The sequence below is a fragment of the Prochlorococcus marinus str. MIT 1214 genome (assembly GCF_027359355.1).
In the GTDB taxonomy this organism is placed as follows: Bacteria; Cyanobacteriota; Cyanobacteriia; order PCC-6307; family Cyanobiaceae; genus Prochlorococcus_B; species Prochlorococcus_B marinus_F.
Window position 1 is genome coordinate 959,161 of sequence record NZ_CP114777.1, and the last position, 57,671, is coordinate 1,016,831.

The window sequence follows — 57,671 nt, forward strand, 5'->3', positions numbered from 1 at the left end:
ATACCCTTTATCAAAGCGCATTCCTTCAGTGACCTCTAATTCAGTGGTCATTGATTTACCTTCTTCTAAAGAAATAACACCTTCTTTGCCAACTTTATCCATTGCGTCAGCGATCATTTTACCAACTTCTTCATCATTACCAGCTGCAATAGTCCCACATTGGGCAATTGCATTACTGTCACTAATGGGCTTTGAATGATCTTTTATTTTTTCAACCAAAAATTCAGTTGCCTTATCAATTCCTTTTTTCAAAGTGATTGCATTTGCTCCTGCTGCGACATTTTTCAAGCCAGCTTTGACCATTGCATGAGCAAGAACAGTTGCAGTGGTTGTCCCATCTCCTGCCGCATCATTAGTTTTTGAAGCAGCCTGACGAATCAGAGCAACTCCAGTATTTTCAATGTGATCTTCGAGTTCTATTTCTTTAGCGATTGTTACACCATCATTAATTATTTGAGGTGCACCAAACTTTTTCTCGAGAACAACATTACGACCTTTAGGTCCTAAAGTGACTGCGACTGATTCAGCCAAAATGTCAATACCTCGCTCGAGTGCACGGCGGGCTTGCTCGTTGTAAATGATGCGCTTAGCCATAAGAGGCGATTTCCTTTGATTTCTAAAAGTTGTTTGGTTTGGAATTCAGCTTAAAAGCTGAGAATTAATTGACGACAGCCAGAATGTCTTTCTCAGAGAGAAGTACGTACTCATCGCTGCCCAGTTTGATATCAGTACCTGCGTACTTACTGTAGAGAACCTTGTCTCCAACACTTACTTCAGGAGATTGACGGGAACCATCTTCGTTACGTTTTCCAGGACCAACCTGAGCAACTTCACCGACTTGAGGTTTCTCTTTAGCAGTGTCGGGAAGCAATATGCCACCCGCCGTCTTCTCTTCTGATTCAGAAACTTTTACAAAAACACGATCTCCAAGTGGCTTGACAGTGGAGACGCTGAGAGATACAGCTGCCATAAATTAGTGCAGTAGCAAAAAAAACAAAAAGCGCTTAGCGCTGACTCGATAAAGAGTATTACTCATTACCAACGACATTAATTTATGCATCTAAGCACTCTCAAGACCACATATATTCTGTGCGGTTGACCGAACACTGAAAAAAAATGCCTGTGAAGTGGTAGTCTAAGCCGCTGATAAGAGTATGCAAATCAGAGCATGCTCACAAAGTTTCTAGTTATCTTATGGCCGCTTCTGCTACCTCTACTGTTGGAACTAAAGGTATTGTTCGCCAAGTAATTGGTCCTGTTTTAGATGTTGAATTCCCAGCTGGCAAACTCCCTTCAATCCTTAATGCATTAAGAATTGAAGGCAAGAATCCTGCCGGGCAAGATGTTGCGTTGACAGCAGAAGTTCAACAATTACTAGGTGATCATCGGGTTAGAGCCGTTGCTATGAGCGGAACTGATGGATTAGTTAGAGGTATGGAGGCTGTTGACACTGGAGCTCCAATTTCTGTACCTGTTGGCGAAGCCACCCTTGGAAGAATATTCAACGTCCTTGGAGAGCCTGTTGATGAGCAGGGCGACCTTCAAAACGTAACAACTTCACCAATTCACCGTTCAGCTCCAAGCCTTACAGACCTAGAAACTAAACCAAAAGTATTTGAGACTGGTATTAAAGTTATTGATTTACTTGCTCCATATCGTCAAGGTGGAAAAGTTGGATTGTTTGGAGGTGCAGGTGTAGGAAAAACAGTTCTTATCCAAGAGCTCATTAATAATATTGCGAAAGAACACGGGGGCGTATCAGTTTTTGGTGGAGTTGGAGAAAGAACAAGAGAAGGTAATGATCTATATGAAGAATTTAAAGAATCTGGGGTTATCAATTCAGATGATCTGACCAAGTCAAAAGTAGCCTTGTGCTTTGGTCAAATGAATGAGCCACCAGGCGCAAGGATGAGAGTTGGCTTATCTGCATTGACGATGGCTGAGCATTTTCGTGATGTAAACAAACAAGATGTTCTTTTATTTATTGATAATATTTTCAGATTTGTTCAAGCTGGTTCAGAAGTATCTGCATTGCTAGGCCGTATGCCTTCAGCCGTTGGATATCAACCGACATTAGGAACAGATGTAGGTGAGCTTCAGGAGAGGATTACTTCAACTCTTGAGGGATCCATCACCTCAATTCAAGCTGTTTATGTACCTGCTGACGATTTAACAGATCCTGCACCTGCTACTACTTTTGCTCATTTAGATGCAACTACTGTTCTAGCAAGAGCTCTTGCAGCAAAAGGTATATATCCTGCTGTTGACCCACTTGACTCAACTAGCACCATGTTGCAACCATCTGTTGTGGGTGATGAGCATTACCGCACTGCCAGAGCAGTTCAATCAACACTTCAAAGATACAAAGAATTGCAGGATATCATTGCTATTTTGGGATTAGACGAACTATCAGAAGAAGATAGAAAAACCGTTGACCGTGCTCGCAAAATAGAGAAATTCCTATCTCAACCTTTTTTTGTTGCGGAAATATTCACAGGTATGTCTGGTAAATATGTGAAATTAGAGGACACAATCAAAGGCTTCAACATGATTCTTGCAGGAGAACTAGACCATCTACCTGAGCAAGCTTTTTATCTTGTTGGAAGCATTGAGGAAGTAAAAGCTAAAGCAGAAAAAATAGAATCTGAAGCAAAAGATTAAAATCTTTTTTCCTACTCAATAACCTTCAGTCAACGTTTTTCTAAAATCCCGAAGAAATGTCTTTAACTCTACGAGTTCTTGCTCCTGATCAGAGCGTATTTGACGATACTGCTGATGAAATAATACTTCCAAGCACTACTGGGCTATTGGGAGTATTACCTGGTCACATCTCAATGGTTACTGCTATTGATTTTGGTGTGTTGAGGGTTTTAAAAAACGGTAATTGGGATTCAATCGCACTAAGTGGGGGGTTCGCAGAAGTGGAATCCAATGAAGTTACAGTTTTAGTAAATAAAGCTGAAATGGGAAAAAACATTGACTCTGCTAAAGCTGAAGCCGAATTAGAGCAAGCTAAAAATCTATTAAGTCAAAGTCAGGATAAAGAGACTTCCCCTGAAAAAATCAAAGCTCAAGAAGCATTAAACAAAGCTAAAGCTTGGTTTAATGCTTCAAAATCTGACTAAAAGTCTAAAAAACAGTTTTAATCCTTGAACAAAAATTTTGTTCAAGGATTTTTTATGCCGTACCGCAAAAAGTTACATCAGGGAATTTAACTTTGGCTTGCTCTAAGGTCTTTCCTTTGCCTTCCTCTTGCCAATAATTAATTACCTCTGTCGCTTTGTTTAATACTTCCACTCTTTCATTATCAGTTATCCAACTTTTTTCTTCTAATTGAGACTTTAATGTTTCCCATGCATCTTCTCTTGGCCAAAAGAAATAGGCTGTAAGTGGACTAGGGCCTCCTCCAACAATTTGATCAACGGCCAAAGCTACGTTGTCTGGCAACCAAAGAATTTTCAGTAAAAATCTCCCCTCATCTGCCTTTGGTGTATGTCCAGAAGGTACTCCATCTGCATCTATCGTTGCAGTTGCTAATGCTGCAGCACCTCCAAGGGCACTTGGTCGACCTGATTTTGTCTCTTCAGAACTAACTTTTCCTTGATTTTCAGATTGTGTGCTTGCCTCAGTACTTGTTACATCTTCTTGAACAGTACCAGCCTCTTCAGAAACCATCATTTCTAAGTTTTCAACTAGCTAACAAATTACTAACTTAACAGGAACTAGGACCTATTTGAATTAGTAGAGTAGGAATTCAAAAGGTTTTCAACTATTCGATAATGATGGGATTATAAATTAGAAAAATATTTGGGAGATTCAATGAATCATGGACAATGTAATTAAACAGATTTTCTTAGAAATTTTCTAAATAAATTCAATCAATTTTCCAAATCAATCAAATTCTTGGTCGCACTTCGACTCAATACTTCTACAGAATCTTTTGTTACTAAAACATCATCTTCAATGCGAATCCCAATACCCTTCCACCTTTCATCTATCTCAGGCTGACCCTCTGGTACTGATAAACGGTCACTGATGTAGATACCAGGTTCCACTGTTAAAACCATCCCAGGTTCAAGCTTCAGATGATAATCACCAAGTCGATATGCCCCTACATCATGAACATCTAGACCTAACCAATGCCCGGTTCGATGCATATATAAATGAGAGTAAGCTTCTTGTTCAATTATCGAATCAACTTCACCAACTAGCAGGCCAATATCAACTAAGCCCTCAACAAGATGCTTCAAGGCAGTCATATGAACATTCTCCGCGTTATCACCTGGGCGAACACATCGAATTGCAGCTTCTTGAGCTGTGAGAGTAATTTCATATAAAGCTTTTTGTTCTCCAGAAAATTTTCCATTAGCAGGAAAGGTTCTTGTAATATCACCATTGTAATAGTCATCCAAAGAACAACCTGCATCTATCAAAACAAGATCTCCATCTCTTATTAGTGAATTATTTGCCGTGTAATGAAGTACACATGCATTGTCTCCAGAAGCAATTATTGAACCGTAAGCAGGACCTCTTGTCCCTTGTTCAAGAAAGTATTTTTCTATTTGAGCTTGTAAATCTCTCTCATTCATCCCTGGGCGAGCAAATTCTCTAACTATTTCATGGCCCTCTGCAGAAATTTGTGATGCAATACGCATCCGTTCAATCTCAAAATCATCCTTACGAAGTCTTAGATCATGCAGTATTGGGCAAGGCGCAATCATAGACAATGGAGCAGAGCCACTTCTAGGAAGTTTTTGTAAATGCTCAGACCAAGTTTTCAAAACCAAAGGCTCCAAATGTGGATGTTTTCCTACTCGAAAAGCAATCCCTTCGGCTCCTTTCAAATAATGAGGCAAAAGGTTTGGCAATTCATTCAAAGGATGAGACATATCAACATCAAAATTATCTAAAACTCCTTTTGTTCCCCACCTAAAGCCTGTCCAAACTTCTGCACCAGACTCTTTGGGTAAGACGAATAGAACATATTGTTCTCCCTTAGGTTTATGAGGTAAAAACAAAGCGACTGCATTTGGCTCATCAAAACCAGTTAAGTACCAAAAATCACTATTTTGACGGAATGGGTACTCACAATCTGCATGATGAGTGACTAGTTCTGCCGCTGGGATGACAGCCGCATGAGAACCTAAATGTGACAAAAACATGTCTCTACGGCGACGAAAAATACTTGAATCAGCCACAAAAATGCTCCTATTTACTCTTAAGGATGGCAAGAGAACTAACTTAGTGGAAAAATAAAAGCAAAAGATCCTTACTCTTTAAAAAATCTCTAGGGGATGACCCAAGACATTCTGCTCTTAACTGCTCTTGTTGCGGTTGTTTTAATTGGTTCCGCAATGTGCTCAGGAATAGAGGCAGCGCTATTGGCTGTTAATCCATTACACGTCCATGAACTTGCAAGAAGAAGTCCAAAAGTATTGGGCGCAAAGAGATTAGAAAAATTACGTCACAGGCTTGGAAGAACTTTAACTGTCGTAACAATTGCTAATAACAGTTTCAATATATTTGGAAGTCTGATGGTAGGTAGTTACGCAAGTTTCATATTCCAAAATCGAATCGGATATCTAATGCCAATATTTTCTATTGGCCTGACCGTTCTTGTTTTACTTCTTGGAGAAATTGTACCCAAAGCTCTTGGGACAAGACTTGCATTGCAAATCAGTTTAACCAGTGCTCCTATTCTTGATTTCTTAAGTATAATAATGAGACCATTGCTAATATTTTTAGAACGTCTATTGCCAATTATCACTGCCAAGAGTGAGCTAACAACAGACGAAGAAGAAATCAGACAGATGGCTAAACTTGGCTCTCAAATTGGTCAAATTGAAGCAGATGAAGCTGCAATGATATCAAAGGTTTTTCAGCTAAATGATCTTACGGCTAAAGATCTTATGACTCCCAGAGTTGCTGCCCCTACACTCCCAGGAAGAGTTTCTCTTCAATCTGTTAAATCAAGCTTATTAGAAAATAATTCAACATGGTGGGTAGTATTAGGTGAAGAAGTTGACAAGGTCGTTGGTGTTGCCAACCGTGAAAAGCTATTAACCTCTTTACTTCGAGGAGACTCCCATCTCACTCCGTACGATTTAAGCGAAAATGTAGAGTTTGTACCCGAAATGATTCGAGCAGACAGATTACTTCTTGGATTTAATGACGACAAGAAAGGTGTCAGAGTCGTAGTGGATGAATTTGGAGGATTTGTTGGATTAGTTGGAGCGGAAGCGGTCTTAGCAGTATTGGCTGGTTGGTGGGGGAAATCAAAAAATGATTAATAAAAAAGAGATGCCGACAAAATGCACCTTTTTGCTTAGTCAATGGAAGAAAAATTTAAATCTTACTAATTATGAGAGAACTAAATTTGAAACTATTTTAAATCAATTAGATTTTCAAATAAAAAAATTAGAGAAGAAAGAACTACACATATCTGTATATGGCCGTGTTGGAGTTGGCAAATCAAGCTTGTTAAATGCATTAATTGAAAAGCAAGTATTCCCAACGGATATACTAAATGGGAATACAAAGGAAACTAAATCTTATACATGGGACAAAAAATTTAAAACCTTAAGCAAGGTTAAGCTAATTGACTCTCCAGGTATAGACGAAATAAATTCTACTAATAAAGAAGAAATAAATTTTAATTATGTATTAGATACAGACCTAATTCTCTTTGTAATTGATAGTGACATAACTCGTATCGACTTGAATTGCATTAAAGAGCTATTAACGAATAACAAACCTATTCTACTAGTCTTAAATCGTTGTGATCAATGGAGTACACAAGAAACAAAACTAATGCTCTCAAGTATTCACAGGAAATTATCATTTTGCAAACAAAAAATTAAAATTGCTCTAGTATCATCATCTCCAAGGGAAGCAAAAATAAAACCAAACGGAACTGTTAGAAGTGAACAAAAAACACCTGCGGTTGATATTCTCAAGAACGAACTTAAAGATATTATTGATCAAAGTGGTGAGTTGATTCTTTGTATAAATAGTCTAAGAATTGCAGACCAATTCTATAAATTACTTAAGGAGAATAGACTGCTGAGAAAGAAAGAAGAAGCACAAAGTTTAATTGGTAAATATGCAACTTTAAAAGCCTCAGGAGTAGCAATTAATCCCTTTTTAATGATTGATCTATTTACTGGTCTTGCTTTTGATAGTGCCCTTGTTATCCAATTAAGTAAATTATATGGATTAAAAGTAGGTGGTCCCTCGTCCAGACAATTAGTTAAAAAGCTTAGTTTTCAAAATGCATTTCTAGGGGGTGCACAAATAGGAATACAAATTACTTTAAATATTTTCAAGCAAATACTTATTCTTGCTGCACCTATTACTGGAGGATTAAGCCTTGCGCCTACTGCTCCAATAGCTATTGCACAAGTAGCTCTTGCGATTCATTCGACAAAGCTCATAGGTCGTCTAGCAGCTTATAAATTTCTTAATGGTACCAATAAAAAAGATGGGCGACCTCGATTAATGTTGAACTATCTTCTCAAAAAAAATTCAGACTTAAGAATAATGCTTGGTAACTTTAAATTTCTCACATCAAGTACGGCAAAAAATAAAAATTATTTGTTACCATGATAATCAAAATGGATTCAGTAGCCTTATTTGGTACCAGCGCTGACCCTCCCACTTTGGGGCACGAGGCCTTGTTGAGTGAATTAACTAAGATCTTCCCAAAAGTTATAACGTGGGCAAGTGATAACCCTGAAAAAAAGCATCAAATTCCACTTCTAAAAAGAAGTCAGCTTTTAAGAATTCTGGTAAAAAAAATCTCACATCCTAAATTAGAACTAGTTCAAGAATTGAGTAGTCCTAGAACAATTCATACTCTAAAAAAAGCTTCCCAACTATGGCCTGAAGCAAATTTTAGTTTTGTAATTGGTAGTGATTTAATTATTCAAGTTCCAAAGTGGCTTAATGCTAAGTCTATTCTCAATAAAGCAACAATTGCTATCGCAATGAGAAACGGATGGCCAATTATTGATCAAGAATTAGAGGAGATTAAAAACCTTGGCGGTAAAATTGTTCTATTGCCTTGTCATATTCCTGAATCATCAAGTTCAAAATTCAGAGAGAGGCCTCAAGAAGGACTTGTTCCTCAAGAGCTTGTCCCATTTCTACTTGAAGAGAACCTATACGGTCTATCAGATAACAGATAATGAAATTAGCATTAGCTCAACTTAATCCAGTTATTGGAGATCTCGACGGTAATGCCGAGAAAATATTTGAAGTGTGTAAAGAGATCAAAAACAAAAATATAGATCTAGTCATAACACCAGAGCTTTCTTTGATCGGCTACCCTCCAAAAGACTTATTATTTAATCCAAGACTTTTTGAAGAGCAAAAAGATGTCCTAAATAAATTAAGCAAAAGATTAAGTAATCTTAGTCAAGACTTATCTGTATTAATTGGTATCGCAGAACCAACTCCAGACATAGACATTCCTAAACTATATAATTCAGTTGTTATTTTAAAAAAAGGTAGTTGGAGAATCGTAGCGAGGAAGCAACTCCTACCCACTTATGATGTTTTTGATGAAAAACGTTATTTTCGTTCTGCAGAGAAAAGTAGTATTTTAAATTTGAATTACCAAGAAAAACTTTGGAAGATCGGAATAACTATTTGTGAAGATATATGGGTTGAGAAAAACCTACAAAATGAAAAGATCCTAGGGAAAGATCCTATAAGATCCCTAGAAAAAGAAAAATTAGACTTGCTTATCAATCTTTCAGCTTCTCCATTTATTGAATCAAAAAGTTTATTACGCCAACGAATAGCAGCCAAAGCAGCTATTCGTCTTTCATGCCCGGTGATCTATGTCAATCAAGTAGGAGGTAATGATGAATTAATCTTTGACGGTTCTAGTTTTGCTCTAAATAAAAAAGGCAATTTACAACAAGAACTTCCTGCATTTAAAGAGTCAGTAGGTCTTTGTGATATATCTTCCTTAAAACAAAAACTTTCGATATCAAGTAAATATCAAACATCACAAGAAGTCCTTTTCAGAGCTTTAGTTCTTGGAGTTAAAGATTATGCAAGAAAATGTGGTTTCAACAGTGCAATTATTGGATTAAGTGGGGGTATCGACTCAGCTCTAGTAGCAACTATTGCAGTAGCAGCTTTAGGCATCTCTAAAGTTCATGCGATTTTAATGCCATCTCCATGGAGTTCAGCAGGGTCTGTAAAAGATGCAACGACCCTAGCTACTCGACTTGGAATACATCATCAGAAGATTCCGATCTCAGATGTAATGAATAGTTTTAACGATGTTTTATCAAATTCAACATGGGGTATACCAACAGGCATCACAGCTGAAAATCTACAATCTCGTATTAGAGGAACAATATTGATGGCTCTAGCAAATCAAAAAAAACATTTACTTCTATCTACAGGGAACAAATCAGAACTGGCCGTAGGATATTGCACGCTTTACGGAGACATGAACGGAGGATTGTCTGTAATTGGAGATCTTTTTAAGACAAGTGTATTTGATCTATGTAATTGGATAGATAGTGAGTCGTCATCCAGTTGTAGAAATGATTTCTTTCTCCCTCAAACAGGAGAAATCATAGGCTCTGAAATAAGGAACAAGCCTCCCAGTGCTGAATTACGACCTGAACAATTAGATAGCGACTCTTTGCCGGATTATTTTACTCTTGATCCAATACTAAAAGGATTAATTGAAGAACACTTGCCAACGGAAGTTCTAATAGCAAAAGGATTTGATAAAGAAATTGTTTTTAAAGTAGCCAACTTATTAAAGAACGCCGAATTCAAACGTTATCAAGCGCCTCCTTTATTAAAAATTAGTAATCAAGCTTTTGGAAGTGGGTGGAAAAAGCCAATAGCCTCAAAATAAATCCTTAAATTCACTTCTATTCATCATTCAATTCCTTTAAGCAATCAATTGGTCTTCGCAGAGACTTAATATTAATCCCGTAACGTAAAGCTGTTATGAGCCCTGCAGCCTCTAAATAATTTTCAGCATACATAATATTTTTATTTTTTTCACCACCCAAGTAATCTAGTCTCATCTTTGTAGAGCTAACATTTAATAATCCTTTATTAGAAACTACTATCAAAGGGATAAATCTTTCGATACAAGATAAAACTGCTTCGCCACCTAATGCGCCCTGCGGAACAACAACGGCTCCTAAATCCCTATTACTTAATAAAGTTTTTACCTGTAAAAACGCATTTTCTTTGGTTTTTATAGATGACTTACAGATCAGATCAGGTGCACGACTAAGACCAACTAAAACACTTTGCAAAAATGTATATCCTATTTCCTCTCCCGAAGTTCGAGGGTCTAGATCATAATCAATTGGCAAAGGGGCTAACCCCGGTGCATGTGCACATGGAATCAATAAATGTTTTACAAGAAAATGACTTATTACAGCTTCGACCCCCGCAATAACATCTACACCATGACCTTGTCGATAAAGTTTAGTCTCTAATCCATTACTATCATCAGGGAAGCGAGTTACTACAGCAATTGCGGTTGCGCCAGCTTTCTTAAGTTTTTCAGCAGCTCTTAAAAGAACATCTGGTTCTTCGATATTCCCCCAACTCGATCCACTTAAACCTTTTTTTAGATTAATTTGTATGGCTCTTTCAGTGGTAATTACAGGACCAATATTCAAACCTAAACTTGCTACACAACCATCAGCAACTTGTAAATGTCTTTTCTTTAAATCTGACTCTAAGCCAGCATCTAAGAGCAAACCTACTTTTTGTTGGCTTACTGGTTTAAGAAACACTTCGCCAGCCGCAAAAAGATTTAAGCTATACCCTTCTACATATTGGATACAAGTATCTGGCCAATATAAAGATCCACCATTCATAACATTGGGATGAGTTATTAAACATTCACTGGCAGAAGCCAGTAATCTTGCAGAAGGGATTGCATCCCCTGCATATCCACCGACACTGCACCCTATACCAGTAGGAATAATCAATAATGTTGGAAAAGGATCAGTAATCGTCATAAAGAATTCAATTCAGAATTTATATATGTCTCCTTATTTTGATTAATAATCAAAATAACTTCGACCGATATTATCTGGATTTTTTTTTCAGGATGATTACTCACTGAAGTAATAGCCCACCTAAGTGGTTCACCATATTCCATTAGCTTAGATAAAATATAATTTCTCAAGTCAAATACGCTTAATTCAAAAGGCCAATCAAGGTCTAATTCTATAAATTCAAGATTCACTTTATTAATTACTTATACTTTAAGAATTCGCAAAATTAAATACAAACAAGAATCTACGCAGCAGCACCACCCACAACTTCTAAAATTTCTTGAGTAATTGCTGCTTGTCTTGCCTTATTATAATCAATAGTAAGATTTTTAGCCAATTCCTTCGCATTATCACTAGCGTTATTCATTGCAGTCATTCTACTCGCTAACTCTGAAGCAGCAGACTCCTGTAATGCACGTAGTAATTGATTCTGTAAATAAAGAGGTAAAAGAGCATTCAAAAGCTGATCAGGACTTTGTTCAAAAACAATGTCCGATGGTAATTTCGGCTCTTCATTCGAAGGCGCAGCATCTTTCTCAATAATTAATTGGCTATCTTTTGTAGTCAATCTAAAAATTTCATCTTCTGAATCTGCTATCCCTTGAGGATCTAAAGGTAAAAGAGTTTGTATCGTTGGATTACAACTAACCAAGCTTACAAACTTAGTAAAAATGACCTCTACTCGATCAGTACTTTCAGAAAGAAATTCTGCTAATACTTCACTAGTAATAGAGCTAGCATCTTCAGAAGTCGGAACTTGTTCTAATTCTTTAAAAGTAGCTCTTATCTTATAAAGGCTAGATCTATTTTCGAAATATCCTATTGCTTTCTTACCGATTAACACTAGATCAGGACTATATCCTTGACCTTTTAATTCGGCATAGCGTTTCTCTGTTCGTTTAATAATATTTGCATTGTAGCCCCCACATAATCCTCTATCCCCAGTAACAGCTAAGAGAGTGATTTTCTTAACTTCACGCCTATTGAGTAGAGGAGAGTCAGCAGCTTCAAACTGCATTCTGGATTGTATATTTTCCAAAACCCTTGCCAATCGATCAGCGAAAGGTCTACTCCGTAGAACCTGATCCTGTGCTCTCCGAACTTTCGCAGCAGCAACGAGTCTCATCGCTTCTGTGATTTTCCTGGTGTTTTTGACAGATACAATTCTGTCTCGTATGTCCTTGAGGTTAGCCATAGGTGATTTCTCTATTAGATAGCCTTTTTATTTATGCCGCAAGCATTGAGGATTTAACCTCGTTAATAGCATCTTTAAGCATTGATTCAGATGCTTCACTTAGAACTTTTTCAGAGAGAACGTTCTTAATAAAATCAGCCTTATTTGTTTTTAGATAATCACGTAATTCACGAGCAAACTTTGTCACTTCCTCCTCAGGCACCTCATCAATCATGCCTTTAACACCTGCATAAACAATAGCCACTTGTTCAGCTAAATTCAGAGGGTCAAATTGAGGTTGCTTTAGAAGTTCTCTTAACCTTTTTCCTCTACCTAACTGCTTTTGAGTAGCTTCATCAAGATCTGAAGCAAATTGAGAGAATGCGGCAAGTTCATCAAACTGAGCTAGTTCAAGTTTTAACGTACCTGCAATTTTCTTAATAGCTTTCGTTTGCGCAGCTCCTCCTACTCGGCTAACTGATATACCAACGTTAATTGCAGGTCTTAATCCAGAATTGAATAAATCTGAGCTCAAGAAAATCTGGCCATCAGTAATTGAGATAACGTTTGTTGGTATATAAGCAGAAACGTCACCAGCTTGCGTTTCAATAATAGGCAAGGAGGTCATTGATCCCGCACCCATCGCATCGGAAAGTTTTGCAGCCCTCTCAAGTAAACGACTATGGCAATAAAAAACATCTCCTGGATATGCTTCACGCCCGGGTGGACGACGTAAAAGTAATGACATTTGCCTGTAAGCCTGAGCTTGCTTGGTTAAGTCGTCATAGATAACTAGAGTAGCTTTGCCTTGATACATAAAGTGCTCAGCAATTGCTGCACCTGTATAAGGCGCTAAATATTGCAAAGCTGCAGCCTCAGATGCTCCTGCATTAACAATAATCGTATAATCCAACGCTCCTTTTTCTTTAAGAACTTCAACTACATTTGCCACTGATGCTTGTTTTTGACCAACGGCTACATAGACACAAACAACATCTTGACCTTTTTGATTGATGATTGTATCGATTGCTATTGCCGTTTTCCCTGTTTGACGATCTCCAATAATCAACTCTCTCTGGCCTCTTCCAATAGGAATCATGGCATCAATAGATGTGATACCCGTTTGCATAGGCTCATGTACTGACTTCCTCTTAATAATTCCAGGAGCTATTGACTCAATTAATCTTGAGTCAGTTGTAGCCATCTCTCCTTTTCCATCAATTTGCTGTCCAAGAGGATTAACCACTCTTCCTAGCATTTCCTCTCCAACTGGGACTGAAGCAATCTTTCCAGTTGCTTTAACTGTGCTTCCCTCTTGCACTCCTAAAGCTTCACCCATCAACACGACACCAACATTGTCATCCTCAAGGTTTAAAGCAATTCCTTCTGTTCCATCTTCGAATTCAACTAGTTCACCAGCCATAACCTTTTCAAGGCCATAAACTCTTGCGATACCGTCACCAATCTGTAAAACAGTACCTACATTGCTAACAGATACTGATTTATCGTAATCAGCAATCTGCTGTTTAAGGATTGAACTGATCTCGTCGGGGCGTATAGAAACCATGGGATTAACTTAAGTTAGGGAAGATGAAGGGGAGAAAGTCAGGAGAGAATTAGCTGACCTTGGCCAAAGCAAGACCAAGTCGCCTGACTTGGCCTGCAATGCTGGCATCAATGACCTTTGATCCAACATTGACCACAAAGCCACCTAGCAATTCAGAGTCGACTTTGAGATCGATTTCCAAATTATCTGTACCAGCTATAGATTGTACTTTCTTGAGTAGCTCAGATTGTTGATCTTCACTTAAAGCTGAAGCTGAAGTGATTGTTGCTAAAGCAATATTTCTTTGTTCTCTATAAATTTCCAATAATCTTTCAAGAACAGAATTCAACAATCCAATTCTCTGTCGATCTGCCAAAAGTTTTAAAAGGTTTAAGAAAGAGGGCGTAACCTGACTAGAGAAAAGCTTTTCTAAAGCGGCTTTCTTCTGATTTACCTCTAAAACTGGCGATGACATCGCATCACTAAACTCAGGGCAAGAGTTCCAAAGTTCTAAAATTGATTTGGCTTGAGTTACTACTTCATCAACTTCGTTTCGGCTGTCAGCTACTTGAAGGAAGGCTTCAGCATAAGGAGTAGTAATAGTATTAAGTAATGGCATTAGTTGTCTCCAATATTTTTAATTGACTGTTTAAGAAAATTATCTTGAGTATTTGAATCTAACTTTTTAGGAAGCATTGCTAATGCTTTTTTAATAGCAAGTTCTGCAGCTTCTTTTCTCAATTGAGAAGTCACTCTTGCAGCTTCAGCATTTAAGTCAGAAGCAGCACCTTGTTTAATTCTTGCCATTTCCTCAACAGTTCTTTTTTCACTCTCTAAACGAATTGCTTCTGCTCTCACTTTGCAATCATTTCTAATTTTGTCTGCTTTTTGCTTCGCTGAGGCAAGTTCGTCTTTTGCTTGCGAAAGAGAACCTTGTGCTTGAGTTAAACGCTCTTCTGCTTCTTTCAAATCAGAAAGGATTGTAGTTCTTCGTCTTTCAAGGATTTTTCCTAAAAAGCCTGGCAAGAACTTATAGAGGCCAAAAACAACAACAGCTAAGTTGATAATATTGGTCTCAAAAATATTTAAATTTAGGCCAAAGCCTTCGGAAGCGAAAATTAAAGAAGTCATTTTTTTGCCAAGAGTCGTTCAATAATCAAATCACCAAGATTGTCAGCCTCGCTTTTAAGTTGATTAAGAGCTTCATCTCTTTGTAAATCAATCTCACGCCTTGCTTTTTCTCTCGATGCATTTGCCTCTGAAGTAGCAAGAGCAAGAGCTTCTTTATAAAGATTCTCAGAATCCTGCTCTGCCTCAAGAATAACCTTCTGAGCTTCAAGACGAGCTTCTTTGAGCTGATCTTTGAGTTCAGTCTCTAGTCTTTCAACCTCAGCAATTTTTTTCTTTGCTTCTGCCCGACTTGTATTTACATAATCCTCTCTTTCTTCAACTACCCGTCCAACAGGCTTGAAGAAAAGAGCATTAAGTATGAAAGTAAGTAATACAACTTGAACGGCCATAAGCGGAAGAGTTGCATCGAAATCAAACAGACCTCCCTCAGAGGCACCAAACAAAAACAAAGTTGGCATTAGCTAGGGGTGCAAGAATTTAAACGAGCCGGAGAACGGCAATTGAAATTTGCTAAAGAATTTTCAAATTTTGGGACTGAAAAGTTAATCAAATTGATTGATTTACTCAATCAGCCCCTTTTTGAAATATTCAACCAGCAAAAGGGTTAGCAAAGAGAAGCACCAATGCAACCACAAGGCCATAAATGGTAAGTGATTCCATGAAAGCGAAAGAAAGAAGCAAAGTACCTCTGATTTTGCCCTCAGCTTCTGGTTGACGGGCTATACCCTCTACTGCTCCTTGTGCAGCACTACCCTGACCGATACCAGGGCCTATTGCGCCAAGGCCTACAGCTAAACCAGCTGCAACAACTGATGCGGCGGTGGTAATGGAATCCATAATTCTGCTAAAGATGTGTAGCGCTTGAAACGCTTATAGAGTTGTGACCGGGAGTTTATACCTGCGAGGGGTGCATCTCATAGTTCTTGAGATGATTCTGAAAGAATTTCAGGCCTCAAAGCAGGAAATTTGCCATTGAAAAGTTAATTCAGTAGCAAAAAATCATGATTAATGATGCTCTTCAACTGCTTCCCCGATGTAATAGGCAGCAAGAGTTGCAAAAATCAGAGCCTGAATAGCACTAGTAAACAAGCCTAGAAACATAACAGGAACTGGAAGAACAAGAGGTACAAGAAAAACAAGTACAGCTACAACAAGTTCATCCGCCAGAATGTTTCCAAATAAACGGAATGAGAGAGAGAGAGGCTTTGTAAAATCTTCAACAATTTTAAATGGGAGCATTATTGGCGTTGGGTGAACGTAATACTCGAAGTAACGCAAACCTTTATTGCTCAACCCCGCATAGAAATATGAGAGAGATACCAGTAGTGCTAAAGCAACAGTTGTATTTATGTCAGCTGTAGGTGCCCCAAGTTCGCCACTTGGTAGTTCAATCAGCTTCCATGGAACTAATGCACCGCCCCAGTTGCTCACGAATATGAACAGAAAGAGGGTTCCGATGAAAGGCATCCAATCTCTATAAACCTTTTCACCAATTTGTGTTCTTGCGAGATCACGTATGTAATCCCATAGGAATTCCAAAAGATTTTGCACACCTTTCGGATCACGTTCCATTTTTTTTGTTCCAATGACCACTAAGGCAAGCAAAGCGCCTATTAGCAGCCATGAAGTCATAAAAACTTGGCCGTGAATTCTAAAATTTCCAATCTGCCAATAGAGATGTTGACCAACCTCTAATTCAGCTAAAGGAAAAACAAATGGTAAAAAACCCATTTATCTGGAAGTTAGGTTGCGTAGAAAATAAACGCCAAACAAACAAAACTTAAAAATTTAATTTCTAAAAAGCACCTATGGCATTGATAGAAACTGAATAATTAACGCTGGTTTATAAAGCAAAAATCCTAATAAAGCCGGAATTAAATCAAGTTGAGGAAATCTAGAAGATACCAAAACCAAAAGGACCGGAACTAACAACTGGACTTTACCGACGATTTTTGATGAAGTACCTAGTCTTCCAACTCCGCGAGCAAGCAAGCGAAAATAAAAAATTCCTGATAAAGCACCTACAAGAAGGCTTGCACCGGCTTGGATTCCCCAAAAGAAACCTGCTATGCCAACAGAAAAAATAGTCAATAAAAAAGCAAGACGGAATACTCGAAATTGAAGTTCAAGATATTCGTCTGATTTGACTCCGGACGATGAGTCCGATGAATCAAAATCCAGAAGAGGATCATGACTTGAGCAATTTTCAACAGTCTCAGATGCCACAAAAATCCCTCCTTTTGGAGTTCCTTAGTGATAGTGAGAAGTTGTTTTGCAAACAAGACACCTAAGCTCTCTGCAAAGGCCCGGGGAATCTATCACGAGACTTGCATCAAAACAAAAAAAATTTTTATTGCTAAATTGAAAAGTTTTTAATTTAGCAACTTGATCAAAAATTTTAAACACAGTTTTAGTTATTCAATCTAAATCAGATAGATAATCTCTTTATATAATTAATCCTGGTGATATAAAATTAAATAATCAAGTTATTGATCAATTTTTTTATTGCATCACTAAAAACTAACAATTAAATTTTAACTCATAAAAATCTTCTTGATTTTTATGAGATTCCTTAAAAAAGTAAATTAATTACATTTAAAGACTTGGCAAAATGCGAATCAGGCGGCTCAATGGTGTATGAGCAAAAGATCCTTTGAGTAATATTTCTAACAAAAAAATTCTATCTAAACCCAAAGGGAAAAATCCTACCCAATCAAAAACTCATTTCGGTAATTTAATAAACGACACCATACTTCCATTACCTTGGCCTTTTTGGCCAAAAGAGGGGCGTTTAATAATGGGATTGATTGCCTTTTGGAGCATATCTGGAATTTTTATACTTGGATCAGCTAGTTGGTGGGTAGCCATTAGAGAGATGGGTGAAGGTGCTTACTATATAAAAAGACAACTAATTTGGCTGATCGCTAGTTGGAGCATTTTCTACCTAGCCATCAATATCAATCTAAAAAGTTGGCTAAGGCTATCAGGGCCTTGCCTTTTCATTGGTATGGTTCTAATTGCATCAACAAGTTTTTTCGGTAGCACAGTTAACGGGTCTACTCGATGGTTGATTATCGGTCCAATCCAAATTCAACCATCGGAGTTAATTAAACCTTTTATCATTCTCCAAAGTGCCAAACTTTTTGGTCAATGGGAAAGAATAAATTCAGAAAAGAAACTTTTTTGGTTAACTATTTTTGCATCTATTATTGTATTAATTATAAAGCAGCCAAATTTAAGTACTGCCGCATTAATAGGGATATTACTTTGGATGATTGCCTTAGCTTCCGGTATTGATTTCCGCTACCTTTTTAAAACGGCGATATCAGGATTTTTAGTTGGTTCAATAAGCATTTTTTTTAATGCCTATCAACAAAGTCGCGTCATGTCATTTATTAACCCGTGGAAAGATCCAGAAGGTAGTGGATATCAATTAATTCAGAGTCTTTATGCTATTGGTTCTGGTGGCCTCTTCGGAGAAGGTTATGGTCTTTCAATGCAAAAATTACAATATTTGCCCTACAGAAGTACTGATTTTATATTTGCTGTTTTTGCGGAAGAGTTTGGATTCTTTGGATCTATTTTACTTTTATCATTCCTGCTTGTAGTTGCATATTTAACTCTTAAAATATCTCTTAATTGTAGAAATAATTATTCTAAACTAATCTCTATTGGATCAGGTACTATTCTTGTTGGCCAATCAATTATGCACATAGCAGTTTCATCAGGAGCAATGCCTACAACTGGCCTACCCTTCCCTTTGATTAGTTATGGGGGCAACTCATTGATTTCAAGCTTACTAATAGCTGCTCTATTGATCAGATCCTCTATTGAATCATCAGATTTATTAATTAAAAATCCCTCAAATAGACTGTTAACTAGATAATCTTGTGTAATAACTTAAGGTGACAAATCTCTTTTTGAACATTTCTTCTATAAATTTACTTTTCTCTGATTTGACTCGTCATGGCGAGCAGTTAATTAATAATGGGCTCAATAATCCAAGCCCACTAACAATTCTAATAGTTTTTACGGGAGGACTTCTTACTAGTTTTGGGCCGTGTTCATTATCACTTTTACCAATAACAGTTGCATATTTAGCTGGATTTAAAAATAACCAAAACCCTTTACAAAAAACGATTAGTTTCTGCAGCGGTATAGTGATATCACTAATTATATTAGGAAGTCTAAGCGGGTTTTTAGGGAAAATTTATGGTCAATTACCAGGTTTCTTTTCAATTTTCATAAGCTTTCTAGCAATAATTATGGGTCTTAATCTGCTTGGGATTTTTAAATTCTCACTTCCATCTGGCCCTGACCCTGAAATTTGGATAAATCAAGTTCCTTCTGCATTCGCTCCAGTTTCAGCCGGTTTTGCTTTTGGATTAGCCTCCTCTCCTTGTACTACGCCTGTTCTTGCAGTTCTTCTCGCCTGGGTTGCTAAACAAGGAAATCCTCTTAATGGCACAATTTTACTTGGCAGTTTTGCGATTGGACAAATTGTTCCTTTATTTATAGCAGGTACTTTTGCCGCAAGTATTCCAAAATTATTATCATTACGACCTATTGGGAAATGGGTTCCACCAATTAGCGGAGTGATTTTATTAACCATAGGTCTTATGAGCCTTCTCAGTATTTGGATATAAAATACATGAAAAAAATTAGCCAAGTTTTAAACTGGCTTTCTAGCTTGAAGATTGCGATATTATTATTATTATTAATAGCTATTTCATGTGCAGCTGGTACTTTAATACCACAACAAGAATCAGATCAATTCTATTATGATAATTTTAATAAATATCCTTTTCTTGGAATAATTAATGGAAATATAGTACTACTTTTTGAATTAGATCATGTCTATACAAGTTTTTGGTTTTTATTCTTACTCATTTGGCTTGGTTTAGCTCTTGCAGTTTGTAGTTTTAGAAGACAATTACCTATACTTAAATCAGCATGGAAATGGATAGATTACAAATCGCCTCGTCAAATAGCAAAACTTTCTATTGCGCAATCAATAGAAACTAATAATTACTCGGAAAGCTTAGAGAAAATTAAAATTAATTTAAAAAAGCAAGGTTGGAATATAAAAGAAACAGATGGAAGGATAGCTGCTCGCCAAGGAGTAGCAGGTAGATTAGGACCTATATTAATTCATCTAGGAATGATATTATTAATGATAGGAGCAACATATGGATCATTAAATGGGAAAACCATAGAAAAATTTTTAGCCCCTGGCAGATCAATAGACTTATTAAACAATAATGAAGAGAAAGGGTTAACTATTGAATTACAAAAGTTTCAAATCGAAAGAGACCCTCAAGGAAGGGCTGAGCAATATAGGTCTATAGTAAATGTTATTGAGCCAAATGGAGATAATCAATTCAAAGAAATTAGTGTTAATTATCCATTAAGATACAAAGGATTAACATTATATCAAGCTGACTGGTCTTTAGCAGCAATAACTATTCAAATTGAAAAAAGTCCGAAATTACAAATTCCAATAGAACCTATACCTGAGCTAGGTGAACAAGTTTGGGGAACAATTATACCTACAAAAAAAGATGGTAAAGACCCAATTCTCGTAACCGTAGATAGTGAGATAGGTCCAGTAAGCATTTACAATAGTGATGGTACATTAATTACAAAATTAAGTACAAATAAGGAAGCAAAAGTCAAAGATACTTTAATAAAGATAATAAATATCGTCCCAAGTAGTGGGTTATTGTTAAAGCATGACCCTGGAGTACCTTTTGTATATACCAGTTTTGCGATAATACTTATTGGAGGTTCACTTAGTATTATTTCCACTAAGAAAATCTGGGTCTTACATGAAAAGGAAAAGTCTATGATTTATATAGGTGGATTAAGCAACAGAAATCTCTCTGGTCTTTCAAAAGAATTGCCAAAATTTATTCGTTTCTTAGAGAATTAGCTCTAAATTACTTCTTTTCCCATGACAGACTCTAATGATTGTATGAACATTACCCCTAGGATTAAAATCAGCTTCTAATTGCATCCACTTAGGATCAGAAACTTCAACAAAGTCATCGACTATTTTATTAGTGACTTCTTCATGCGATATTTTCTTCTCTCTATAGCTATTTAAGTAAAGTTTAATTGCTTTTAATTCTATAACCTTCATATTTGGTTGATATTTAATTCTCAAAGTTGCGAAATCGGGATATCCCGAGAAAGGACACTTACACGTGAATTCAGGGAAATCTATTGAAATTTCATAATCTCTATTACTATTTGGATTTGGGAAACAAATTAAGCTCCCAGCCTCTATTTCCCTCTCGCCATACATAATTTCTTCTTTAATGTCTTTTTCTTGTCTAATCACTTTTTAGTGGCATTTAAAACTCACAGTACATAAAAGCTTGATTAAAAATTCAAACTTTAACTAAATTCTTTTAATCAAAAAGTAGGAAAATGATGCCAAAAGGCTGATTTGTATCATCGAGTACAAAACTAATCCCCGCTATCCCCCTTAATGGATACAAATAAAGGTTTTACATGGACATAAGTCTTGCTGATACTCAAAATGGAACTCTAATAGAACCTAAAAGTGTTCATGGTATCCTTTGGCTACAAACTCATTTTGAATCCGACAATTGGGAATCCATTAGCAACGGGCTAGTAATAATTCCTGCCAGGGATGCAGAAATGCTTGCTGAAGATGCACAAAACGCTGGTATAAATGTAAATTTCATCAATTCTCTAAGTCAAATAGACAAAATTTGATAAAAATATCTAAAATTCTTGGAGTTACCTAAAGCGATATGAAAAAGATAGAGGCAATAGTCCGTCCTTTTAAGTTGGAGGATGTAAAAATTGCATTAGTAAATGCAGGTATAGTTGGTATGACAGTTAGCGAGGTAAGAGGATTTGGGAGACAAAAAGGACAAGTTGAGAGATACAGAGGTTCAGAATTCACCGTTGAGTTTCTTCAAAAACTCAAAATTGAAGTAGTAGTTCCTGATGAAAAGGCTGAAATTGTTTTAAAAGCTATCGCTGATGCAGCCAAGACAGGAGAGATAGGAGATGGAAAAATTTTCGTTAGCCCAATTGATTCCGTTGTCCGAATCAGAACTGGCGATAGAAACGAAACAGCTCTTTAAATCAAAATTTTACTCACATAAAATATTCAACAATTTTTCTGATTCAATATTTCCTTCAACTTCATCCCCCATCCAAAGAAGATATTCTTGATTACCGGCAGGGCCTTTTAAGGGTGATGCAATTAATCCTTTTGGGTACCATCCATATTTTTTAGATTCGTTTACCACACCTTCAATAGCCTCAGCGTGTAGTGAATGATCACGAACAACTCCTCCTTTACCCACTTTATCTTTGCCAACTTCAAATTGAGGCTTTACTAATACAAGTAACTCAGATCGTTTAGCATCAAGAAGAGATTTAATACTAGGCAAAACAATTTTAAGAGAGATAAAAGATAAGTCTGCGACTGCGAAGTCTGGTATTGGGTCTCCATCATTAAATAATTCTTCAGGAGTTAAATGCCTAATATTTGTACGTTCCAATAGGACCACTCTCGGATCATTTCTAATACTCCATGCAGTCTGGCCATAACCAACGTCAATGCCATAAACCCTTGCTGCCCCTAACTGCAAAAGACAATCCGTAAACCCACCAGTTGATATACCAGCATCTAAACAAATCCTTTTTTTTATATCAATTGGAAATTGATTAAACGCTTCAGCCAATTTCTCCCCTCCCCTAGACACATATCGCAAGGGCTGAGTAACTTCGATCTCAAGATCTTTTAAAATTTCTTGGCCTGGCTTATCTAAAATTTGACCATTGATCGTTTTAACTTTTCCAGCTCTAATAAGCTTCTGCGCCTCTTGACGAGATTTCACGAACCCTTTAGTCAGCAAGTGAAGATCTAATCGCGATTTTTTAGTCATTTGTTTACAAAAACAAACAGGAAACGGAACAAAAACCGCAGAACTCGTGCTTATTCTCTTTTTCAATAGAGAATCTAATCAACTGATCAAAGGTTTTGTCTAAAAAGCTCATACATCCCAGCAATGAGAATGAGCTATCTAGGCATGCTCATTTTCATCTAACCTCAAAAAAACAAGCTGGAGAAGTGCTTGAACTTCTGCCTCCAGGTAGTTTTGCAATATTTGCAAATCAACCAAATGATTTGCCTCCCTTTCAAGTCATTGATTGCAAAGGAGGAAGATGCAGAGTCAGGCAGCAGGCTTGGGGAAGATATGTCCATTGGGAAGTTGAACACAATAGACTCAAGTCAGCTTGACCTTGACGAACTAAATTAAACTAACCTTTAACTATGTAGCACTTTGATTGAGCGTTACACAAACCCAGAGATGGGAAATATTTGGTCTGAGCAAGCCAAATACCAAACATGGCTTGATGTTGAAATTGCCGCATGTGAAGCTAATTGCAAATTGGGAAAGATTCCCAATAGTGCAATGGAAACCATTCGATCACAAGCAAGTTTTACGCCAGAACGCATTCTCGAAATAGAAGCGGAAGTTCGCCATGATGTAATTGCTTTTCTAACGAATTTAAACGAATATGTTGGGGATGCTGGCCGTTATATCCACGTGGGAATGACCAGTAGCGATGTCCTTGATACTGGGCTTGCACTTCAGTTAAAGTCATCTGTCAAGCTTTTAAGAAAAGAGCTTTTATTACTGGAAGAAGCTATTAGAGATTTAGCAAGTCAGCATAAAAAAACCGTAATGATTGGACGTTCTCATGCCATTCATGGGGAACCTATAACCTTTGGATTCAAGTTGGCGGGATGGCTAGCTGAAACACTAAGAAACAAAGATAGGCTAAACAGTCTTGAGAAAGACATCTCGGTTGGACAAATTAGTGGAGCTATGGGTACCTATGCCAATACTAATCCAGAAATAGAAAGAATAACTTGCGAACTTTTGGGGCTTGAATGTGATACGGCTAGCACTCAAGTTATCTCAAGAGATAGGCATGCTAATTATGTACAGATTCTTGCTTTGATTGGATCTTCACTAGATCGTTTTTCTACAGAAATTAGAAACCTACAAAGAACGGATGTTCTTGAAGTAGAGGAAAACTTTGCTAAGGGCCAAAAAGGAAGCTCTGCAATGCCTCATAAAAGAAATCCAATACGCAGTGAAAGAGTAAGTGGTCTTTCCAGAGTTTTAAGAAGTTATGTAGTTGCAGCGCTTGAGAATGTAGCTCTATGGCATGAAAGAGATATAAGCCACAGCTCCAATGAAAGATTAATGCTGCCAGACACATCTATTACTCTTCATTTTATGATCACAGAAATGACCGCAATAATTAAAGGTCTTGGGGTTTATCCAAATAATATGCTGAGAAATTTGAACATTTATGGAGGAGTGGTTTTTAGTCAAAGAGTTCTTTTAGCTTTAGTTGAAAATGGAATGAGTCGAGAAGATTCTTATCGACTAGTACAAAAGAATGCTCATTCAGCCTGGAATCAAAACGAAGGAAATTTCAAAGCAAACCTTGAGAATGACCCAGAAGTAATGAATAGTCTCTCAAAAGAAAAACTTGCTGACTGTTTTTCAACCGAATTACATCAGTCCAATTTGAGAGTGATTTGGGAAAGACTTGGTATTTAACTTTCAAAGCTGAATCAATTAATATCAGTGAATACACTCTAAAAATGGAATAGAACTAGATTCAACTAAAATCCATAGTTATAAGTTTCTATTCCCTAGGAATTTAACAATTCTCAACCCAAGATAAATCTCCAACATGAAACGACTTGAGAAAGATAGCCTAGGTTCGATTGATGTTCCAAAAGATGTGCTATGGGGAGCTCAAACTCAACGATCAATATTAAATTTCGCTATTGGGGATGAGTTGGTACCACTCGAGATTATTCATGCAATTGCCCAAATCAAAGCCTCTGCTGCTCAAGTAAACAATCATCTAGGTCTAATAAATACAGAAACCACTAAATTCATTATCGAAGCCAGTTTAGAAATTATTGAAGGTAAACATAATGATCAATTTCCTGTGAAAGTTTGGCAAACAGGTAGTGGTACCCAAACCAATATGAACGTCAATGAGGTGATTTGTAATATAGCTTCAAAACGTTTAAATAATCCTTTGGGTAGTCATGATCCAATACATCCTAATGATCATGTCAATTGTTCTCAGTCAACAAACGACGTTTTTCCAGCTGCAATTCAAATAGCCACAATTGTTACTATAAAAGATACCTTAATACCTGAATTAACAAAGCTCATTGATTTATTCTATCAAAAAAGTAAAGAATGGAAGGATATTATAAAAATAGGACGTACTCATCTTCAAGATGCAGTACCTCTCACTCTTGGACAAGAAGTCTCTGCTTGGGCTGCTCAATTAGAAACTGCATTAGGACGTATTGAAATCAACCTCGAGGAACTTTACCCACTTCCGCTTGGAGGAACTGCTATTGGGACTGGCCTTAATGCTCCGAAAAATTTCGATAATTTAATTGCTCTTGATATTGCTACCAAAACAAATTTACCTTTTGAGACTGCCGCTAATAAATTTGCCATCATGGCTAGTCATGATGGTCTTGTCAATATTATGTCTCAACTAAAATTATTAGCCGTAACTTTTCTCAAAATTGTTAATGATCTTCGACTTTTATCTTGCGGACCAAGAGCTGGATTATCAGAACTACAGCTTCCAGCCAATGAGCCTGGTAGCTCAATAATGCCAGGGAAGGTTAATCCAACTCAATGCGAAGCAATGGCAATGGTATGTACACAAATAATTGGTATGGACACCTCGGTCTCAATTGCAGGAAGTGGAGGACATCTACAAATGAATGTTTATAAACCACTGATTGGCTACAATATTTTAAAAAGTATCAACCTTATTCAAAAGGCATGTAAGAGTTGCAGAGAGCATATGATTGAGGGTATTCAACCCAATAAAGAAAACATCAAAGAATATCTAGACAATTCTCTGATGTTAGTAACTGCATTAACACCATCAATCGGCTACGAAAAAGCAAGTAAAATAGCTCAATTAGCCCATGAAAAGAATTTAAGTCTAAAGCAAGCATCTACTCAATTAAATTATATTGATCAAGAAGAATTTGATTATCTCATCAATCCAAAAACCATGATTGGGAACGAATGAAAACAAGGTTTTTCAATCTGATTGGTTTCTTTCAGTTGCTGGATTAATAATTTCATGATTTTTATCTTTTGCTTGGGTAATATCTTCAGCTTCACAAACTGGAAATCTATCCATTAGTTTCATTGCTGCCTTGGCATTATTTCTAAGTTGCCTACTCAACGCCAAACAATAGGGAATTTGTGAAAGTAAATCATTTGTTCTTCTTAAAATTCTTACCACATCTCCCTCATCTAAAGAAGTATTTGAGATCAACTCCGTCCAAGTAATTCCTTTTGCCCAGGCTTCTACTAAACCCATTAATTCAGAACTCCATAAGATTGGAACTTCTATACCTAATCGTTCTTGAACTCTAAATAATTCTCTTCGTATGTTTGACAAATCATTAAATGCTTCATCTGCAACTGCACTTGGGATAAATCCAGACCATAAATCAGGACGACTGACTTCCGTCACAATTGACTGAATCACACCAGCTAATTCTACCGGTGTTAGTTCATCAAGATGTCCACTCATTAAAGCCAATCCTAACCATAGCTCATTTTCACCTCTTAAAGATCCAATACCTTTACCGATATCAGTAGGATTTAGATCATCCAAGCATCCAAAGTAGTTTAATACTTTAATTAGTGATAAGAAAGTTTCCCAGTGACGATTAGACCTGTCGTAGAGCATCTCCTCACGTTCATGAATTTCAACACCAAGTTCATCCATTCGTCGTCTATACTTCTTTAATTTTTTCTTATCCCCCCAGCGATGAGCTGGCTGAATCAATAATTCATCATCCAGAGATTTAACTAAATTAGCTTGAGATAAAACTTCACTAGCAAGATCATATTGAGCGGTTCGCATATCATTTTTCTGAGCCAAATTTGAAATTATTGAGGCTGTTTTATTACTTAGTAAATCGCCATGATGTATTTCACCTAATCTACTAATTTCAGGAGTTGTAAGATGTGATACGTCTAAGCAAGTCAATTCAGCATAAAGACTTACGACTTCCTTACACGCAATAAGTATCCAAATATTTTCATCTGTTAAGCATAACAATTGAGATTGTCTATCTCCTTTTTGTATTTTTTCAACAATGACTGCAGGTGTAACTTTTCCTCGCAACTGTGATGTCTTCAGACTTATGAGGGTTCCATTATTTGCAAATTCCAAGGCTAAGATCAATTCATTAGATAAGGTTTCTGCTGATTGTTTTTGGAGAATTTTTAATAGTCTTCTTTCTTCCTTTAGATGACTTTTTATTTTCTCATATCTTTCAAAATCTGACCATGGTATATCTTCTGAAAAAGTTTTATACTTTTTAAACTCCTCTTTTAATCTGGATAACTCTTCTTCTTCTTCAACCAAATCCAAGCTCGCCAAGTATCGACTAAAGCTTCTCTCTATCAATTCTTTTGATTTGTCTAAGTCATAACGCTGTAATAGATTCAGTACCATGCCATAGCTGGGTGTGAATTGACTAATCAGTGGATCGGCTGGGCTGGTAGCTAATTGACCAGCTTCTCGAACTCCTTCGAATCGAGTTTGTACAGTGACCACATAACCTCTAGAGTCAAGACCTCTTCTTCCAGCTCTACCAGCCATTTGCAAAAATTCACTCCCCATTAATTGACGATGACCATTGTCTGATCTCTTCGACAAAGTAGATATAATTGTGCTTCTCGCCGGCATATTAATTCCTGCAGCTAAGGTTTCAGTTGCAAAAACAACCTTTATCAATCCTTCTTGAAATAATTCCTCAATTAACTCCTTCCATGCAGGAAGAACTCCGGCATGATGAGATGCGATTCCATTAAATAAAGCTTTTACATGTAAATCATCTCTCAAACCTTCTGAATTTAAAATTGTATATTTTTCAAATCGATCTTGAATTGATTTTCTTTCTTCTTGGTTCACTAAACAAGTGCTAGCTATTGTTTGTACAGCCTTGTCACAACCACGACGACTAAATATGAAATAAATAGCGGGTAACATATTTCTTTCTGCTAACTTCGATATCACAAAGCCCAAGGAAGGAGAATCAGGTTGAGTAGGCTTGGATAAGCGTCCTCTCTTCTTATGTGATTTTGTTGGGCGCCAAACCTTACAGTTTGGATGTAATCCAGTTCCTTTTTCATTGAGTAATGGATGAAGTCCTTTAGCACTACAAAAATTGAATTCCAGAGGAACTGGTCTTAAATCACTAGATATTAGATCTGTGGGTCCATGAACTTGCTCAATCCAATCAGTTAATTGACCTGCATTGGCAACGGTTGCTGATAGAGCAACGAACTGAACGGATTTAGGACAATGAATAATTGATTCTTCCCAAACTGTCCCTCTATGCGCATCATTCATATAATGACATTCGTCAAGGACAACAGTTTCTATATCAAGTAGAGGGTCATCATTTCTATCTGCTGCTGCATAAAGCATATTTCTAAAAATTTCAGTAGTCATAACAAGAATCGAAGCCTCTCTATTCAGACTTAAATCACCTGTTAAAAGACCCACATTTCTTGAACCAAATTGATTCCTAAAGTCTCTTAGCTTTTGGTTAGATAAAGCTTTTAAGGGGGTTGTATAAAACACCTTATTCCCATGAGAAATCGCTCTATAAATTGCATACTCTCCTATTAAGGTTTTTCCTGATCCTGTAGGAGCACTAACAACTACCGAATGCCCTTGATTGAGTGAGTCAATTGCTTTAAGTTGAAACTCATCCAATGCAAAAGGAAAGATTTCCTTTGGATTTAAATTGTTTTGGAGGATTTCGTTCTCAAACGTATCTCTTTCTGATGAAGTCATTGCTAAATCCTAGGGGAATATTTTATGACCACATGATTTTTGATGTGGATACATAATAAAATCAAGCAACCAAAATCACAATATGCCTGCAATCCCTAACTCTAGAATTCGTAAGCTAAGGACTTGGATCCCAGGGCAAAGCTCATCAGAATTGATTGGTATAGATGAAAATCAAAATCAAATCACTTTAATTGACCTAGCAAGTAATGACTATCTAGACCTAGCAAGACATCCATTATTAATTGAGGCAGCTAGAGAAACCTTAGAAACTGATGGAGTTGGTTCTGGAGGATCAAGATTTATTACTGGTAGTAGAAATATTCATCAAAAACTTGAATTGAGGCTTTCCCAATGGCTTGATCGTGAGATTGTCCTAATTTATCCCAGTGGTTTCCAGGCCAATCTGGCTGCAGTTTTAGCACTTACTGATCGTCATACTCCTGTTATTTGTGATCGTCTAATACATCATTCTCTGCTCGTTGGAGTCAAAGCGAGTGGAGCAAAGCTCATTAGATTCAAGCACAACAATTTATCTGAACTAGAAAGACTTTTAAGAAAATCCAGGCAAAGCACTCCTCAAAAACAACCTTTAGTAATTACTGAAAGCCTTTTTAGTATGGAGGGTACAACAGCACCCATAAAAGAAATTTCAAAGCTATGTATTAAGTATGATTCAAAATTATTGATAGACGAAGCTCATGCTTTTGGCGTTATGGGTCCAGAAGGAAAAGGAGAATCTTTTGGACTCAAAGAACCAATATCAATTATCAGTGGGACCTTCGGTAAAGCATTTGGAAGTGGGGGCGCATTTCTAGCAACAGACAAGACAACAGGAGAAAATTTGATACAAAACTGTGGGGCATTTCGCTATACAACTGCTTTAGCTCCTCCACTTTGTGCAAGTGCTTTAGCTGCGTTAAATCTAATTGAAAGCAACCCTAGCTGGGGTAGCGAACTTAAAGAGAAATCAATAGCTTTAAGAGACAGGTTGTCTCAAATTGGGTGGCAACGGCCTGGTGGGGACGGTCCAATAATCTCCATCATTCTAGGTTCAGACGAATTAGCCCTGGATTATCAGAAGAGACTTGAGGCACAAGGCCTTCTAACTGTTGCGATCCGCCCACCAACTGTCCCGGAAGGTAAATCAAGACTCAGATTAGTGATCAGGAGAAATACTCCCGTTAAGGCTTTCGAAAGTCTTATCAAAGTTCTTAAAAACAAATGAAAGAAATAATTGCAATGCATGGCTGGGCTGGTGATAGTCATCAATGGTCAAATTGGGAAAAGATATTTAAAAGTTGTGATTGGGAATGGCAAACTTCTGAACGAGGCTATAAAGATATAAGTCCTAATACACCCAAATGGAATCACAACTCAAATCAAGTCGAGCTTAAAAGAGTTGCTATATGTCAATCTCTTGGTTCACATTTAATAGATAAAGAAATTTTACATTCAGCTACTCATGTTGTATTAATCAATAGTTTTAGTCGTTTTATTCCAAGTGGCAAAGAAAATCGCCCTATAAAATTGGCCCTCAATAGGATGATGAATGCAATCAATACGCCTAATGAAGCAGCTATGTTAAGAAAATTTCATATAAAAGCTTATAAACCGAATTATTTAGATGTTAAGTCATTCGAATCAAACCTCCTTCACATATCAGATGCAGGAAGATTGAAACTAAAAAATGATTTAAAACTTCTTATGAATTCTGATTCCCTACCAATTGGCTTAAACAATTCTGCCAAAGTACTTATTGTTAACAGTAAACAAGACTATATTTTGGCTAATCAAACGAAAGAAAAGCTAGCTGAAGATTTAATACATCACTTAGAGACCGTACCCCAAATAATCAACCTTCAAGACGAGGGGCATTCAATGACAAAAATTAAAAATATCAAAAAAGTCAAACACTGGCTAGAATTTGATCATGCAAAAAACATGGTCAAGCAAAGTTAAGAAAAACTTTAACGAAGCTGCATTAAGTTATAACGAATCAGCCTCAATTCAAAAAAGTACTGCTTTAAAACTTGCAAAAATATGTTCTCATCATTCAATTAAACATGGATTATGGGTTGACCTTGGTTCTGGCACTGGACTACTAGCTAAATCATTAGAAGATCTACATCCAAACCAATATGTAGTGAGATTGGATAACTCTAAAAAGATGATTGATCAACATTCAGAAAAGAGTATTAAACAACTTTGGGATTTAAATAATGGGTTACCTAAGTGGTCTGAAAAACCAAATTTATTAGCTTCAAGTTTTGTTTTACATTGGCTTGATAATCCAGAAAAGAGACTTGAGGAATGGTTGAATTCTCTAAGCTTGGATGGATGGATTGCGTTAGCAATCCCAGTAAAGGGAAGTTTTCCAGAATGGTATGAAGCTGCAGAAAAAGCAAATTTAACATGTACAGCTCTTGATTTACCATCATACGACTCACTAATTAGAGTCGTCCCGAAACAAAGTATTTTTTATAATAAAATTGAAGTTATTAAACAAACAGCGAAGAAGGCGACTTCTTTATTGAAACCGATGATCAAGGTCGGAGCACAAAGTAGTCAGAAGGAACAATTAAGTGTTTCAAATTGGCGACATCTATTGTCTTTTTGGCCAAGTTCCAACAAGGATAAACAAGTAAGTCTTAGTTGGTCAATTCAGTTTTTATTAATAAAGCGATGAGTACTTTCTCAAAAAAAATTATTATTTGTGGTACAGATACAGATGTAGGTAAAACGATAGTTAGTAGTTTTTTCGTCCAAGGTCTTAAAGGTATCTACTGGAAGCCCATTCAAAGCGGAACAGCGGAAGGTACAGATACCAAAACTGTTTGCAATCTCTTAAATCTTGAACCTAAGCGCTATCTTTCTGAAAGATATAAATTCAAGGCTCCTGTCTCTCCACATTGGGCTGCCGAACAAGAGGCTGTTGTTATTGAACCAATCAATTTAAAATTGCCTGACTTAGATGAATTAATAATCATCGAGACTGCAGGTGGTTTAATGGTTCCTTTAAATCGGAATTGGCTACAAATAGACCAATTAAAGGTTTGGGGAGCTCCAATAATCCTTGTAGCCAGGACCGGTCTTGGCACTCTCAACCACACCTTATTAAGTCTAGAAGCCTTGAAACATAGAAATTTAGATGTATTAGGAATAGTATTAAACGGCCCTCCACACAAAGACAATCCGAAGACTCTAGAGCAATTTGGAGATACTAAAATCCTTGCAAGTCTTCCTATCTTTGACAAAGTCAACGCAAAAGTACTTTCACAAGAATGGAATAAACAACAATTAGATCAAAAGCTTAAAAAATACATTCGAAATTAAGATTTTATGTTTTTCTTAATCAAAAGATTATTTTGACTTCAATCAAGTTAAATGAAAGAAGAGGGAAAACTAAATTTGATGAAAGAAGAGGGAAAACTAAATTTGATGAATGAAAAAGAAAATTCAAATCAAACTATTCAGAATCCTCATATATGGCCACCATTCACACAACTTACCTCCTCTAAGCCCCAATTATTGGTTGAAAAGGCCAAAGGTGCCCTTCTACTTCCTAAAGACAGACCTCCAATAATCGATGGCATAAGTAGCTGGTGGGTTACTCTTCATGGTCATGCAAATGAATATATTGCTAAGGCTATCGCAACTCAAGCAGAGCAATTAGAACAAATTATCTTTGCAGATTTCACTCATCCTCAAGCTGAGCAATTAGCTAATCGACTAAGTAAATTAACAGGTCTAGAAAAGTTATTTTTTTCAGATAATGGCTCTACAGCTGTAGAAGTAGCTTTAAAAATGGCTCGTCAATGGTGGAAAAATAAAGGTGATAATAGATCTCAAATTATTGCATTCGAAGGTGCTTACCATGGAGATACATTTGGAGCAATGGCAGTAGGCGAACGAAATATATTTAGCGAGCCGTTCGATCAAATGCTATTTCCTGTTAGCAGAGTCCCTTGGCCTGAGACATGGTGGGGCGATGAAGAATTTGAAAGACGAGAAAAGGAGGTTTTAGAAACTCTTGATCAGCTCCTAAAGAAGCCAACTATTGCGGTAATTCTTGAGCCATTAGTGCAAGGGGCTGGAGGGATGCGAATGGTTCGTTCAGAATTTTTAGTAGAAGTCGAAAAAAGAATTCGCCAGGCTAATTCTTTACTGATCACAGATGAAGTCTTAACTGGATTTGGAAGGTGTGGAGAACTATTCGCTTTTCAAAGAGCAGGATTAAAGCCAGACCTTATATCACTCTCAAAAGGTTTAACCGGTGGATTCCTTCCAATGGGAGTTACTATGTCCAGCAAAAGGATTTCTGAAGGTTTCCTTGGAGAAGATCCAAAGCAAACTTTTTGGCACGGTCATAGTTTCACAGCTAACCCCTTAGGCTGCGCAGCTGCCAATGCCAGCTTAGACCTTTTAGAAAACTCCCCTCAAAAATATTTGAATTTTGAATCACGTCATCTACCTCATCTACAAAAAATAGTTCAAGATTCAAGAATTGAATATCCAAGAATTACAGGAACTATTGCTGCTTTTAATATTAAAGTAAAAGGTAAAAAGGGGTATTTAAATACCGTTGGGAAAATCATGAAAGCAAGTGCATTGAGGGTTGGTGTTTTCATTAGACCATTAGGAGATGTAGTTTATCTAATGCCACCTTTGTGTATCACAGATGAAGAATTAGAAAAATGCTATTTTGGAATCCAAGAGGGCTTAAATTCTCTATCCTAGAATTTTTTCTTGCCAAGGTTCTAAGCACGTAGCTATGTAATCATTTCTTGAATTAAACTTACATCAACCAACTTGGAGTAAAATTCAAGTTTCCGCCTCTTAAAAAAGCAATAAACACTCCTAAAGCCAGGCTCAAGAAAATCGAGATACTTAAAAGAAGAAGTGAAAACAGTTCTCCTCCTGATAATGGTCGCCTTACTCCTATAGATTTAGAAAATTGTACAGGTTGTATATCCTTTAAATAAGGTTCTTTTTTCTGAGTTATAAGATTATTCTCTTTTTCTATAAATAAGTCATAATTCGCCCTTAGGACAGGATCACTTAATAAATCATAAGCCTCACAAACATTTTGGAATTTCCTTGTTGCTTCATCACTTGGCATAGATGTCGTGTCCGGATGAAGTTGCTTACTTAATTTACGGAAAGCTTTTCTAAGCTCTGCGTTGTTGGCAGAGGTAGAGACACCAAGCAGTTCGTAACAATTAGAGGAAGGAACCAAGTAAAGAAAATATGATTTAATAATGTATAGATTTTATCTAAATATGTCAGGATTGACTATTTAAAAAAAAACAATTCAAAATGTCTCCTGATAAAAGTAAGAAACAAGCAAATCATCTCATGATATGGAAGGAACTAAAATGGGTGCCAAGTAAAAAACAATTAGCTCAATTTATCCATTTGCAAGAATTACTTAAAGAATGGAATCAGAAGACCAACCTTACTCGTTTAGTTGATGGAGATGATTTCTGGACTGCACAAGTATGTGACAGCTTGTTGCCACTGCATGAAGAACTTCAAGAGCCTGAACTTTCTCATAAATATATAGATATTGGTTCTGGCTGTGGATTTCCTGGTATAGCCATAGCTATAGCAATGCCAAATTCAAATATTACTCTTTTAGATTCTTCAAGTAAAAAAACGACTTTTTTGAAAGAAGTTTCTAAAGAAATTGGATTAAATTCTCGTATAACAGTCGTAACTGAACGAGCTGAGACAGCAGGAAGGGATCCAATCCTTCGAAGTAATTTTGACTATGCCATTGCGAGAGCAGTCGCTTCTGCAAATGTAGTAGCAGAATATCTCGTACCTTTTTTAAATTCGACAGGTCAAGCTCTCATATTTAAAGGAGGCTGGAGTATCACAGAGCAACAAATACTAAAAAAGGCTTTAACTGAACTAAATGCAGAGATCCAACAAACACATAAATTCGTACTCCCTAATAATCGCGGTGTTAGAAATATTATTAGGATTAGTGCTATTAATAAATGTCCGAATCAATATCCAAGATCAATTGGTAAACCAAAAAAACAGCCTTTAGGTTACTAAATTCCCCATAATCTATCTCTTCTTTCTCCCCCCAACCTATCTTTCAATTTTCTAAGAATAAAGGGTATTTCAGAGCTCCACGGGCTATAAATCAAAACTTTTTTCAAGTCATCCTCACTCACTTCACAATCCAAACAATCTGCGTTTGAGCCTGGGAACCAATGTCCTCCTCTGCCTAACAAACCATAACGATCTTTAGCAAAGCTTTCCATATCCCAAGCCTCTAATAAATTATTTAGCCATAGCAAAATAGGTATATTAATCTCTCCTGGAGTTTGGTCCCAACTAGGTAAACCTATCTTCCAAGTAGTCAACCATGACTCTCCAAGCGACTTGCATGAGGCATTAACTAATCTTTTATCAATAGTGTTAATTAAACCATGCATTCTATCCATTTTCGAGATTGCTCCTAAATGAATATCTAGATCTTCAGGCTTTGAAGCACCAACACTTAATGTATGAATTCTTTTATCCCTCAAACAAAATAGATCATTAAATTCTATTGGATGCAAAGGATTACATAACTCTAAAAGTTTTAATGACGGTGTATGTAAATGACCTCCCTTATCAGTAGGGCTTATAATGAAAACCCCCATATCATTAGCATTCGCTGCTTGTAAAGCTCTTTCGTTCTCCTGACGTATAAAATACCAATGCAAATTAACATAATCAAAAAGTCCTGTTTCAATTGTTTTAATGATCAGGTCAACATTTGCATGAGTTGAGAAGCCTACATGACCAACAAGACCATCTTTTTGCCATTGACGAACAATCTGTAGACATCCATTAGGACGAATAGTCATGTCTAAGTGCTCAGGAATATTGATACCATGGATAGCTAATAAATCAATTTTTTTGGAACCTAATCTACTTATACTTAACTCAAGTTCCTGTTGAAATATCGAAGGGTCATTATTTGGTGGGATTTTTGTTTGCAATATTCTTTTTGGGTCATCGATTTGATCAAAGGCCCAGCCTATCTGACGCTCTGATGTTCCATAATGACGGGCAGTTTCTATATGATGCATACCTTTTTGAGACGCATGCTTAATAGTGTTTCGCAAGATGTCTTGTTGTTGATTATCAATCTCTTTAGGATCTAAATCCTTCCAGCTTTGTTGAAAGCGCATCCCGCCAAGAGATAAGACTGGCATCTGAATCTCTGTTCGGCCAAATCTTCTTCTAGGTATTGGATTATTTTTACCATCTTTAATGCTTGACACTTCTATTTTTAAAAATCAAGTAACGGGTGGTAAACCTAAATTCCTAAAATGATGATTTTTTAAAACTTCTTCCAATTTAATTAAGTCTTCAAAAGAAACCCAATCAATGCAATCAACAGGGCAGGTATCTATGGCTTCTTGTATTAATTCATCACTATCTCCATCTTGTCGAAACGCTCTTGCTCTGCCTTGTTCAGGCTCCATTGCAAAAGTGTTAGTAGCAACTGAACTGCAGTATGTACAGCCAATGCATTTTCTCTCATCAACCCAAACGGCTTTTTCCCTTAATTTCCCTCCAAGCACTGGATCTCTACCACTAAGCTCAAAATCTTCATTATTAGCTGCTTCGTATGCAACATTTGGATCATAAATATCATTTAAGGGCTGATATTCAATAGACCTAGTTTCAAAAGCAGCTCTAGGATCAAAAGTCAATTTTCAAAAGCAGTATTAGGTATCCCAACGTGTAACTACTAGTTCTATTGATCCATCTAAATTTTGCTTTTGCTCAGACACTTGGAATCCTTCTTGCGCAGTTGAATCAAGAACAGTGTTTAAAGCATACCGTTGAGTAACCTGAGCTAAAAATCTCTCAATTGGTATTGATTGTTTCCAAAGATCAAGGTCGGTTACAAGTTCGTATGATTTTGAGCTTTCATTCCAACGAAATCCAATGTCTCCTCCCTTATTCATCTCAACAGTCATTTGAGCTTTGACAGTTTGACCTCTATAACCTCTGACTAGATTTTCACCTTCGTTAGGGATATACCCTAAATCTATGAGGGCCTGTTTAAGGAACTCTCTCTTGCGAAGTTGAGTTTTAACTGTGCTGAAATGTGACATCAGTGGATTTCTGCAGGAATAGTCTGTTTTTGAACGTTTTCGCGAAGAAAGGTATCAGAGGTTTGTTCTCTCCTTTCAACAGTGCCTAGGGCATCCTCAAGCTTCTCAGTCAAATCAATACATGCCTCACCAACAATACCTTCAACGGTTTCTTCAACCCTTCCATCTTGTCGGATTTTAAAGCGCAATGTGCGTTGTGGCATAAAATTGAAGCCCTAAGTTTCGCATGATATAGAAAAAAACTCTAGAAACGCGAATTATTAATTACAACGAATTGTTTTTGTACCAAAAATTAAACTAATTGACCATCATCAATTAATGATTTTAATTGTTTTTGTACCTCTGGATCATCCAATTGCTCTAATGCTGTCCTTGCTTCATACCTTACAGAGGGCTCTCTATCGTTTAATAAAACAGAAATAAAGGTCTCAACTATTTGGATCTGGATTTCCGCACTCAAAAGATCATAAAGGCGGTCTAGGGACCAAATACAGTTACTACGAACTATTGGTTCACCATCTACTTGCAAACTTTCAAGTAATTGATTCGCGGCTGGGGGAGAGCTTTCTGCTGAATTTAGTCCAACTTCTGCTAGAGAACTGGATGCCCACAATCTCACGGCAGCGACATCTTGTTTTAATGCATTAATCAGAGGTTCTAGCACTGGGGCGTCAGGGTAATTTCCGAGACTCCATGCAGTAGCTTTTCGCACATAAGCGTTACTATCAAACCTCAATAAATGCAATAGAAGATCTATAGCTTTTGGACAAGGATTTCTACCCAAAGCATAAACAGCACTCATCCTGATAACAGGAGAAGGCTCCTCAAGTAAAGGCAATAAGAATGGAAGAGCTCTAGAGTCTCTATGTTCACAAAAGACTCTTAAGCCCTGAAGTCTCTCATTATTTCCAGACTGAAGCCATTTCAACGCAAGATCACATTCTTTTGATGAATTTCCTTGATCTCCATCAATTTTATCTAATTCAATTTCATCTAAAGGATCTCCTGCCAATTGAGCAGCTAATTCTCTAGCTAAAAGATCAGGGTCTATGGCTAAATTAGCCAACCCTTTTTCACTTAATTTTTGATTTTCATCATTCATAGCTCTGACAGAAGAAGAGCAAACTAATTAATTGGTGCTGGTGCAAGCATATCCCCGGGAAGCCATATTCGAGCACTGACAGCGAACAAAGCAACAGCAAAAAGAGCAACAATTAAAATAGGAAAAAGAGTTGTTCGTAAAAAACCCAAAGTTACAAACTAATTAGAATTATATTCTGCTCTAAATTTTGACCATTTGGCTATCGCGGGTCAACTTTTGGAGTTATTAGTTTTGTTTTCTTCATTAAAAAAACACAACTTACAGCAATGGAAAGCGAAATCCAAGCACTCCTTTCTTGATGTAATAAGAAAGCCCCGATACTAACTAATCCACTATAAAGAATGCCTGAGCCTAAAACGAAGCGAGATCCAAGCACTGAAAAATTATCAACTGGATTAATATTCAGACTTTTCCTTATTTTTTGCCAACCAGGTCCAGGTGGGTTGACCTGCATCACAAATTTATTGAGTGTCTCCTCAGACTCTGGCTCAGTGAAGAATAAAGTAAGCAACCAAATCACAGCTGTAAATGAAGTAGTAAATAAAAGTCTTTTTCCAAAATCTTCAATTATAAAATAGGGAGAAACTGAGGTGATTAAGCCTAGAAAAAAACCACTCAGCATTGCGGAAAGTTCCGCTAGAGCATTAACTCTCCACCAAAACCACCTAAGCACAAGAACAGCGCCTGGACCTGTACCTATTGCAATCACAAGTCTAAACATTGAGCCAATACTGTTACTAAATAAAGCAGTGATTACTCCAATTAGAAGCAACAAAATGCTCGCGACCTGACCAATAAAAATCATTTCTCTAGGTCCAGCCGATGGTCTAACAAATCTTTTATACAGATCATGAGCAAGATAACTTGCCCCCCAATTAATCGAAGTACTTACAGTACTCATAAATGCAGCAACCAATGAAACCACGACCAAGCCAAGTCCAACAGGTGGCAAATATGTAACAGCGAGGTTTGGATAACTTAATTCCCAGTCAGTTTGTTGAGGCAAGAGGACTAAACCAGCCAAACCAACTAAAACCCAAAGCCAACTACGAATAAGATAATTAACAATTAAAAAAACTATTCCTGCCAAAGTTGCTTGTTTTTCATCCTTAGTAGCCAACAAACGTTGGATAAATTCTCCACCACCATCACTACGTCTAAAACTCCACCACTGTAAAGAAATAAAAGCGAAAAAAGTAGTAATCGTTATTCCTGAACTATCCAACCAACTCAAACCATCATTAGTTAACGTCCATGGAAATATAGAAAGGAGCTCAGGTCGATCTAATTCCTCTAACTTTGTTAATAAATCCGTCATACCACCTGAAGCATCAAGTGCTACAAAGCAAACAGCAAACGCGCCTATAAGAGCTAATATAAGTTGTACAAAATCATTAACCACTACTGCCCAAAGCCCACCTAGTACTGTGTAAATAAGCAAAAACAAAGCAACTAAAATCATTAAAAGTATCGTGTCAGTAATGATCCCAAATACACTATGTCCATCTACCACGCCGAATGATTCAGCCACTTTCCGCATTGCTAAGAAAGCATAACCAATTCCTATGCAATTGATTGGAACAGAAAGTAAAAAAGCTTTTATGCCTCTTAGATAGGCTGCAGCTCGCCCCCCATAACGTAGTTCAGTAAAGGCTGCGTCAGTCAATACTCCACTACGCCTCCAGAGTGGAGCGAATATAACTGTCATAGCGACATGTGCAAGTCCAAAACTCCACCATTCCCAATTCCCAGCTAAGCCTCTAGTCCCAATAATACCCGCCACATAAAGAGGTGTATCAATTGAGAAAGTTGTCGCAGCCATAGACATCCCTGCAAGCAAACCATTCAGACGACGACCAGCAACAAAATAGTCTGCTTCATTTTGATTTTTTAGAGATATATACATTCCTAATACCAAGGAAAAGATCAGATAAACAAATAAAATAACCCAATCAATAAATGTCATAACAGCGCATAAGTTATATATATTTCATGCCTAGTTAATGTTTATTTTATCCATTGCTCGCCTTCTTAATTGTCCACATGCCGCATCTTTATCTCTACCTCTACTTGCACGAACACTGACAGCAACTCCTTTATTTTCTAAAAGTTCCCTAAAGCCATTAACTCTGGATTGACTTGGTCGTTTAAAGTTCTCTTCAGCAATTGGGTTATAGGCTATCAAATTAACATGGCTCTGAAAACCTCTCATCAGATCAGCCAACTGCTCTGCATGAATATCTTTATCATTCACCCCTCCAAGAAGGACATACTCAAAACTTACTCGTCGGCCAGTCAATTCTATATATTTTTTACAGTCTTTGAGTAATGAATTAATTGGATAAGAACTCGCCGAGGGAATTATTAATTCACGCAACTTCTGATTAGGTGCATGAAGACTTACTGCAAGAGTGAATTTAGCTCTTCCTAAACGAGCTTGAGCTAATTTCGCCAAATCTGGGAGAGTATTGGGTATTCCAACAGTGCTAACAGTTATCTTCCTTTGACCAATACCAATATCATTCGTGAGACACTCAATCGAGTCCAAAACATTGCGAATATTTAGAAGTGGCTCGCCCATACCCATAAATACGACATGAGTGGGACTCCTATTCATTGTCTCTCCAACACTAATAACTTGATCAACTATCTCATTAACATTTAAAGATCTATTGAGTCCCCCCTTCCCAGTTGCACAAAATTTGCAACCCATAGGACAGCCAATTTGACTTGAGACACAAACAGTAAGTCTTTTATCTGTTGGAATTCCGACTGTTTCTATAATCTCTCCATCAAAAGTTCCCATCAATAATTTCAAAGTCTCATCTTCCGCTACCACTCTGTTTATTTCATCCAGTCTTCCAATCTTTATTCCTTTACTCTCTAATGAATCTCGCCATTTTTTTGGAAGCACAGTTATTGAATCCAAGCTTCTTGCCCCTCTTTGATAAATCCATTCATGAAGCTGCTTTCCACGAAAAGTTTTTTCACCTTCCTGACGAGCAAAATCTTCAAGGTCTTCCGAACTTAAGCCAAGTAAGGATCGATTACTTGATAGTCTAGGAAGTTTTGTCACCAATTCATTAAGCCATGTCCCAATTTAAATTCCAAAAGAACTAATGCAATAAAACCAATCATTGCCCATCTACCATTAACTCGTTCAGTATGTGTATGAAAGCCATAGCGAGGCAATTTACGCTTGGGAACTAGGGGTGGATCAATCATCGATGGACTTTTAAAGGAAGAACTAAATAGTAGAAAGTTTAGAAGAAAATTGTAGAAGAATTGATTTATTCATCTGAAAGTAAGCCTTCTTCTTGCAAGCCTTCTAATGCAGCAGGGTCTGGCATTTGGTCTTCAGGTGATTCATCATCACCGGTTGGGCGAGCAAATGCAGCAAAATTACTCGTTGTTGGATCAATTCCATGTCTACTTCTAGTTGCCTCTAAATCCTCTTCACTTGGATCATCCAGAACAGAAGTATTCTTCGCAACCGGGGAGGAAGGCATGTCAACAGTATAGTCAGGCCTAAGGTTTTGTATCCTTCGATAACCAGCTGGGTCTTCTGCCAGAATATCTGGATGAGGACCTGCTTCAGCATTTAACTCTTCAACAAAGCCACTAAAACCTGTCCCAGCAGGTATGAGGCGACCAATAATTACATTTTCTTTAAGTCCACGAAGCCAATCAGACTTGCCTTCAATAGCCGCTTCGGTAAGAACTCGAGTTGTTTCTTGGAATGAAGCAGCCGATATGAAACTATCAGTATTAAGTGACGCCTTTGTAATTCCAAGTAGCACAGGAGTGAATTCCGAGGGAGCACCTCCAGTTATGGATATAGCCTGATTCGTATCTTCAACTTGCCTAAGTTCTATCAACTCTCCGGGTAAAAATGTCGTATCACCTGCATCTTCTATTCGCACTTTACTCGTCATCTGTCTAACTATTACCTCTATGTGTTTATCATCTATGGCTACACCCTGAGATTTATAAACATTTTGCACTTCACTCACCATCCTATGCTGAAGCTTAGCGATAGCCTCCTGAGCTGCATCCATTAGAGGTTTTTTATCGCGCAAGTCCGCAAAGAAACATTCCAAAAGTTCATGGGGGTTAACTGGGCCATCAGTCAAGAATTCACCAGCAACCACTTGTTGGCTATTTCGAACCATTACATTACGGCCTAATAAAATTGGATATTCAGTAATTACATCATTATCTTCGATAATAGATACAACTAAAGAATCATCGTCATCTCCTTTTTTTATATCTACTGTTCCAGACTTTTTACACAAAATAGCTGAATCCCTGGGCCTACGAGCTTCAAGTAATTCTTCGATCCTTGGTAAACCTTGAACAATATCCCCTGTTTTTTGTCTTTCAAAAACCAATAAAGCCAAACCATCGCCTCGTTGTACTAGATCACCATCACGAACATGAAGGACTGAATCTGGTGAGACCATATAAGGTCTACCAAGGCGCAACTTAACTCTCTTTCCATCAATATTCTCGATTTCCCCACAAGCACCTATTGGTTGATCTTTTGAGACAAAGTCTCCATCTACTACTCTTTGCCCTACTTCCAAAAGAGTAGTTCCTTTCGAATCAATTGTTATTGTATCTTCATCTCTTTCGACGATAAGTCTTCGAACTGGATCACCCTCAAGAGCATCAGGGAGTTGAACAATTCCTTCTTGCTTACATAAAATTTGAGTTGTGGCCACAACGTCTCCAGCCTTAACAATTTGAGCATTTTCTATCTGTAATTCTGTGTGTGTTGAACCATGGCTTGAATCAGAGGTTGTATCTCTTCTAACTAAAATACTTTCAAGAATAACTAATTTTAATCTATCAGTATTCTTTGAACTCAAGTCTTGAGTAACTTCTACGTCTACCGTCATCTGTGGTGTCGTATCAAATGTCTCAAGCATCAGTTGTGTTTTAAGTAACTCAATACCTTCAACAGACTTAATAAGCTCACCATCCTTATAAGCAAGTCTTTGAGACGCTTTTATTCCTAGAGATGGGCCTATAGGTTGTTTAACATGCTCTAACTCGGGCAATTGTGCTTGATCAGGAATAGTAAATTCCTCTACAGGTCTCAATAGAAGGCCTTTACCTTCTGGTGTTTCAACTGATTGAACCATTACCATCGAATCAGTCTTAATCCCTTTCGCAATAGTTTCACCAGGATTAACTATTTGTCCATCACCTTCAAACCTATCAAGTGCTTTATTCTCTTTGCATAGTTTAAAAGTACCGCTTCTAACTATGATTTCTCTAAGGATATCATTTTTCTGAGTAACGGTAACTATTCCAGCAGTTCGACTAAAAATATCTTTGACAACTTCAGTTCCTGCCTCTATCCATTGACGATCTTTAATCATCAACAACGAAATATCTTTATTGATCTCATGAGTTTCTTGAGGAATCCATAAAAGAGTGCCACCTTTGCTAACTTCATACCCATTCTTTGCAGAACGAGCTTTCTTAATTGTCAACCCAGGAGCATATTTAACCAGTCCACCTGTTTCAGTTTTAAACCGATCGTCTGCCAACTCAGCTATTACCTCATTATTCCCAATTTTACTTCCAGGGATAGTATTCAATCTGTAGCGAGTATCATCTTTTGCTTCAAGATGCCATATTTCACCAGAGTGAGTGCTCTCTTCTAATAATTTAAAATCCTTTAAAGTCATCGACGTTGTTACTATTTGAACTTCTCTGGAATCACCAATAGAATCTCTGAGTCTTACTTCACCTCCAAACTCACTTGCCTGGCTAGCTTCAGCTAAAACTTGTCCCTCATTGACAGAAACATTGCCAGAAACAACAGGCATAGCATTAGGAGGTAAATTATATACGTCTCCAGCTAACACCCAAAGCCGACCAAGTCGTTGAGCTTTAAGAGTTATATTTCCTTGTCTATCAGTAACCTCTCTGGGTTGAATAATTTTTTCATACCTAACTTGTCCAGCTAAATCACAAATCACATCCTTGGTAGCCTTTTCAACACTCTTTTGAACGGCACCACTAGCAATCTGAGCGACAGTCACATCTATATCAATATTTTGGCCATTGTCTACAAAAAGTAGAGAACCCATAGGTATATCAATTCTTTGAGATTTACCACCACCTGCTGGTACAACACTTAGATTAAAATCAACTTCTGCTTGCTGAGCTTCAACACCATGTGGTGTTCTATAGCCTCTTACTCTTGCCTTTGATCCAAATTCAACTTTTCCTGAGACAGTGGAGCGCACAACACCAGTCTCCGCTGTTGAGACCCCGCCAGTATGGAAAGTCCTCATAGTTAATTGGGTGCCTGGCTCCCCAATAGATTGAGCCGCAACGATACCTACTGCTTCCCCTAAATCAACGAGTTGATTATGCGCCAGCGCCCAACCATAACATTTACGACAAACTGATCTGGTCGCCTCACATGTAAGAGGAGATCTAACTCTGACACCTTGAATATTTGATTGTTCAAATTTCTTAGATAGCTGAGGGTCAATGGGAGTATCTCTTTCAGCTAAAACTTGTTCGTCTGCGTTAACTACTTGCTCGGATGTCAAGCGTCCAACGAGCCGATTACCAAATTTTCCATCCTCTCCACTTATTAAAATTGATCTTGTAGTACCACAATCCTCTTCTCTAACAATTACGTCTTGAGCAACATCAACCAAGCGTCTAGTTAAATATCCAGAGTCAGCAGTTCTCAAAGCAGTGTCAACAAGACCTTTACGCGCTCCATAAGAGGAAATGACATATTCAGTTACCGTTAGGCCCTCTCTGAAATTGGTTCGTATTGGCAAGTCAATGATCTCACCTTGTGGATTAGCCATTAATCCTCTCATCCCAACAAGTTGACGAACCTGAGACATATTTCCTCTTGCTCCTGAATTAGCCATCATCCATACAGAATTCAATGGATCATTTTGATTAAAATTCTTTTTAACTGCATCAACTAATCTTTCATTAGTCTCTGTCCAAGTATCTATAACTTTTGTATGCCTCTCGACCTCAGTTATTTCGCCTAATCTATAGCATTCTTCTGTAGCAGTTATTAGTTCTTCAGCCTGACCGAGTAAATCTTGCTTAGCCTCTGGAACCTTTAAATCATCAACAGAAATTGAAACTGCTGCCTGGGTTGCATATCTGAAACCTAGATCTTTCAAGTTGTCTGCCATAGCAGCAGTTGCGGCAGTTCCATGATGCTTGAATGCCCATGCGACTAAATTTTTCAAACCTTTTTTATCAACTACTTTGTTTCTAAAGGGTGGTGGAGTTTTAGAGAGTCTTTGAACAGCTTTCGTCGCTGCAGCTTTCTTTGCTTTAGATCCTCTTTTTGCTTTAGATTTAGTAGAGGATTTACGAGTTTTAGGAGAAGAAGAAGTCATAACAAAAAGCTATTCAAGAAAAAAGGTAATTTGTTCTAAGAGTTACGAGGTGGCTGCTACGGCATCAATGATTGTATGGTTCATTACGACCCTGCCAACTGTAGTCAAAATGTAACGGCTAATTAAACTTCCATCTTCATCTAATCGGTCACGTCGATATGTCCATTCCTCAATACGTGTACCATCTTGCAAGGTCTCCGACTTACGTGGTTCCTGACGCTCATCCTCATCCTCAATTTCACCAGGGAATCGAACCCAAACCCAATCATGTAAATCTATTCTTTTATCTTCAAGAGCTTGTAAAACGTCTTCAAGTGATGCATATGTATGTGCATGATCTCCGAACTTAGGCTGTTTTGCATGAGGCTGAATTGCAGTTAGGTAATAGGAGCCTAGAACCATATCTTGAGATGGGGTAACAATTGGATCCCCAGTTGCGGGAGAAAGAATATTATTACTGGCTAGCATTAACATCCTTGCCTCTGTTTGTGCCTCAATCGCTAAAGGTACATGAACAGCCATTTGATCTCCATCAAAATCAGCATTAAAAGCCGGGCAAACCAATGGATGTAGCTGTATGGCTCGTCCAGCAACTAGTTTAGGCTCAAAAGCTTGAATGCCTAATCGGTGCAAAGTAGGAGCACGATTAAGCAGGATAGGATGACCATCTATAACTTCCTGAAGTACCTGCATTACTTCATCGTCGGCTTTCTGGATCAATTTCTTTGCTGCTTTGATGTTATTAACAATATTCTGACGAATCAATCTGTGAATTACAAAAGGTTGAAAAAGCTCTATTGCCATTTCCTTTGGCAATCCACATTGATGCATTTTTAACTTGGGGCCAACTACTATTACTGAACGACCTGAATAATCAACTCTTTTCCCAAGCAAGTTCTGCCTAAATCTACCCTGTTTACCCTCGATAATATCGCTTAATGATTTCAAGGCACGATTATTTGCACCTACAACAGTTCTTCCCCTTCTACCGTTATCAATAAGAGCATCTACAGCTTCTTGTAGCATCCTTTTCTCATTTCTAACTATTATCTCTGGGGCTAATATTTCCTGAAGACGAGCAAGACGATTATTCCTATTGATTACTCTCCTGTATAAGTCATTTAAATCTGAGGTAGCGAATCTACCTCCATCTAATTGCACCATTGGTCTCAAATCAGGAGGTATTACAGGTATCGCATCTAAAACCATCCACTCTGGGCTTGCGCTTGTAGCAATAAAATTATCTATTACTCTTAGTCTTTTGATAAGTTTAGCCCTTTTTTGACCTTTGCTTGTTGAAATTTCTTCTCGCAATTGCTCTGCAACTTCTTTTAAGTTTATATCTTCAAGTAATTGCTTTAAGGCCTCTGCACCAATCCCAACAATAGGTTCGTTCTCAATAGTTGAATCTTCAGCATAAATCTCGTCTTCAATCTCAAGCCATTCATCTTCTGTTAATAGCTGCTTATATTTGAGATCTTTGCTATCTCCGATATCTAAAACTACATAACAATTAAAGTAAACAATTTGCTCAACATCTCTAAGAGGCATGTCTAACAAAATAGCTACATAGCTAGGAATACCTTTTAGATACCAAACATGCGATACGGGGGCTGCTAATTTAATAAATCCCATTCTATGCCTTCTTACCCGACTCTCTGTCACTTCAACACCGCACCTTTCACAGACAATTCCACGATGTCTAACTCTTTTATATTTCCCACAATGACATTCCCAATCCTTAGATGGACCAAAAATCTTTTCACAAAATAATCCGTCCATCTCCGGCTTCAATGTTCGATAATTTATTGTTTCAGGCTTAGTTACTTCCCCTACAACCTGGCCATTGGGCAAAGTTCTTTGCCCCCATTCCATTACTCTTTCAGGCGAAGCTAATTTGATTTTGACATAATCAAAATGATTTTCTGTACGTAGATTGCTATTAGTCATGAGAAATTAAGGTGTTAGATGTTTGTTTCGATTGAGACGATTACTCCTCGTATTCTTTACCTAATGATTCATAAGTAGGCCTACTTGGCGTACTTCGACGAGGATTTACATCTTGCATTAGATCAACCTCTTTCCCATCATCTGTATAAACCCCAATATCTAATCCCAATGACTGAAGTTCTCTCATTAACACTTTGAATGATTCTGGAGTACCAGGCCTTGGAATTGGTTTTCCTTTTACAATGGAATTAAGAGCTTCATTACGACCTTGCATGTCATCAGACTTAACAGTTAAAAGTTCTTGCAAAGTGTATGCAGCCCCGTAAGCCTCAAGTGCCCATACTTCCATTTCTCCCAGCCTCTGTCCACCTTGCTGGGCCTTTCCACCAAGAGGTTGTTGAGTAACCAAAGAATATGGACCTGTAGATCGAGCATGTATTTTATCGTCTACTAGGTGTACAAGTTTTAGGAAATGGGCGTATCCTACAGCAACTGGTTGATCAAAAGGTTCCCCTGTTCGACCATCTGTAAGGAGCAACTTCCCAGGGTCCTCTGGGTTGTAAACCCATGATTTACCTGGTTGTTTTGCCGCCTCTTTCAAGTAGGCTTGAACAGTCTGATTAGACATCTCTGGTCCATACATCTCGTCAAAAGGGACAATTTTTAATCTACAATCGAGGTTTGAGGCAGCCCAACCCATTAGGAGTTCAAAGACTTGCCCTACATTCATTCGACTTGGAACTCCTAGTGGATTAAGGCATATATCTACAGGTGTGCCATCAGGGAGGTAAGGCATATCCTCTCTGGGCAGTATTCTGCTGATAATCCCTTTATTCCCATGCCTACCTGCCATTTTATCTCCAACCTGAATCTTTCTGCGTTGCGCAACGTAAACTCTAACAACCATATTTGCTCCAGGTGGTAGCTCATCACCTTGCTCTCTTGTATAGATTCGGACATCAACTACTCGTCCTCTTTCGGTTGAAGGTACTCGAAGAGAATTGTCTCTGACATCTCTTGCTTTTTCTCCAAAAATAGCTCTTAAAAGTTTTTCCTCAGGAGGTTGATCTGATTCTCCTTTAGGGGTTACTTTCCCCACAAGAATGTCTCCACTCTCAACGAAAGCCCCTATTCGAATAATTCCCATTTCATCCAAATTCCCTAGACTTTCTTCTGAAACATTTGGGATTTCTCTAGTTATTTCTTCAGGGCCTAACTTTGTTTGACGAGCTTCGATTTCATATTTTTCAATATGGACGGAAGTATATAGATCATCTTTAACTAACCTTTCGCTAACGAGAATTGCATCTTCGTAGTTGTAACCTTCCCACGGCATGTATGCAATTAATACATTTTGGCCAAGGGCTATTTCTCCTCCCTCACATGCTGAACCATCAGCTAAGACTTGCCCAACAATTACCGGGTCACCATTAAAAACTATAGGCCTATGGTTTAAACAAGTATCTTGATTAGATCTCTGATATTTTTGCAAGTAATGAGTGTGGTCATTGCCTTCCTCATCAGTTACTACAATTGCGTTCGCGTCAACATAAGTCACTGTTCCATTTACTTTTGAAATTGGAACCATGCCAGAGTCTCTGGCAACTTGAGTCTCTAAACCTGTACCAACTAAAGGTCTTTCTGGGCGTAAAAGAGGAACTGCTTGTCTTTGCATATTAGAACCCATCAAAGCTCTATTAGCATCATCGTGCTCCAAAAATGGAATCAACGATGCTGCTACAGAAATAACTTGAACAGGTGAAAGTTGTACATAATCGACTTGCTCAGGAGAAACTGTTTCAAAATCTTGTCTGTACCTAACTGGAACAAGTTCTGCCAGGATTTGTCCTTCTTCGTCTGTAGCCACATCACCTGGAGCAACCCGACATTCATCTTCTAAATCTGCTGAAAGATATATAGGATCACCTTCTTTAATTAATCTTCCATTTTCCACCTTCCAAAATGGTGTCTCAATAAAACCGTATTCATTTACTCGTGCATGAGTTGCTAAAGAATTAATCAAACCTGCATTAGGTCCTTCAGGGGTTTCAATTGGACAAAGTCTTCCATAATGAGATGGATGGATATCTCTAACTGCAAAACCAGCTCTTTCACGAGTTAAACCTCCTGGTCCCAAAGCAGAGATTCGTCTTTTATGAGTTAATTCAGCTAATGGATTGGTTTGATCCATAAATTGACTTAATTGACTTGAACCAAAAAATTCTTTTATTGCTGCAACTAAAGGTTTTGGATTTACCAATTGAGCTGGAGTAAGAGAATCTGTCTCTCCAACAGTCATCCTTTCTTTAATGATCCTTTCCAGTCTGTTTAAACCAACGCGAACTTGATTTTGCAAAAGTTCTCCTACTGACCTCACTCTTCTATTACCTAAATGATCAATATCATCCAAGGTTGCTCCCCCAACATCTAGTTCTAAATTGATTAAATAATCTAGAGTTGAAAGAACATCTTCGTTTGTAAGTGTTCTTATATTGTCAGGAATAGTTAAGCGTAATTTCTTATTTATTTTATATCTGCCAACTCTTCCTAGGTCATATCTTTTAGGATCAAAAAATCTTGTTTGGAGTAATTGTTGACCACCACTTACTGAGGGAGGCTCGCCTGGTCTTAACTTTTTATAAAGCTCTAACAAAGCTTGGTCTTCTGAACTTATTCCTTCTTCATTTGCAGCATCAATTGACTTTTTATAAAACTCAGGATGTCGTAATTTATCAATAACATCATTATCTGATAAACCCATTGCCCTCATTAAGACATGAGCATTGATTTTTCGTGTTTTATCTACACGAACATGTAGCAAATCGTTTTTATCAGTTTCAAATTTTAGCCATGCACCTCGATTAGGAATAACGCTTGCGTTATAAGTTCGTCTACCATTTTTATCTTGTTCATCTTTGAAATAAACCCCTGGACTTCGAACGATTTGATTAACTATTACTCTCTCTGCACCATTAATTATAAAAGTTCCACGTTCAGTCATTAAAGGTAGTTCACCTATAAAAACTTCTTGTTCTTTAATCTCTCCGGTTTCTTTATTTATCAAACGACAAGTAACATACATTTGAGAAGCAAAAGTTGCATCTCTTCTTTTTGCTTCTTCTACATCATGCCTAGGACGCTTAAGCTTATATTCTGCTCCTATAAAATGTAATTCAAGCTTACCGGTATAGTCAGTAATGGGAGAAAAATTGTCTAATTCTTCTATTAAGCCTTTATCCAAAAACCACTTAAAACTTGATCTTTGCACCTCAACCAGATCAGGCAGATATGTAGCTGCTTTGGCTACCTGAATCGCGCTTCTGCTCATTCGAGAACCTGCGTTTATATTTAGAGGACGGGGTTAATGTCTTGTCCTTTAGGTCGAAAAATGATCTTTACTAAGAAAAAAAACAAAAAACAATCCCTTAAAAGATTGAGATTTGAAATTGAATTTACTTAATCAACGAACAAACTGACTCAAAAGGTAGAACCTTAAAGGTTTAAGCGCAGATACCACGCCTAAGCAAGACAATAAATAACTCTACACTCAAACAAGAGAATTAACTAGAGGAAATGATGTTATTTAAGGCAACGCAAACAATTCTCTTGCATTTTGAGTAGTTTTTTCAGCAATTTCGGAAAAGCTTTCACCTCTAATCTCCGAAAGTTTATCTACCACGTGTTTTACAAAAGAAGGTTCATTCCTTTTTCCTCTATGAGGAACAGGTGACAAGAAAGGACTATCGGTTTCTACCAAAAATCTACTTTGCGGCACTTCTTTGGCGCATTCATGGATATCAATAGCGTTTTTGAAAGTTACATTTCCACTGAAGCTTATGTAAAAGCCAAGATCAAGAAACTCTCTCATCTCTTTGACATTTCCACTCCAACAATGCATAACTCCTCTTGGACAGCAACCATGTTGAGAAAGCTTAGAAAAAACTTCTAACATTTCTTTTGCAGCATCTCTGCAATGAACAATGACTGGTAAATTCAATTCAAAAGCCAAGTTTAATTGCGGAATTAAAATTGAAAGCTGCTCACTCAAATTCTCTGCTTTGAAAAGATCAAGTCCTAATTCTCCTATGGCAACAACTCGTCTGTCATCAAGAGCTGCTTTTTTTAAAATACTGACAGTTTCAGGTCGCCAATGTTGTACATCCAATGGATGGACACCGACTGAATACCTCATTTCTTGAAATTGATCAGCTATTGATTTAATGGCAGGGATTTCAGAGGGTTCTACACAAGCATGTAATAAAGCTGTAACACCTTGCGCCCTCCACCTTTCTGCAACCTTTTCTCTATCTTCATTAAAGTTAGAGAATACGATATGACAGTGACTATCAATTATTGAACTTTTGGAATCGCTCAAGGTGAAAATTAAAATTCTCTCTCAATATTAAATCTTAGATTATTGATTCTCAAACAACTTCTTTCAAAACTTTCTTAAGCGCAACGCTAAGTCTGGATTTCTGATTAGCTCCTGTGTTTTTATGCAAAACACCTTTTTTAACTGCTTTATCAATTTTGCTAAAAGCTAAATTAAATGTTTTTTGAAGATCTGCTTTGGATTCATCGCCAGGCTCTTTTTCAAATATGTCACAAGCTACAAAGCATCGCTTCATCAAAGTGCGCACTGTAGATTTGTAATTTTTGTTTTCAAGGCGGTTACGTTCCGCAATTTGAATTCGCTTTTTAGCTGAGTTGGTATTTGCCACGGAGGCTTAGTGTTTTAGTCTTATGTTAATCCACACTACCTCAAGACCATGAAGAAGATCTACATAATTCAAAATTAAGGCATAAGATAATCAAATTGAACCGATAGCCAAAAGTTCATGAAGCAAATAATTAATAAAAATGAGGTTCAAGAAACCCCGTCAAAGAAATTGACCATAAAAACAGCTATTAATATTGATCAAGCTAAGCTTGAACTCAAAAAAATTACTGATAGAACATCTGGAACCATTCAAGATCAAGCTATAAAGGTAGTTGACGAAATTCTTAAAAACGTCAGTGAAAGGGGGGATGAGGCGCTTAAGGAATACACTTCTCGCTTTGATGGGTTTTTAGCAGAGAAATTTCAAATTTCATCAGATTTAATGCTGAAAGCTTGGAAAGAAACTCCTAAGGAGTTACAAGATTCACTTTTATTAGCAAAACAAAGAATTGAAAAATTTCATAGTCTTCAGGTTCCAAAAAATATCACTTATACCGGCCCTCATGGTGAATCACTAGGACGAAGATGGAATCCTGTTAAAAAAGCTGGAATATATGTTCCTGGAGGAAGAGCAGCCTATCCAAGCACTGTGTTAATGAATGCCATTCCTTCTTATGTTGCTGGAGTTAATCAAACCATCATGGTTTCTCCTGCCAACTCTAAAGGGGAGTTAAACCCAACCGTACTAGCCGCAGCACATATTACAGGTATCAACAAAGTATTCTGTATAGGAGGCGCCCAAGCCATTGGCGCACTTGCTTTCGGAACTGAATCAATTCCAAAAGTAGATGTAATTACTGGACCAGGAAATATTTATGTAACTTTGGCAAAGAAAAAAGTTTATGGAAAGGTAGGAATTGATTCCTTAGCTGGTCCAAGTGAGATCCTAATAATCGCTGATAAATCAGCAAAATTAGAACATGTCGCATCAGATATGCTAGCTCAATCGGAACATGATCCTTTAGCTTCAGCAATACTAATAACTACTAACAAAAAATTAGCGGAAAGATTACCAGCGGAAATTGAACGACAATTAATTAATCATCCAAGATTGAAAATATGCCAAGAATCAATTTCAAACTGGGGGTTAATAGTCCTTTGTAATGATTTAGAAACTTGTGCAAAATTAAGTGATACTTTCGCTCCAGAACATCTTGAATTACTTGTAGAGGAACCAAAAAAATTATCAGAAAGCATCCAGAATGCTGGGGCAATATTTATGGGGCCATGGAGTCCAGAGGCTATTGGAGATTATCTTGGGGGGCCAAATCACACTCTTCCCACTTCAGGGACCGCAAGATTTGCTGGTGCTCTTGGGGTTGAAACTTTTATGAAAAATACTTCACTAATAGATTTTTCAGAAGAAGCCTTTAATGAGAATAAAAATGCAGTTGTGCATTTAGCAAATAGCGAAGGATTGCATAGTCACGCAGAATCAATCCGAATTAGAGATTCTAAATCTTATTAAGTGATTCAACAGCCACTTCGCCATTTTCTACTTTTCCAACTAATACTTCATCGGTCAGGTTTACAAAAAGACCGTTTTCAAGGACACCCGGAATATTGTTAATTTGACTCTCCAATAGTTCAGGCTTATCAATACCGTTCCTAAAAGTGAAATCAAGTATCAGGTTGCCCTGGTCAGTAACTATAGGTCCAGCCTTTTTCTGGGCCATCCTTAGATTTCCTTCTCCTCCAAGATTTATTAATGTTTTTTGTACTTGTTTCCAGGCAGATGGAAGAACCTCAACTGGTAATTTGAAATCAAGGTTTAATTTGTTGACAAGTTTTGTTGAATCAACAACAACTATAAATTTTTTAGCCAATGCAGCAACAAGTTTTTCCTGTACATGACAAGCTCCTCCACCTTTAATTAGTTGAAATTTGGGATCGACTTCATCTGCGCCATCAATTGCAAGGTCAATTTCTGATACAGAGGAAAGAGATTTAAGCGGTATTCCTAATTCAGAAGAAAGAACTTCACCCTGAAAGGATGTAGTCACTCCAACAACATCTTTAATTTCCCCTGATTTTATTTTCGCAGCAAGAGCTTCAATCATTAAAGCTGCAGTAGAACCAGAGCCAAGGCCAAGAATCATCCCATTTTTAATTTGATCTACAGCAGCTTTAGCGACTGCTTGTTTCATCTGGTTTTGGAGATCCATTAGTAGTTCCTTTTCGAGTGACAGTAGCAAGCTTCTTAGTTTATTCCAGGTAAAGCAGCAGGCTTAATAGAAAGATTAATCTCTTTATTATTGCGGAGAACTTCCAATTTGAAAGGCTTTCCTATTTCAGCATTCTCAACTTGCATAAGTAAAGAACTAGGATCATCAACCTGATCCCCTCCTGCATTAATTACAAGATCACCTCTTCTTAAACCTCCCTCCTCCGCTGGACTTTGAGGGATAACAGATTGAACAAGTGCTCCTGAACGTTCAGGCAAAAAAATTAATGCATTCGGATCTTGATTATGTTTCTTAGCTATTCTTTCATTCAATAAAACCAACTGAGCCCCTATATATGGATGAATAACTTCTCCATTAGCAAGCAGTTGATTCGAAACTTTTGAAGCAAGATTGATTGGAATTGCGAATCCAAGCCCAGCCCCTGGGCCTGATCTCACAAGAGTATTTATACCAATAACCTCTCCATTTGAATTTATTAATGGTCCTCCTGAATTGCCAGGGTTTATTGCTGCGTCAGTTTGAATTAAATCCAATCTCTTATCTGAGAAACCAAGTGAATTGATATCTCGATGAAGACTACTGATTATTCCAAGCGTGACAGTGCTTTCAAGGCCATAAGGAGTTCCAAGAGCAATTGCCCAGTCACCAACTTGAATATTTTCTGAATCTCCTAATTTTGCACTTTCTATCCCAGAAAACTCTTTAATCTTTACCAAAGCCAAGTCAGTAACTTGATCTGTTCCAAGAACTTTCCCATCCACCTGATTACCATTTTGAAGAGTAATTATCACATTATCAACTCTTTCCACCACATGAGCGTTAGTGAGAACTAATCCAGAATTATCAATTATCACCCCCGAACCCTGACCCCTCTCTTTCTTTGGGAAAGTCCCCAAATCCCCTAGAAGATCTCTAAGTAAAGGATCCAATAGATCAGATTCAAATTCATCAGTTTGAATTTCCCTTTCAATATCAATCCTGACGACCGATGGTGAAACCTTACTAGCGACATTGGCAACAAAACTATGAGATTCAATTACTTGAAAATCCTCTGAAGCGAAAATAGGTATTGGTCCAAACAAAAGGCAAAAAATGATCGAAGCAAGGAAAAAAATATTGCTCAATCTCCTCATAGTTTCTAAGTTTTTTAGTCGGAACATAACGAATATATCCTTCCAGAACAATAAAGTGGATCAATGCAAAATAAGAAGAAACTGATTTTAGAGGTAACCGAAACCTTTATCTAGTAATATTTAATTGCCTGACGGTACCTCTTTAAATAGGGGTGGGTCAAAACTCAAACCGCTCGGGCTTCTGCCCGACTTAGAAACTGTTTTTTGGCTAATCAAACCGTTACAGAATTGAAAGCTATCACAACAAAGTCAGCAAATAATCATGGCTTTGATGTAACGGATTTTAAGATGTTTACTCATCTCAATCCCTTATCAATTCAGGTAAATATCCGACACAAAAATCCTAAAAAGCAAGTCACTATTGAGGACTGCTCAATTCTCAGTCAACACATAGATGAAGTTATTCAAGGTTCTTCAATCCTTAATCAAGCTTTCACTTTAGAAATCAGCAGCGAGGGAATTGGTGAAATCTTAACTAAAGAAAATGAATTTCAAGTTTTTAAAGGTTTTCCAATTGAAGTTACTTATCAGGATTTAAAAAAAATTGAACAACAAACAACTGGTTTGCTTCTAAAAAGGACAGATAATGATCTTCAAATAAATCAAAAAGGCAAAACTCAGCGAATCCCAGTAGAGGACATTATTCAAGTCCGACTCACAACACCCTCTGGTTAAAATCTAGATATCAACTATCTAACCCAATCATTCTCATCTCTATATCCCATCATCGATGGCTCTTGTTCTACTCCCAGGCTTAAATAACTTAATTGAAGACATAAGTGAGGAAAAAAAACTTCCATCACAAGTTGTCGAAGCTGCTTTGAGAGAAGCACTTCTAAAAGGTTATGAACGATACCGAAGAACGCTTTATTTAGGTATCAGTGAAGATCCCTTCGAAGAAGATTATTTTAGTAACTTTGATGTTGGTTTAGATTTAGAAGAGGAAGGCTATAGAGTTTTAGCTAGTAAAATAATAGTTGAAGAAGTTGAGAGTGAAGATCATCAAATAGCAATAGTTGAAGTTATGCAAGTTGCTGATGATGCTCAAGTAGGAGATACCGTTGTCCTTGATGTGACTCCAGAGAAAGAAGATTTTGGAAGAATGGCTGCCTCTACAACCAAGCAAGTTTTAGCTCAAAAATTGAGAGATCAGCAAAGAAGAATGATTCAAGAGGAATTTGCTGATCTTGAGGATCCTGTTTTAACTGCCAGAGTTATAAGATTTGAAAGGCAATCAGTAATCATGGCAGTAAGTTCAGGGTTAGGAAGACCAGAGGTAGAAGCAGAGCTCCCAAGAAGAGATCAATTGCCAAATGATAATTATCGAGCAAATGCAACATTTAAAGTATTCCTTAAAGAAGTCAGTGAAATCCCTAGAAGAGGGCCTCAACTTTTTGTAAGCAGATCAAATGCTGGACTGGTTGTCTATCTATTTGAAAATGAAGTTCCTGAAATTCAAGAAGGTTCCGTGAGAATTGTTGCTGTTGCTCGTGAAGCAAATCCACCCTCAAGAGCTGTGGGCCCCAGAACAAAAGTAGCTGTTGATAGTATTGAAAGAGAGGTGGACCCTGTAGGAGCATGCATTGGTGCTAGAGGTTCTCGAATTCAACAAGTAGTCAATGAACTTCGTGGAGAAAAAATAGATGTAATTCGTTGGTCTGCTGACCCTGTTCAATACATCTGTAATTCATTAAGTCCTGCAAGAGTTGAAGTGGTAAGACTTGTGGATCCAGAAGGTCAGCATGCCCATGTACTTGTTCCTCCAGATCAACTTAGCTTGGCCATTGGAAGAGAAGGGCAAAATGTAAGACTTGCTGCAAGGCTGACGGGTTGGAAAATAGATATTAAAAATTCCCAAGAATATGATCAAGAAGCTGAAGATTCTGAGGTTGCAGAATTAATTTCACAAAGGGAAGAAGAAGAGTCTTTACAGAGAGATGCTGAGCAGAGATTAGAGGCAGAACAAGCAGCTAGAGCTGAAGAAGATGCTCGTTTACGAGAGCTTTATCCGTTACCAGAAGATGAAGAAGACTTTCAAGATGAACTATTATCAAATATCGATACAGATGGAACAGGAACTGAAGTTGATGAAATTGATATTGAAGAAACAATCGAAGAAGCGGCTACTGATGAGGATAAAATAGTTATAAAAGAGGAAGGAACCCGGTGAGTGAAAGTCCCATTCTGCGTAGATGCGTAGCT

At 37.4% G+C, this 57,671-nt stretch carries 57 protein-coding genes (2 of these 57 only partly in view); 24 read left to right on the forward strand and 33 right to left on the reverse strand.

Going from position 1 to position 57,671, the window contains the following annotated elements; genetic code table 11:
* A protein-coding gene (groL, locus tag O5639_RS05605; RefSeq protein WP_269625482.1) for a chaperonin GroEL crosses the window boundary here: on the reverse strand, positions 1 to 594 show its 5' end (the start). Its footprint begins 1,038 nt before the window's first position; the window shows 594 of its 1,632 coding nt (coding positions 1–594); it begins with the start codon at positions 592 to 594; its stop codon lies beyond the left edge, outside the window.
* 64 nt (positions 595 to 658) lie between these two features.
* Positions 659 to 970, reverse strand: coding sequence for a co-chaperone GroES (gene groES / locus O5639_RS05610; protein ID WP_011295315.1), 312 nt, complete (start codon positions 968 to 970; stop codon positions 659 to 661).
* 224 nt (positions 971 to 1,194) lie between these two features.
* Here groES and atpD point away from each other — a divergent pair, with 224 nt between their 5' ends.
* Positions 1,195 to 2,661, forward strand: a complete 1,467-nt coding sequence (gene atpD / locus O5639_RS05615) for a F0F1 ATP synthase subunit beta (protein ID WP_269625483.1) — start codon at positions 1,195 to 1,197, stop codon at positions 2,659 to 2,661.
* Positions 2,662 to 2,717: 56 nt separating this feature from the next.
* Positions 2,718 to 3,125: an ATP synthase F1 subunit epsilon gene (gene atpC / locus O5639_RS05620; protein WP_269625484.1), complete on the forward strand. Its 408-nt coding sequence runs from the start codon at positions 2,718 to 2,720 to the stop codon at positions 3,123 to 3,125.
* A gap of 52 nt (positions 3,126 to 3,177) precedes the next feature.
* On the opposite strand, the gene O5639_RS05625 is transcribed toward atpC, so the two are convergent.
* Both O5639_RS05625 and O5639_RS05630 read right to left on the reverse strand, forming a co-directional pair.
* Positions 3,178 to 3,678, reverse strand: coding sequence for a 30S ribosomal protein PSRP-3 (locus O5639_RS05625; protein WP_269608816.1), 501 nt, complete (start codon positions 3,676 to 3,678; stop codon positions 3,178 to 3,180).
* A gap of 200 nt (positions 3,679 to 3,878) precedes the next feature.
* Positions 3,879 to 5,198: an aminopeptidase P N-terminal domain-containing protein gene (locus O5639_RS05630; protein WP_269625485.1), complete on the reverse strand. Its 1,320-nt coding sequence runs from the start codon at positions 5,196 to 5,198 to the stop codon at positions 3,879 to 3,881.
* Between the two features lie 96 nt (positions 5,199 to 5,294).
* On the opposite strand from O5639_RS05630, the gene O5639_RS05635 reads away from it, so the two are divergent.
* The 4 genes from O5639_RS05635 to O5639_RS05650 are packed head-to-tail and all read left to right on the forward strand — an operon-like array spanning position 5,295 to position 9,886.
* Positions 5,295 to 6,290 (forward strand): CNNM domain-containing protein, encoded by a 996-nt coding sequence (locus O5639_RS05635; RefSeq protein WP_269625486.1) that lies wholly within the window; start codon positions 5,295 to 5,297, stop codon positions 6,288 to 6,290.
* Positions 6,283 to 7,605: a GTP-binding protein gene (locus tag O5639_RS05640; RefSeq protein WP_269625487.1), complete on the forward strand. Its 1,323-nt coding sequence runs from the start codon at positions 6,283 to 6,285 to the stop codon at positions 7,603 to 7,605. Before O5639_RS05635 ends, O5639_RS05640 begins: the two co-directional genes overlap by 8 nt.
* Before the next feature lie 8 nt (positions 7,606 to 7,613).
* Positions 7,614 to 8,186: a nicotinate-nucleotide adenylyltransferase gene (locus O5639_RS05645; protein ID WP_332299740.1), complete on the forward strand. Its 573-nt coding sequence runs from the start codon at positions 7,614 to 7,616 to the stop codon at positions 8,184 to 8,186.
* Entirely contained in the window at positions 8,186 to 9,886 is a 1,701-nt protein-coding gene (locus O5639_RS05650) for an NAD+ synthase (protein WP_269625489.1), read from the forward strand. The genes O5639_RS05645 and O5639_RS05650 overlap by 1 nt, the downstream gene beginning before the upstream one ends.
* A gap of 16 nt (positions 9,887 to 9,902) precedes the next feature.
* Here O5639_RS05650 and O5639_RS05655 read toward each other — a convergent pair whose 3' ends face one another.
* The 10 genes from O5639_RS05655 to O5639_RS05700 form a co-directional block, all read right to left on the reverse strand.
* A complete protein-coding gene (locus tag O5639_RS05655; RefSeq protein WP_269623608.1) occupies positions 9,903 to 11,015 on the reverse strand; it encodes a DUF3326 domain-containing protein in 1,113 nt (370 codons plus the stop codon).
* Positions 11,012 to 11,245: a hypothetical protein gene (locus O5639_RS05660; RefSeq protein WP_269623609.1), complete on the reverse strand. Its 234-nt coding sequence runs from the start codon at positions 11,243 to 11,245 to the stop codon at positions 11,012 to 11,014. Before O5639_RS05660 ends, O5639_RS05655 begins: the two co-directional genes overlap by 4 nt.
* Before the next feature lie 53 nt (positions 11,246 to 11,298).
* Positions 11,299 to 12,249, reverse strand: coding sequence for a F0F1 ATP synthase subunit gamma (locus O5639_RS05665; RefSeq protein WP_269623610.1), 951 nt, complete (start codon positions 12,247 to 12,249; stop codon positions 11,299 to 11,301).
* 31 nt (positions 12,250 to 12,280) lie between these two features.
* Positions 12,281 to 13,795 (reverse strand): F0F1 ATP synthase subunit alpha, encoded by a 1,515-nt coding sequence (gene atpA, locus O5639_RS05670; RefSeq protein ID WP_269623611.1) that lies wholly within the window; start codon positions 13,793 to 13,795, stop codon positions 12,281 to 12,283.
* 49 nt (positions 13,796 to 13,844) lie between these two features.
* Positions 13,845 to 14,393: an ATP synthase F1 subunit delta gene (gene atpH / locus O5639_RS05675; RefSeq protein WP_269623612.1), complete on the reverse strand. Its 549-nt coding sequence runs from the start codon at positions 14,391 to 14,393 to the stop codon at positions 13,845 to 13,847.
* A complete protein-coding gene (locus O5639_RS05680; RefSeq protein WP_269623613.1) occupies positions 14,393 to 14,905 on the reverse strand; it encodes a F0F1 ATP synthase subunit B in 513 nt (170 codons plus the stop codon). Before O5639_RS05680 ends, atpH begins: the two co-directional genes overlap by 1 nt.
* Positions 14,902 to 15,363 (reverse strand): F0F1 ATP synthase subunit B', encoded by a 462-nt coding sequence (locus O5639_RS05685; RefSeq protein ID WP_269623614.1) that lies wholly within the window; start codon positions 15,361 to 15,363, stop codon positions 14,902 to 14,904. The genes O5639_RS05680 and O5639_RS05685 overlap by 4 nt, the downstream gene beginning before the upstream one ends.
* Before the next feature lie 130 nt (positions 15,364 to 15,493).
* Entirely contained in the window at positions 15,494 to 15,742 is a 249-nt protein-coding gene (gene atpE, locus O5639_RS05690) for an ATP synthase F0 subunit C (protein ID WP_011125758.1), read from the reverse strand.
* Between the two features lie 168 nt (positions 15,743 to 15,910).
* Positions 15,911 to 16,636: a F0F1 ATP synthase subunit A gene (gene atpB, locus O5639_RS05695; protein ID WP_269606848.1), complete on the reverse strand. Its 726-nt coding sequence runs from the start codon at positions 16,634 to 16,636 to the stop codon at positions 15,911 to 15,913.
* 75 nt (positions 16,637 to 16,711) lie between these two features.
* A complete protein-coding gene (locus tag O5639_RS05700; protein ID WP_269623615.1) occupies positions 16,712 to 17,131 on the reverse strand; it encodes an ATP synthase subunit I in 420 nt (139 codons plus the stop codon).
* 427 nt (positions 17,132 to 17,558) lie between these two features.
* Between O5639_RS05700 and O5639_RS05705 the strand changes: the two genes are divergently transcribed.
* The 3 genes from O5639_RS05705 to O5639_RS05715 are packed head-to-tail and all read left to right on the forward strand — an operon-like array spanning position 17,559 to position 20,837.
* A complete protein-coding gene (locus O5639_RS05705) occupies positions 17,559 to 18,791 on the forward strand; it encodes an FtsW/RodA/SpoVE family cell cycle protein (protein ID WP_269623616.1) in 1,233 nt (410 codons plus the stop codon).
* Between the two features lie 19 nt (positions 18,792 to 18,810).
* Positions 18,811 to 19,551, forward strand: coding sequence for a cytochrome c biogenesis CcdA family protein (locus O5639_RS05710; RefSeq protein ID WP_269623617.1), 741 nt, complete (start codon positions 18,811 to 18,813; stop codon positions 19,549 to 19,551).
* Positions 19,552 to 19,556: 5 nt separating this feature from the next.
* Positions 19,557 to 20,837 (forward strand): cytochrome c biogenesis protein ResB, encoded by a 1,281-nt coding sequence (locus O5639_RS05715; RefSeq protein ID WP_269623618.1) that lies wholly within the window; start codon positions 19,557 to 19,559, stop codon positions 20,835 to 20,837.
* On the opposite strand, the gene queF is transcribed toward O5639_RS05715, so the two are convergent.
* Positions 20,826 to 21,212 (reverse strand): preQ(1) synthase, encoded by a 387-nt coding sequence (gene queF, locus O5639_RS05720; RefSeq protein ID WP_420063672.1) that lies wholly within the window; start codon positions 21,210 to 21,212, stop codon positions 20,826 to 20,828. The genes O5639_RS05715 and queF overlap by 12 nt on opposite strands.
* Before the next feature lie 209 nt (positions 21,213 to 21,421).
* Here queF and O5639_RS05725 point away from each other — a divergent pair, with 209 nt between their 5' ends.
* Positions 21,422 to 21,649 (forward strand): hypothetical protein, encoded by a 228-nt coding sequence (locus O5639_RS05725; protein ID WP_269623619.1) that lies wholly within the window; start codon positions 21,422 to 21,424, stop codon positions 21,647 to 21,649.
* 38 nt (positions 21,650 to 21,687) lie between these two features.
* Positions 21,688 to 22,026: a P-II family nitrogen regulator gene (locus O5639_RS05730; RefSeq protein WP_269623620.1), complete on the forward strand. Its 339-nt coding sequence runs from the start codon at positions 21,688 to 21,690 to the stop codon at positions 22,024 to 22,026.
* Between the two features lie 9 nt (positions 22,027 to 22,035).
* Here the strand turns inward: O5639_RS05730 and O5639_RS05735 are convergent, their stop codons facing one another.
* Complete coding sequence (locus tag O5639_RS05735; protein ID WP_269623621.1) at positions 22,036 to 22,836, reverse strand: TlyA family RNA methyltransferase; 801 nt, start codon at positions 22,834 to 22,836, stop codon at positions 22,036 to 22,038.
* Between the two features lie 95 nt (positions 22,837 to 22,931).
* Between O5639_RS05735 and O5639_RS05740 the strand changes: the two genes are divergently transcribed.
* From O5639_RS05740 to O5639_RS05750, 3 genes are all read left to right on the forward strand, one after another.
* The gene (locus O5639_RS05740; protein WP_269623622.1) at positions 22,932 to 23,192 is read left to right on the forward strand and encodes a hypothetical protein; all 261 of its coding nucleotides are present in this window, start codon (positions 22,932 to 22,934) and stop codon (positions 23,190 to 23,192) included.
* Between the two features lie 43 nt (positions 23,193 to 23,235).
* The gene (gene purB / locus O5639_RS05745) at positions 23,236 to 24,531 is read left to right on the forward strand and encodes an adenylosuccinate lyase (RefSeq protein ID WP_269623623.1); all 1,296 of its coding nucleotides are present in this window, start codon (positions 23,236 to 23,238) and stop codon (positions 24,529 to 24,531) included.
* A gap of 127 nt (positions 24,532 to 24,658) precedes the next feature.
* Positions 24,659 to 26,053 carry a class II fumarate hydratase gene (locus O5639_RS05750; protein WP_269625524.1) on the forward strand — a complete coding sequence of 465 codons (1,395 nt, stop codon included), beginning with the start codon at positions 24,659 to 24,661 and terminating at the stop codon, positions 26,051 to 26,053.
* A gap of 12 nt (positions 26,054 to 26,065) precedes the next feature.
* Here the strand turns inward: O5639_RS05750 and O5639_RS05755 are convergent, their stop codons facing one another.
* A complete protein-coding gene (locus O5639_RS05755) occupies positions 26,066 to 28,849 on the reverse strand; it encodes a DEAD/DEAH box helicase (RefSeq protein ID WP_269623624.1) in 2,784 nt (927 codons plus the stop codon).
* Positions 28,850 to 28,931: 82 nt separating this feature from the next.
* Between O5639_RS05755 and O5639_RS05760 the strand changes: the two genes are divergently transcribed.
* The 5 genes from O5639_RS05760 (at position 28,932) to bioA (ending at position 33,586) form a co-directional block, all read left to right on the forward strand.
* On the forward strand, positions 28,932 to 30,074 hold the full coding sequence (locus tag O5639_RS05760) for an aminotransferase class I/II-fold pyridoxal phosphate-dependent enzyme (RefSeq protein WP_269623625.1): 1,143 nt from the start codon (positions 28,932 to 28,934) through the stop codon (positions 30,072 to 30,074).
* Positions 30,071 to 30,808: an alpha/beta hydrolase gene (locus O5639_RS05765; RefSeq protein WP_269623626.1), complete on the forward strand. Its 738-nt coding sequence runs from the start codon at positions 30,071 to 30,073 to the stop codon at positions 30,806 to 30,808. Before O5639_RS05760 ends, O5639_RS05765 begins: the two co-directional genes overlap by 4 nt.
* Entirely contained in the window at positions 30,780 to 31,535 is a 756-nt protein-coding gene (locus tag O5639_RS05770) for a methyltransferase domain-containing protein (protein WP_269623627.1), read from the forward strand. The genes O5639_RS05765 and O5639_RS05770 overlap by 29 nt, the downstream gene beginning before the upstream one ends.
* A complete protein-coding gene (gene bioD, locus O5639_RS05775) occupies positions 31,532 to 32,182 on the forward strand; it encodes a dethiobiotin synthase (protein ID WP_269623628.1) in 651 nt (216 codons plus the stop codon). The genes O5639_RS05770 and bioD overlap by 4 nt, the downstream gene beginning before the upstream one ends.
* Before the next feature lie 78 nt (positions 32,183 to 32,260).
* Entirely contained in the window at positions 32,261 to 33,586 is a 1,326-nt protein-coding gene (gene bioA, locus O5639_RS05780; RefSeq protein WP_269623629.1) for an adenosylmethionine--8-amino-7-oxononanoate transaminase, read from the forward strand.
* Positions 33,587 to 33,644: 58 nt separating this feature from the next.
* On the opposite strand, the gene O5639_RS05785 is transcribed toward bioA, so the two are convergent.
* A complete protein-coding gene (locus O5639_RS05785) occupies positions 33,645 to 34,085 on the reverse strand; it encodes a J domain-containing protein (RefSeq protein WP_269623630.1) in 441 nt (146 codons plus the stop codon).
* Positions 34,086 to 34,165: 80 nt separating this feature from the next.
* Between O5639_RS05785 and rsmG the strand changes: the two genes are divergently transcribed.
* The gene (gene rsmG / locus O5639_RS05790; RefSeq protein ID WP_269623631.1) at positions 34,166 to 34,912 is read left to right on the forward strand and encodes a 16S rRNA (guanine(527)-N(7))-methyltransferase RsmG; all 747 of its coding nucleotides are present in this window, start codon (positions 34,166 to 34,168) and stop codon (positions 34,910 to 34,912) included.
* Here the strand turns inward: rsmG and O5639_RS05795 are convergent.
* The 13 genes from O5639_RS05795 to rpsT form a co-directional block, all read right to left on the reverse strand.
* The gene (locus O5639_RS05795) at positions 34,909 to 36,066 is read right to left on the reverse strand and encodes an aldo/keto reductase (RefSeq protein ID WP_420063673.1); all 1,158 of its coding nucleotides are present in this window, start codon (positions 36,064 to 36,066) and stop codon (positions 34,909 to 34,911) included. The two genes, rsmG and O5639_RS05795, sit on opposite strands and share 4 nt — an antisense overlap.
* Before the next feature lie 84 nt (positions 36,067 to 36,150).
* Positions 36,151 to 36,570 (reverse strand): ferredoxin, encoded by a 420-nt coding sequence (locus O5639_RS05800; protein ID WP_269623633.1) that lies wholly within the window; start codon positions 36,568 to 36,570, stop codon positions 36,151 to 36,153.
* 15 nt (positions 36,571 to 36,585) lie between these two features.
* Entirely contained in the window at positions 36,586 to 36,978 is a 393-nt protein-coding gene (locus O5639_RS05805; RefSeq protein ID WP_269623634.1) for a DUF1257 domain-containing protein, read from the reverse strand.
* Positions 36,978 to 37,181, reverse strand: coding sequence for a DUF2997 domain-containing protein (locus O5639_RS05810; protein ID WP_269623635.1), 204 nt, complete (start codon positions 37,179 to 37,181; stop codon positions 36,978 to 36,980). Before O5639_RS05810 ends, O5639_RS05805 begins: the two co-directional genes overlap by 1 nt.
* Positions 37,182 to 37,270: 89 nt before the next feature.
* Positions 37,271 to 38,080 carry a HEAT repeat domain-containing protein gene (locus O5639_RS05815; protein ID WP_269623636.1) on the reverse strand — a complete coding sequence of 270 codons (810 nt, stop codon included), beginning with the start codon at positions 38,078 to 38,080 and terminating at the stop codon, positions 37,271 to 37,273.
* A 199-nt stretch (positions 38,081 to 38,279) separates the two neighbouring features.
* Entirely contained in the window at positions 38,280 to 40,046 is a 1,767-nt protein-coding gene (locus tag O5639_RS05820; protein WP_269623637.1) for a sodium:solute symporter family protein, read from the reverse strand.
* A 30-nt stretch (positions 40,047 to 40,076) separates the two neighbouring features.
* On the reverse strand, positions 40,077 to 41,156 hold the full coding sequence (rlmN, locus tag O5639_RS05825) for a 23S rRNA (adenine(2503)-C(2))-methyltransferase RlmN (RefSeq protein WP_269623638.1): 1,080 nt from the start codon (positions 41,154 to 41,156) through the stop codon (positions 40,077 to 40,079).
* Positions 41,153 to 41,305, reverse strand: a complete 153-nt coding sequence (locus O5639_RS05830; RefSeq protein WP_011295358.1) for a high light inducible protein — start codon at positions 41,303 to 41,305, stop codon at positions 41,153 to 41,155. Before O5639_RS05830 ends, rlmN begins: the two co-directional genes overlap by 4 nt.
* A gap of 65 nt (positions 41,306 to 41,370) precedes the next feature.
* Entirely contained in the window at positions 41,371 to 45,480 is a 4,110-nt protein-coding gene (locus O5639_RS05835; protein WP_269623639.1) for a DNA-directed RNA polymerase subunit beta', read from the reverse strand.
* A 42-nt stretch (positions 45,481 to 45,522) separates the two neighbouring features.
* The gene (locus O5639_RS05840) at positions 45,523 to 47,430 is read right to left on the reverse strand and encodes a DNA-directed RNA polymerase subunit gamma (protein WP_269623640.1); all 1,908 of its coding nucleotides are present in this window, start codon (positions 47,428 to 47,430) and stop codon (positions 45,523 to 45,525) included.
* Between the two features lie 40 nt (positions 47,431 to 47,470).
* Positions 47,471 to 50,758, reverse strand: coding sequence for a DNA-directed RNA polymerase subunit beta (rpoB, locus tag O5639_RS05845; protein ID WP_269623641.1), 3,288 nt, complete (start codon positions 50,756 to 50,758; stop codon positions 47,471 to 47,473).
* Positions 50,759 to 51,013: 255 nt separating this feature from the next.
* Positions 51,014 to 51,805 (reverse strand): TatD family hydrolase, encoded by a 792-nt coding sequence (locus O5639_RS05850; RefSeq protein ID WP_269623642.1) that lies wholly within the window; start codon positions 51,803 to 51,805, stop codon positions 51,014 to 51,016.
* 49 nt (positions 51,806 to 51,854) lie between these two features.
* Positions 51,855 to 52,151 carry a 30S ribosomal protein S20 gene (rpsT, locus tag O5639_RS05855; RefSeq protein WP_269623643.1) on the reverse strand — a complete coding sequence of 99 codons (297 nt, stop codon included), beginning with the start codon at positions 52,149 to 52,151 and terminating at the stop codon, positions 51,855 to 51,857.
* Positions 52,152 to 52,268: 117 nt separating this feature from the next.
* Between rpsT and hisD the strand changes: the two genes are divergently transcribed.
* The gene (gene hisD, locus O5639_RS05860; RefSeq protein ID WP_269623644.1) at positions 52,269 to 53,618 is read left to right on the forward strand and encodes a histidinol dehydrogenase; all 1,350 of its coding nucleotides are present in this window, start codon (positions 52,269 to 52,271) and stop codon (positions 53,616 to 53,618) included.
* Here hisD and rpiA read toward each other — a convergent pair.
* Together rpiA and O5639_RS05870 are read right to left on the reverse strand one after the other, a co-directional pair.
* Positions 53,605 to 54,315 (reverse strand): ribose-5-phosphate isomerase RpiA, encoded by a 711-nt coding sequence (rpiA, locus tag O5639_RS05865; protein WP_269623645.1) that lies wholly within the window; start codon positions 54,313 to 54,315, stop codon positions 53,605 to 53,607. The genes hisD and rpiA overlap by 14 nt on opposite strands.
* A gap of 35 nt (positions 54,316 to 54,350) precedes the next feature.
* Positions 54,351 to 55,469, reverse strand: coding sequence for a trypsin-like peptidase domain-containing protein (locus O5639_RS05870; protein ID WP_420063654.1), 1,119 nt, complete (start codon positions 55,467 to 55,469; stop codon positions 54,351 to 54,353).
* A 204-nt stretch (positions 55,470 to 55,673) separates the two neighbouring features.
* On the opposite strand from O5639_RS05870, the gene O5639_RS05875 reads away from it, so the two are divergent.
* The 3 genes in view from O5639_RS05875 to O5639_RS05885 are tightly spaced (at most 55 nt apart) and all read left to right on the forward strand, a layout consistent with a single transcriptional unit that may run on beyond the window.
* Positions 55,674 to 56,144, forward strand: a complete 471-nt coding sequence (locus O5639_RS05875; protein WP_269623647.1) for a ribosome maturation factor RimP — start codon at positions 55,674 to 55,676, stop codon at positions 56,142 to 56,144.
* A gap of 55 nt (positions 56,145 to 56,199) precedes the next feature.
* A complete protein-coding gene (gene nusA, locus O5639_RS05880) occupies positions 56,200 to 57,639 on the forward strand; it encodes a transcription termination factor NusA (protein ID WP_269623648.1) in 1,440 nt (479 codons plus the stop codon).
* Positions 57,636 to 57,671: the 5' end (the start) of a YlxR family protein gene (locus O5639_RS05885; RefSeq protein WP_269623649.1), read on the forward strand. Its footprint extends 240 nt past the window's final position; 36 of the gene's 276 nt are visible here — the first part of the coding sequence; the start codon lies at positions 57,636 to 57,638; its stop codon lies beyond the right edge, outside the window. The genes nusA and O5639_RS05885 overlap by 4 nt, the downstream gene beginning before the upstream one ends.

Excerpts from the sequence above, each read along its gene's own strand:
- groES (WP_011295315.1), bottom strand. The coding sequence starts at position 970 with ATGGCAGCTGTATCTCTCAGCGTCTCCACTGTCAAGCCACTTGGAGAT.
- atpD (WP_269625483.1), top strand. The coding sequence starts at position 1,195 with ATGGCCGCTTCTGCTACCTCTACTGTTGGAACTAAAGGTATTGTTCGC.
- atpC (WP_269625484.1), top strand. The coding sequence starts at position 2,718 with ATGTCTTTAACTCTACGAGTTCTTGCTCCTGATCAGAGCGTATTTGAC.
- O5639_RS05625 (WP_269608816.1), bottom strand. The coding sequence starts at position 3,678 with ATGATGGTTTCTGAAGAGGCTGGTACTGTTCAAGAAGATGTAACAAGT.
- O5639_RS05635 (WP_269625486.1), top strand. The coding sequence starts at position 5,295 with ATGACCCAAGACATTCTGCTCTTAACTGCTCTTGTTGCGGTTGTTTTA.
- O5639_RS05640 (WP_269625487.1), top strand. The coding sequence starts at position 6,283 with ATGATTAATAAAAAAGAGATGCCGACAAAATGCACCTTTTTGCTTAGT.
- O5639_RS05645 (WP_332299740.1), top strand. The coding sequence starts at position 7,614 with ATGGATTCAGTAGCCTTATTTGGTACCAGCGCTGACCCTCCCACTTTG.
- O5639_RS05650 (WP_269625489.1), top strand. The coding sequence starts at position 8,186 with ATGAAATTAGCATTAGCTCAACTTAATCCAGTTATTGGAGATCTCGAC.
- O5639_RS05655 (WP_269623608.1), bottom strand. The coding sequence starts at position 11,015 with ATGACGATTACTGATCCTTTTCCAACATTATTGATTATTCCTACTGGT.
- O5639_RS05665 (WP_269623610.1), bottom strand. The coding sequence starts at position 12,249 with ATGGCTAACCTCAAGGACATACGAGACAGAATTGTATCTGTCAAAAAC.
- atpA (WP_269623611.1), bottom strand. The coding sequence starts at position 13,795 with ATGGTTTCTATACGCCCCGACGAGATCAGTTCAATCCTTAAACAGCAG.
- atpH (WP_269623612.1), bottom strand. The coding sequence starts at position 14,393 with ATGCCATTACTTAATACTATTACTACTCCTTATGCTGAAGCCTTCCTT.
- O5639_RS05680 (WP_269623613.1), bottom strand. The coding sequence starts at position 14,905 with ATGACTTCTTTAATTTTCGCTTCCGAAGGCTTTGGCCTAAATTTAAAT.
- O5639_RS05685 (WP_269623614.1), bottom strand. The coding sequence starts at position 15,363 with ATGCCAACTTTGTTTTTGTTTGGTGCCTCTGAGGGAGGTCTGTTTGAT.
- atpE (WP_011125758.1), bottom strand. The coding sequence starts at position 15,742 with ATGGATTCCATTACCACCGCCGCATCAGTTGTTGCAGCTGGTTTAGCT.
- atpB (WP_269606848.1), bottom strand. The coding sequence starts at position 16,636 with ATGGGTTTTTTACCATTTGTTTTTCCTTTAGCTGAATTAGAGGTTGGT.
- O5639_RS05715 (WP_269623618.1), top strand. The coding sequence starts at position 19,557 with ATGAAAAAAATTAGCCAAGTTTTAAACTGGCTTTCTAGCTTGAAGATT.
- queF (WP_420063672.1), bottom strand. The coding sequence starts at position 21,212 with ATGTATGGCGAGAGGGAAATAGAGGCTGGGAGCTTAATTTGTTTCCCA.
- O5639_RS05725 (WP_269623619.1), top strand. The coding sequence starts at position 21,422 with ATGGACATAAGTCTTGCTGATACTCAAAATGGAACTCTAATAGAACCT.
- O5639_RS05730 (WP_269623620.1), top strand. The coding sequence starts at position 21,688 with ATGAAAAAGATAGAGGCAATAGTCCGTCCTTTTAAGTTGGAGGATGTA.
- O5639_RS05735 (WP_269623621.1), bottom strand. The coding sequence starts at position 22,836 with ATGACTAAAAAATCGCGATTAGATCTTCACTTGCTGACTAAAGGGTTC.
- O5639_RS05755 (WP_269623624.1), bottom strand. The coding sequence starts at position 28,849 with ATGACTTCATCAGAAAGAGATACGTTTGAGAACGAAATCCTCCAAAAC.
- O5639_RS05760 (WP_269623625.1), top strand. The coding sequence starts at position 28,932 with ATGCCTGCAATCCCTAACTCTAGAATTCGTAAGCTAAGGACTTGGATC.
- O5639_RS05765 (WP_269623626.1), top strand. The coding sequence starts at position 30,071 with ATGAAAGAAATAATTGCAATGCATGGCTGGGCTGGTGATAGTCATCAA.
- O5639_RS05770 (WP_269623627.1), top strand. The coding sequence starts at position 30,780 with ATGCAAAAAACATGGTCAAGCAAAGTTAAGAAAAACTTTAACGAAGCT.
- bioD (WP_269623628.1), top strand. The coding sequence starts at position 31,532 with ATGAGTACTTTCTCAAAAAAAATTATTATTTGTGGTACAGATACAGAT.
- bioA (WP_269623629.1), top strand. The coding sequence starts at position 32,261 with ATGAAAGAAGAGGGAAAACTAAATTTGATGAATGAAAAAGAAAATTCA.
- rsmG (WP_269623631.1), top strand. The coding sequence starts at position 34,166 with ATGTCTCCTGATAAAAGTAAGAAACAAGCAAATCATCTCATGATATGG.
- O5639_RS05795 (WP_420063673.1), bottom strand. The coding sequence starts at position 36,066 with ATGCCAGTCTTATCTCTTGGCGGGATGCGCTTTCAACAAAGCTGGAAG.
- O5639_RS05805 (WP_269623634.1), bottom strand. The coding sequence starts at position 36,978 with ATGTCACATTTCAGCACAGTTAAAACTCAACTTCGCAAGAGAGAGTTC.
- O5639_RS05810 (WP_269623635.1), bottom strand. The coding sequence starts at position 37,181 with ATGCCACAACGCACATTGCGCTTTAAAATCCGACAAGATGGAAGGGTT.
- O5639_RS05815 (WP_269623636.1), bottom strand. The coding sequence starts at position 38,080 with ATGAATGATGAAAATCAAAAATTAAGTGAAAAAGGGTTGGCTAATTTA.
- O5639_RS05820 (WP_269623637.1), bottom strand. The coding sequence starts at position 40,046 with ATGACATTTATTGATTGGGTTATTTTATTTGTTTATCTGATCTTTTCC.
- O5639_RS05830 (WP_011295358.1), bottom strand. The coding sequence starts at position 41,305 with ATGATTGATCCACCCCTAGTTCCCAAGCGTAAATTGCCTCGCTATGGC.
- O5639_RS05835 (WP_269623639.1), bottom strand. The coding sequence starts at position 45,480 with ATGACTTCTTCTTCTCCTAAAACTCGTAAATCCTCTACTAAATCTAAA.
- O5639_RS05840 (WP_269623640.1), bottom strand. The coding sequence starts at position 47,430 with ATGACTAATAGCAATCTACGTACAGAAAATCATTTTGATTATGTCAAA.
- rpoB (WP_269623641.1), bottom strand. The coding sequence starts at position 50,758 with ATGAGCAGAAGCGCGATTCAGGTAGCCAAAGCAGCTACATATCTGCCT.
- hisD (WP_269623644.1), top strand. The coding sequence starts at position 52,269 with ATGAAGCAAATAATTAATAAAAATGAGGTTCAAGAAACCCCGTCAAAG.
- rpiA (WP_269623645.1), bottom strand. The coding sequence starts at position 54,315 with ATGGATCTCCAAAACCAGATGAAACAAGCAGTCGCTAAAGCTGCTGTA.
- O5639_RS05870 (WP_420063654.1), bottom strand. The coding sequence starts at position 55,469 with ATGAGGAGATTGAGCAATATTTTTTTCCTTGCTTCGATCATTTTTTGC.
- nusA (WP_269623648.1), top strand. The coding sequence starts at position 56,200 with ATGGCTCTTGTTCTACTCCCAGGCTTAAATAACTTAATTGAAGACATA.